The following is a 54,292-nucleotide window of genomic DNA, read 5'->3' as shown; positions in this document are numbered from 1 at the left end:
AGGAACAGAGCAAGAACGAGAACGGACGGGCGGAGCAGGATGCTGACATCGGTAGAACTATGCGCAGGTGCGGGCGGCCAGGCCCTCGGGCTCGAGGCGGCAGGCTTTGATCACACCGCGCTGGTCGAGATCGACAAGCATTGCTGCGCCACCCTGCGCCACAACCGTCCCCGGTGGAACGTGCTGGAGGAGGACGTGCGCAAGTTCAAGGACGTTGCGGGCGACTACAAGGGCATCGACCTGCTGGCGGGCGGCCTGCCCTGCCCGCCGTTTTCGGTGGCCGGCAAGCAGCTGGGCGAGAAGGACGAGCGCAACCTGTTCGATGACGCCATCGAGATCGTCGATGCAACCCGCCCCCGCGCAGTGATGATCGAAAACGTGCGCGGATTTCTGGATGCGGTGTTCCATGACTACCGCGAGAAGCTGAAGAAGCAGCTGTCCAAGCTGGGCTATGAAACCGACTGGCGGCTGCTGAATGCCTCCGATTTCGGGGTGCCGCAGCTGCGGCCGCGGGTGGCGATCGTGGCGCTGCGCCGCGAATTCGCGGGCCAGTTCAACTGGCCCGAGCCGCTGCCGCACAACCCGCCGACAGTGGGTGCGACCCTTGTCGACCTGATGAAGGAGCGCGGCTGGCGCGGGGCGGACGACTGGGCCGCCAAGGCCGATGAGATTGCGCCGACCATCGTCGGCGGCTCCAAGAAACACGGGGGGCCGGATCTGGGCCCGACCCGGGCGCGGCGCGCCTGGGCCGCATTGGGCGTCGAGGGACGCACCATCGCCAATGAGGCGCCGGACCCGTTCCATAATGACATGCCGCGCCTTACTGTGCGGATGGTGGCGCGCATCCAGGGCTTTCCGGATGCCTGGCATTTCACCGGTGCCAAGACCAATGCCTACCGCCAGGTCGGCAACGCCTTTCCGCCGCCGGTGGCGGAAGCGGTGGCGCGGGAGCTGAAGGCGGCGATTGCCAAGCCGAACCTGCATGCCGTGCGGGCGTAAAGCCTCCCTTTCATTTCAGAGCGAAGGGCAGCGCCCGGCCCTGGGCGGGTGCAAAGCGCCCTCCCATGGGAAGCGTCGGGCGCTGCCCGGCCTTTCGGCCAGGCGGGACGCAATATGAAACAGAAACTTCCCGGCAGCCTTGTTCTTCCCGGCCACCCGGATTTCGCCATCCTTTCCGAACTGGCGGAGGAGATCACGACCCGTGCGGGCGGGGCTTTGGCACTGGAATACGATGTGCCGCAGATGCTGCGCCAATGCATCGACGATGTGATCATGACACCCAAGACCGGGCGGCGCGCCTATGAAGAGCTGGAGAAGACTGAGAAGACCTATATCGGCACGCGGGTCGAGATCGAGCTGCGGGCGCTGCTGCGCTTGCGCAAGGGGCGGCTGGACACCGAGATCCTGGGCCGCGATGTTGACATCAAGCACACCATGGGCGGCAATTGGATGATCCCGACCGAGGCGCTGGACTGCGCCTGCCTGCTGGTGGCGGCGGATGAGGTCCGGGCGCGCTGCTATCTGGGGCTGATCATCGCGCGGCCCGAATACCTGACGGCCGGCCAGAACAAGGACGCCAAGCGCACCATCTCGGCCGAGGGGTTCCGCCATATCCTGTGGCTGTTCAAGGACCAGCCCTATCCTGCGAATTTCTGGCGGACGGCGGATGAGGCGGCGGTCCAGCAGATCTTTGCAGGCGGCACCGGCAATGAGCGCATGGCGCGGCTGTTCCGGCTGATCCAGGGGCGCCCGGTTCCCCGCGATGTGGTCGAGGCGGTGGCGCAGCAGAAGGATTTCATGCGCCGGATCCGCGCCGATGGCGGCCATGGCACCCGCGACATGCTGGCACGCGAGCAGATCGTGCTGCTGGAAGGCCAGAAGGATGCCCAGCTGATCAAGGCGCTGGACCTGCCGCCCTGCCCGGCCAGCGCCTTCATTTCCTGCCGGATTGAAAGCGGCTATCATGCCCGCATGGTGGAACAATCCAGGCATCACGTGGAATGGCCGATACCCTGACACCGGAGCGGCGCAGCGCCAACATGGCAAGGATCCGCGCCAAGGACACCAAGCCGGAGATGCTGGTGCGGCGGCTGGTGCACGGGCTGGGCTACCGCTACCGGCTGCACCGCAAGGATCTGCCGGGCAAGCCCGACCTGGTGTTCGGGCCGCGCCGCAAGGTGATCTTTGTGCATGGCTGCTTCTGGCACCAGCACAGCTGCCCGGCCGGGCGCATTCCGGCGTCGCGCCGCAGCTACTGGGAACCCAAGCTGTTGCGCAACAAACAGCGCGACGCAGAGCAGCAGGCCGTGCTGCAGGCGGCGGGCTGGCAGGTGCTGACCATCTGGGAGTGCGAAACCAAGGACCGTGACGCCCTGCAAAACCGCCTTGAGGCTTTTCTCAAAAACGCGGAATAGCGCTTATCCACAGATACTTGCGCGGGTTCACATTTTTCCTCTTGCAGCCCGTTTTGGAAAACCCTAAACACCGCTTCACCGGATGGCAGCGCGGGCGTAGCTCAGGGGTAGAGCATTACCTTGCCAAGGTAAGGGTCGTGAGTTCGAATCTCATCGCCCGCTCCATTCGGAACCGCACAGGCCGTCCCTTGGGGCGGCTTTCTGCGTTTCCGGCCTGCTGCGTTGGCTGCATTTTTTCACCCCCCGGTCATTTTCCGCTTGCAGCCCCCCGCCGGATTACCTATTCACCGCTTCACCGGACGGCAGCGCGGGCGTAGCTCAGGGGTAGAGCATTACCTTGCCAAGGTAAGGGTCGTGAGTTCGAATCTCATCGCCCGCTCCATCCGGAACCGAAAAGGCCGCCCTTCGGGGCGGCCTTTCGCTTTTCTGCAGCCTGCCGGAAAAATTTGATCAAATTCCCTTTGACGTGCCGCGCAAAACGCGCCAATGCTACGGGAAACATGCGCCCGAGGGCGGTTTACCGGAGGAGTTTGGCCATGGCCCCAGTGATCTATCCCACCACCAATTTCACCGCGACCGAGCAGCTGTGCCTGGACCGCGGCGAAGGCATCTATGTCTATGACACGGACGGCAACAAATACATCGAAGGCCTGGCGGGCCTGTGGTGCACCTCGCTGGGTTACAGCAACACCGAGGTGATGGATGCGATCACCGAGCAGCTGCACAAGCTGCCGTTCTCGCACACCTTCGGCGGCAAGACCCATGCGCCGATCATGGCCCTGGCCGAGAAGCTGAAGGCGATGGTGCCGGTGGAGGATGCCTATTTCTTCTTCGGCAATTCCGGCTCCGACGCCAATGACACCCATGTGAAGATGCTGCGCTATTACTTCAACGCCATCGGCAAGCCGGAGAAGCGCAAGATCATCACCCGCGAGCGCGGCTATCACGGGGTCACGGTGGCGGCAGGCTCGCTGACCTCGCTGCCCGCGAACCTGGCGCATTTCGACGCGCCGCTGGAGGCGCTGTCGATCCTGCGCTCGGATTCGCCGCACTATTACACTGGCCGCCAGGGCAACGAGACCGAAGAGCAGTTCGTGGACCGCATCATCGGCAACCTGGAACAGCAGATCCTGGCGGAAGGCCCCGACACCATCGCGGCAATGATCGTGGAGCCGATCACCGGCGCGTCGGGCGTGATCGTGCCGCCGGAAGGCTACTATGAGAAGCTGCAGGCGCTGCTGCGCAAACACGGCATCCCGGTCTGGGCTGATGAGGTCATTACCGGCTTCGGCCGCACCGGCGCCGATTTCGGCTGCACCACCATGGGCATCAAGCCGGATCTGATGACCTTCGCCAAGCAGTTGAGCTCGGCCTATTTCCCGATCTCCGCCTCGGTGATCCCCGGCTGGATGTACGAGGCGATGATCGCGCAGACCAACGAGGTCGGCGTGTTCGGCCACGGCTATACCTATTCCGGCCACCCGGCGGCCTGCGCCGCGGCGCTGAAGACGCTGGAAATCTATGAGCGCGACAATCTGTTCGAGCACGCGGCCGACGTGGGCGCCTACATGCAGGCGCAGCTGCGCGGGATCTTCACCGATCACCCGCTGGTCGGCGAGGTGCGCGGCAAGGGGCTGATCGCGGCGCTGGAGCTGGTGTCGAACAAGACCACCGGCGCCAGCTTTGACAAGGGTGCCGCGGGCGCCACCGCGCAGAAGGCCTGTGAAGCGAACGGGCTGATCATCCGGGCGGTGGCCGGCAATGCAGTGGCGCTCTGCCCGCCGATCATCATCACCCGCGCGGAAGTGGACGACATGCTGGCACGGCTGAAAAAGGCCGTCGACACCACCTATGCGGACCTGAAGGACAAGGGCCTGATCGCCGCCTGACCCGAACCGCGCCCGTGAAACGCCCCCGCCTTGGCCGGGGCGTTTTTTTCGCTATGCAGATGAAATGGCAGGATTTTCCGGTGCCGGATGCGGAAGTGCAGTTTTTCCTGAAATCCGCTTGGAAATCGGCTACACTGGAATGAGTTTGTTTCAGAACGAGATTTCACGATGACGCGCCGCGCCGGCATTGCCCGGCTCTTCCGCAAAATATCCCGCCGCCGGGTTCCGGTTTTTGAACCTGCAACGGCTTTGCCGCGAATCTCAGCCTGCTGAAACGCAGACCGGGAGCCTGTTCCGGTCACGAGTTCCGTTGGGGACCGGGGACCCTCGATGCCCCTCGCAGCAATGACCGCTGCGGGGGGCAATCTGTGCAGGCTTCAGAACACCTTGTAGGTCATCGTGGTCAGGGACCGCTCGATCCCCTCGATCTGCAGCAGCTGGTCGTTGATGTATTTGCCGACATCTTCGCCAGTGGGGATGTAAAGCTTCATCAGCAGGTCGAAATTGCCGCTGGTGGAATAGAGTTCCGAGTGGATTTCCCGCAGGGCGATTTCCTCGGCCACCTTGTAGGTGGTGCCGGGCTTGCAGCGGATCTGGACAAAGACGCAGGTGGACATGGGTGCCCCTTTTGACGGTTCGGTGGTTCGGGCCAAGCTCGCATGCGCCGCCGTCCGGCGCAAGAGAGCGGGGGGGGGCTGCAACAGATTGGCCCCCTTGCACAATGCCGCACTTGAGCCAGCCCCCCTGCCCGCCCTATAAGCGCCCGTGCAGCATGACGAAGGACAGCCCGCAGATGCGTACCGCCAAAGTGACCCGCCAGACCGCGGAAACCGATATCTCGGTCGAGATCAACCTCGACGGCACCGGGGTTTACGACAACCGGACCGGGGTCGGCTTCTTTGACCACATGCTGGACCAGCTGGCGCGCCATTCGCTGATCGACATGACCATCCGCGCCAAGGGCGATTACCACATCGACGACCACCACACGGTGGAGGACACCGGCATCGCGCTGGGTCAGGCGCTGGTGCAGGCGCTGGGGGACAAGACCGGCATCCGCCGCTATGGCGAGTGCCACCTGCCGATGGACGACGCGCAGGTGCGCTGCGCGCTGGACCTGTCGGCGCGCCCCTTCCTGATCTGGAACGTGGCGCTGCCGACCCAGAAGATCGGCGCGTTCGACACCGAGCTGGTGCGGGAGTTCTTCCAGGCGCTCAGCACCCATGGCGGCATCACCCTGCACATCGACCAGCTGCACGGGTTCAACAGCCACCACATTGCCGAGGCCGCCTTCAAGGCGGTGGCCCGTGCCCTGCGGCTGGCGGTGGAGACCGACCCGCGCAAGGCGGATGCGATCCCGTCGACCAAAGGGGCGCTGTGAGGTCCGCACTTTACGCTGAGGGCAGCGCCCGGCCGCGGGCGGAAGCGAAGCGCCCGCCCATGGGGGCGGACGGGCGCTGCCCGGCTTGCAGCCGGGCAATGATCGGCCCCGCGAAGGCACTTATGAGGAGTCTCCCATGCTGACCGCCATCATCGACTATGAATCCGGCAACCTGCACTCTGCCGAGAAAGCCTTTCAGCGCATGGCGCGGGAGCTGGACGCGGGCGAGGTCGTGGTGACCTCGGACGCCGATGTGGTGGCGCGGGCCGACCGGCTGGTGCTGCCCGGCGACGGCGCCTTCCCGGCCTGCGCGGCGGAGCTGCGCGGCCACAAGGGCATCTATGACGCGATGGCCGAGGCGGTGGAGCAGAAGGGCCGCCCGTTTCTGGGCATCTGCGTCGGCATGCAGCTGATGGCCACCACCGGCCATGAATACGCAGAGACCCCCGGCCTTGGCTGGGTCGGCGGCGATGTGGTGAAAATCACGCCCGCGGATGCGGCGCTGAAGGTGCCGCACATGGGCTGGAACGATCTGGTGATCGACCATGCGCATCCGGTGTTTGACGGCATCAGCAGCGGCGATCACGTGTATTTCGTGCATTCCTACCATTTCCGCGCCGCCAATCCGGCGGAGCGGCTGGCGCATGTGGATTATGCCGGCGACGTGACGGCCGTCATCGGCCGGGACACCATGGTCGGCATGCAGTTCCACCCGGAGAAGAGCCAGGACACCGGCCTGCGGATGATCGGCAACTTCCTGACCTGGAAACCGTAAAGGGACGGCGCTGGCGCGCCGTGGCCTTCGGCTTTGAGTATTTGGACAAAGAAGAAGCCTGGCGCGTCTAGGCCGCAGCGGCGCGCAGCGACACCGGCGCGACGCCATAGGCCTTGCGGAAGGCGCGGGTGAAGCCTTCGGGGCCGGCGTAGGCATAGCGGCGCGCCACCGCCTCGACCCGGTCGCCGCGCCGCAGGTCCTGATGCGCCAGGATCAGCCGCCAGCGGCGCAGGTAGCTCATCGGGGTTTCGCCGACCTCCGCTGCAAAGAGTTCGGCGAACCGGGACAGCGACAGCCCCGCCTGCTGCGCCAGATCGGCATTGCTCCAGCGCCGGCCCGGATGGTCGTGCATCGCCACGATGGCGCGGCTGAGGCGCGGATCGGCAAGCCCGGCCAGCAGCCCCGGTTCGGTCGCGCCTTTCTGAATTTGGTTGCGCAGGAGCCGCACCATCAGCACTTCGCCCAGCCGGTTGATCACCGATTGCGCGCCGCAGTGCCCCCCTTCGGCCTCCTGCCGCATCAGTGTCACCAGCCCCTGCGTCTCGGCATTGCCGGCGATGCGGTAATCCACCAGCGATGGCAGGGCAGCGAGGAACGGGTTGCCGTGGCCCGACCAGTCCACCCGCGCGGCCCACATCACCGCGCCGGGGTCCGGCGCCGGCAGAGCGCCCCTGGTGCAATACAGGATCCGTTCCGGGGCGCCCGCGGCATCCGCCAGCGCGATCAGGTTGGCCTCTCCCGGCCCGGCGGCCCGCACGGCCAGCTGGAAACGGTCCATCAATGTGGTCAGGCGGTCCATGTTCCGGTGTTCCTGTCAGGTTTTTCGGATTTATTTGACCTTAAACTGCGCGATACCTATGGGCAACCACCACTCACAAGGATTGTTTTCATGCTGATCCCCCGCCAGAAGACCCCGGGCCTGACTCTGCCGACGCTGGACCACGGCCCGTTCGACCTGTCTTCGGAAACCGCCGAGCGCGGCACAGTCATCTGCTTTTACCGCGGGTTGCACTGCCCGATCTGCGCCACTTATCTGAAAGAGTTCGAGAAGAAGGTTGCGGCCTTTGCCGAGCGCGGGGTCAACTGCATCGCCATCAGCTCCGACGGCGAGGAGCGCACCCGCGCCATGGCGGACAAGATCGAAGCCAAGGAGCTGCGGTTCGGCTATGATCTGCCGCTCTCCGCGGCCAAGGAGTGGGGGCTTTACATCTCCGCCTCGCGCGGCAAGACGTCGATCGGCATCGAGGAGCCTGCGCTGTTCTCCGAGCCTGGCCTGTTCATGGTGACGCCGGAGCAGACGCTGTATTACGGCTCGGTCCAGACCATGCCGTTTGTGCGCCCGCATTTCGCGGAACTGGTGGCGGCGCTGGATTTTGCCATCCCCAACAACTACCCGGCGCGCGGCGAATACACCGGTGATGTGTAAGCACAACAGCTGCCGCAGGGGCCGGTGCAATTCACCGGTTTGAACAATAGACAAGCGGTCCGCTTCGAGGCATACGGGGCGGACCTTTTGTCACTGCGGCAGCCCCCTTGCACATCCGTTTCGAGAAATACGACCACGCCGAAGGCAAGCACCGCTATTGCCAGCTGAGCCTGACGCCGACGCTGTTCGGCGACTGGTGCGTCGAGCGTGTGTCCGGGCCGCTGAACGCGCCCGGCGGGGTGCAGAAGCGCAGCTATTTTGCCGCGCAAGGAGAGGCGCTGGCGATTTTCGAGCGGTTCCGGGACCGGCAGATGAAACGCGGCTATGCGCCGATCCCGGTGCAGCTGGGGCTGCTGTAGAGGCCGCCCTTCAGGGGCTTACCTGACCCGGGTCCAGGTCTGTTTGGAGCAGATCAGCCCGCCCGCCACACAGCCGCGCAGGGCAAGCGAGTCGCCCGCCATATCCATCTTGCCGATGTAGATCTTGTCATTGGACGGCCGCCAGACCTTGCCCTCGTAAGAACCGCCGCCGTTCGGCACCATGTCGATCACCAGCGTTTTGCCGATGTTGGGGGACTGGTATTCGCCCTCGCTGTTGAAAGTCCGGGTGATCTTGCCGCAAACAGCTGCGCCGCATGCGGCCATCTGGATATGCGCGTAAGAGCCATCGTCGGGCTGGGTCTTCCAGACGCCCAGCACCGGATCCGCCGCAGCGGCGCCCGCCAGCCCGAGGGCCACGGCCATGCTTGCAAGAAGATGTTTCATTCCATTTCCTCCCTGTTTTGCGTCAGCCTGTCCCTGATCCGGCGCTTCTGGCAAGGTTGACTTCGGGTCGCGTTGCAATTCAGGCCGGGCTTGTGCAAAACACCGCCAGCTTGATTTCACGAAGGACCGCCCGGATGATCCTCTACCCCGCGATTGACCTCAAAGACGGCCAGGCCGTGCGCCTGCTGCATGGCGAGATGGACAAGACCACCGTGTTCAACGACAACCCCGCCGCGCAGGCGCTGGAGTTTGTTGCGGCGGGCTGCGAGTGGCTGCATCTGGTGGATCTGAACGGCGCCTTTGCCGGTGAACCGGTGAATGCCGCGCCGGTGGAGGAGATCCTGAAGCAGACCAAGGTGCCCGCGCAGCTGGGCGGCGGCATCCGCGACATGGCCACCATCGAGCGCTGGATCGGCAAGGGCCTGGCGCGGGTGATCCTGGGCACCGTGGCCGTTGAAAAGCCGGACCTGGTGCGCGAAGCGGCGCGCGAATTCCCCGGCAAGGTCGCGGTCGGCATCGACGCCCGCAACGGCAAGGTGGCCACCAAGGGCTGGGCCGAGGAGACCGACGTGATGGTCACCGATCTGGCGAAGTCGTTTGAGGACGCAGGCGTTGCCGCCATCATCTACACCGACATCCTGCGCGACGGCGCGATGAAGGGGCCGAATGTGGAGGCCACCGCCGCTCTGGCCAATGCGGTCAGCATCCCGGTGATTGCGTCGGGCGGCGTATCCTCGCTCGACGACCTCAGGGCGCTGAAATCCTGCGGCGCGCCGCTGAACGGGGCCATTTCGGGCCGCGCGCTGTATGACGGGGCAATTGACCTCCAAGAGGCGCTGGCGGTTCTGAAAGCCTGACGCCGCCTGCGCGAAGGGAGGCCGTATGCGTCTGATCCGCCGCATCCTTGCCATTCTGGCGTTAGGGCCCATTGCCCTGTGGCTGCTGTGCATTGCCTTTGTGATGCTGCTGGGGGTCGGGTTTGATTGCACAATCCACGAGGGTTTCTCCAACCCCTGCGTGGTGCTGGGCCGGGATCTGGGCGACACTGCCTACACCATGGGGGTCTTTGCCGCCTGGGGGCCGCTGATCTTCGGCCCGGTCTCCCTTGGGGCCGGGTTTCTATGGGCGATTGCCGTGGCGATTGACCGCCGCCGCTCCCGCCCCCGCCGATAAGGCACGGGGGAAGGCCCGCCGGTGTCCGGAGTTATTGCGCCGCTGCTGCCGTCAGCTTGCCCAGGGCGCCCTGCATCTTGGCGATGAAGCCTGCATCGGCGGGGATATCGAGACCGGAGAGCATTTCTGCCGGGTCTTCGTAACTCAGCCAGACCTGGCCGTCCGCGTCCTCGTAGGCCAGCACCTTGAGCGGCAGAAACAGGCCTGCCCGCATGTCGGCCTGCATCGCCGGGGTGCCCAGCTTGGGGTTCCCGAAGATCAGCAGCTGCGCGTCGTTCAGTTCCATCTCCGCCTTCTGCGCACCCGCAGCATGGTCGACGCGGGCAAAGACGGTGGCCCCTGCGCCCTCAACCGCGGCCTCCAGCGCATCCATGGTTTCGCCAACGGGTTTCTGGCTTGGCACTGTCACCAGCCCGGCGGCGGCGGGCAATGCGGAGGCGAGGGCGATGGCTCCGGCAAGGACAAAGGTCTTGGTCATAACATCAACTCCAAACTGTCAGACTATACGGCGATCTCAAGCTAGCAGAGCACCACGATCAAATCACGTTTCCGGCACACATTTACTCTTTATCCGCCTGCTTCATAATAGGCCCAGGCACACAGTTGAGGTTTCGGTTCGACACTTGTTGGATTTCCTTTTCACAACACTTCCCTTTTCTGCGGCCGCTGCAGTCTTTTTTGCAGCACCAAGAAAAGCCAAAACTATCGCCCTTGCTCCGCTACTGATGGGGCTTCTGGTGCTGGTCAACAAGGCGGTTATCAAGGGGTGCGGCGGCAACCACATAAAGGTTGGCTGGTCGAACTGCAGCCCTGAAGTTTTGGAACCCGTCGGCAATTTTCTGGCCTGGCCTTTCATCCTGAACATGCTTCTACTGCCCTTTGTCACGCTGGGCTTCCTGGGGCTGGCTTTATTCCTGGCCATTCGTAAACACAGGGGATCACAGCACCCGGATTAACGGCGGTTGCGAGCATGTCTTCGTGCAAAGGATAAAGCTACTGTACGCCCGGACCAAAACGCGCATCTTCCGCCATATCTGTTGCGCTTACCGCGGGCATTGCGTACCCACGGGGCCAAGCAGCTTGAAAGGCACGGCATCATGCTGAAGACCCGTATCATTCCCTGTCTCGACGTCGCCGACGGGCGCGTGGTCAAGGGCGTCAACTTTGTCGGCCTGCGCGATGCGGGCGACCCGGTGGAATCGGCCAAGGCCTATGATGCGGCGGGCGCCGATGAGATCTGCTTTCTGGACATTCATGCGACCCATGAAAACCGCGGCACCATGTTCGACGTGGTGCGCCGCACCGCCGAGCAGTGCTTTGTGCCGCTGACCGTGGGCGGCGGGGTCAGGACCAGGGACGACGTGCGCGCATTGCTGCTGGCGGGCGCCGACAAGGTGTCGTTCAACTCGGCCGCCGTGGCCAACCCGGATGTGATCGCCGAGGCCGCCGATCAGTTCGGCAGCCAGTGCATCGTCTGCGCCATCGATGCCAAGACGGTGGAGCCGGGCCGCTGGGAGATCTTCACCCACGGCGGCCGCAAGCCGACAGGCATCGACGCGGTGGAATTTGCCCGTACCGTCGTGGCCAAGGGCGCGGGGGAGATCCTGCTGACCTCGATGGACCGGGACGGCACCAAGGCGGGCTTCAACCTGCCGCTGACACGGGCGATCTCGGATGCGGTGGACGTGCCGGTGATTGCGTCGGGCGGCGTTGGCAATCTGGACCATCTGGTGGAAGGCGTGACCAAGGGCGGCGCCAGCGCGGTGCTGGCGGCCTCGATCTTCCACTTCGGGGAATACACCATCCAGGAAGCCAAGGAACACATGGCCGCGGCCGGCATCCCGATGCGGCTGAACTGAAGGGGCATGCGATGAGTCTGCTGCACGATCTCGAAGCCACCATCCTGTCCCGCAAGGGCGCCGATCCGGACACCAGCTGGACCGCCAAGCTGCTGGCCAAGGGGCCGGAGAAATGCGCCGAGAAATTCGGCGAGGAAGCCATCGAGGCGATCATCGAAGCGGTGAAGGGCGACGGCGGCAAGCTGGCCTCGGAAGGCGCCGATGTGCTCTATCATTTCCTGGTGATGCTGGCCGCCCGGGACGTGGCGCTGGACGATGTTCTGAAGGTGCTGGCAGAGCGCCAGGGCCTCAGCGGCATCGCCGAGAAGGCCGGCCGCCCCAAGGGCTGATCCCAGGTCCGCCCGGTCTGGCCGCGGGTCAAGGGAGGCGCAGCCTCCGCGCGCCAGCGCGGCTTGCCCTTGACGCGCAGAAGAAGAGCACAATCGGCAAAGCCCTTGAGGGCAGCTCTGCCCCTCAAGGGCATCTCAGCAATTTTCCACTTCGCGCCGCGCAGCGGCGCCGGGCCCAACCGTGCAGGCCGTCCGGCAGGACGGCAGGAACGGGCGGGAGCCCCCTGCCCCGCCGCACGCTCAAAGTTTCGAGGAAATGATCCCGGTGGCGAATCCGCCCATGCGCAGCTCGCCGAACAGGCGCTGGTATTCGATCTTGGGACAGCGGTTCTGGATCACCGTGACGCCGCGCGCCTCAGCCCTGGCAGCCGCTTCGGCATGCTCCACACCGATCTGCATCCATATGGTCTGCAGTGCGGGAAACACTTCCAGTGCCTCGTCCACAATCGGCGGCACCGCCTCGGACCGGCGGAAGATGTCGACCATGTCCACTGGCAGATCAATGTCCGACAGGCCGGCCCGCACGGTTTCGCCAAACAGCATCCTGCCGGCATGGCCGGGGTTCACCGGAATGACCCGGTACCCCTTGAGTCCCAGATAGCGGGCCACATAGTAGCTGGGGCGCACCGGGTTCATCGATACGCCCACCACGGCCACCACTTTGGCACGCTTCAGGATCTTCTTCAAATGCGCGTCGCTGCAGTCTGTCATGGCGTGCACCCTAGCCTTGCCATGCGGCGGCGCAAAGATGCATTCGCCGCCGCCGATACAAAAAAGCGCCCGGGCAAGCCGGGCGCCAAGTATGGAACGAGGGACAGTGAAAAAGATCTGCGGTGGTTCCACTCCGCAGTCTGTATTGAATATGGGCCACAGTCAGAAAAATAAAAGCCCCCCTCTCGAAATTGTGAGGTGACGCGCTATTTCCTGAGAATCACCGGCCAGTACTGCCGCGCCCGGGCGATCATCTCGCCGCGGCTGGCCGACCATATGCCACGCGCCTCGGGATTGTTGAGCAGAAACAGCTCGCCGTCCACAATCGCCCAAAGCTGCGGATTGCCGTCCAGCAGCCTGCCTTGCGACATCGCATAGGCGCAGTAGCCGCCAAAGGCCGGAGCATAGGCGCGGGGGTTGGCCTCGAAGCGGGCCTGGTTGCGGGCCGAGGCAAAGCGCCACACGGCCCCCTTCCACATCACCGCGTTGCCGCGCCGCCCGGGCTCTGCCGCGCCGTGCTCAAAGAACGCCACCGGGTCATAACCGCCGATGGCGACGCCGCCGCGCGCCGAGACCATGGCCGCATCCGCCCGCGCCAAACCCGGCAGCGACAGGCACATCACCGCAGCAGTCATCAGGACCAGGCGGGCCAGGCGCAGGACCACATTGTTCTCCAATCACGTTTCTTACAGCAGCTCAGAGACTGTGCCGCACCACCCTGCCGTTGCAAAGACAGCATACGCAGATGTGATCAGCCCGTGACGGGCTGAACCCGCCTAGCGTGCAATCGAAGCATAAAGCGCAATCGCCGCCGCGTTGGAAACATTGAGCGAGCCGAAACCGCCCGCGGCATCGATCCTGACCAGCTGGTCGACGGTTTCCTTGGTCTTCTGGCGCAGCCCCGGGCCTTCCGCGCCCAGCACCAGCGCCACCGGCAGATGCTTCTTGCCCTCCAGCGCCGACTCGACGGTCTGTTCGGCCTCGCCGTCGAGGCCCAGCACGATGAACCCCATGCCCTGCAGCTCGGTGATGGTGTCGGAGAGGTTGCGCATCCGCAGATAGGGCTGGCGCTCCAGCGCGCCGCTGGCGGTCTTGGCCAGCGCCCCGGTCTCGGGCGCCGAATGGTGGCGGGTGCCGATCACCGCGCTGGCGCCCAGAACCTCGGCCGAACGCAGGATGGCGCCGACGTTGTGCGGATCGGTCACCCGGTCCAGCAGCAGCACCCGCGGCGCCTCGCGGCCGATGCAGTTTTCAGCCAGCCCGCCCCAGTTCAAGGGCTTCACTTCCAGCACTGCGCCCTGATGCACCGACTGCGGATCGATCGGCGGGTTGAACTTGCGCGGATCGATCACCTCGGCCTCGACGCCGGAGGCGCCGATGGCGTCTGCCAGCTTGGCTTCGGCGTTCATGGTGACCATCAGGCGCAGCTTTTCGCGCTGGGGATTCATCAGCGCATCGCGCACCGCGTGCAGCCCGAACAGCCACACGGTTTCCGCCGCGGCGGCCTTTTTGGACTGTTCCTTTGCGACGACCCATTTGGGTTTCTTGGTCATTGTGCTCTCCGGCAGAAAGAATTTCCGGGCGCTGCGGAAAACTTGCTATTTTCCTGTTGACGCCCGTTTGGCCTGCTAGTAATCACGCCTCCACGTCAGGTGCAACACTCACCTGACAGTGGGCGACAGGCCGCAAGGTGTGGCAGGGGACTGTAACTCCCTCGCGGAGACGCACGCCTGGTTCGATTCCAGGGTCGCCCACCATCTTCTCTCTTTTTCAGAACAGTTGATGGTGGTCCAGCAGCAGGCCGGACAGGCCGCGCGCTGCCCGGCGCCGCAAAAAGCCCGCGTGAAGAACGCGGGCCTATTTATTGATTTCAGTAGACAATCCGCGGGTCAGGCGGTCTCGGCCACGGCCTGTTCCGCCCAGGCAACCAGCCCGTCAAGGTCCGGTCCGGCGGCCACGGCCATGCCATCGGCAAAGGCCTGGAACGGTTCCACATTCAGCTTGTTGACGCCGGAAATCACCGGAATGCCTTGCGCCAGCGCCTCGCCGATGATGGGGCGCATGCCGCGCCCGTCGGCCTCGTGCTTGCCGAATTTGTTGACGATCAGCAGCTGCGGCTTCTGCGCCGATTGCAGCGCGGCCGAGACCTGCCCGACCGCCCGTTCCAGCGCCTCGGGGTTGAGGCGGCAGCCGCGCGCGCCCGCGCCAAGGGATTGCGAAATGCGGATGGTTTCGCCGTCCGGCAGCACCCGCACATCCATGTCGCAAAGCCCCTTGTCATAGCATTCCACATTGGTTTGCACGATGCCTGCCAGGCGGATGCCCCTGGCCTGCAGTCTGTCTGCCAGCTCGCTCAGCAGGCGGTCGGTGGCACCGCGTTCTTCGGTCATCACATAGGCCAGGTGCATCGGTCGGTCTCTCCAGTCTCGTCTCATTTCATAGAGGGTCATGCAGCGTCCGGGGTCAAGCCCTACCAGGGCAGCGGATGGTAGCCGATGACCGGCGCATGCAGGATCAGAAGCGCCAGGAACACCGCCGCCGCTATCCCTGTTTCGGGTGCCGAAGGCCGCAGCCGCAGCAGGTTCAGCCGCGCGGTATTGCGGCTGAGGCGGGTCCATTCGCCCGGCCCCATCCGGCGCTGCGTGCGGCGGTCGATCAGCGCCATGCCCATCCAGGCAAAGCCCGCAAACAGCCCGAACAGGATCACATGGGCGAGGTCGCCATTGGCCAGCAGATGCGCCCCGCCCCACAGCGCCATGGCCGCCAGCAGCGGATGGCGGCTGACCGCCAGGATACCGGGATCATCCGGATCAAAGGCGCGCAGGCCCAGCCCGCCAAAGCTGAACGGGTTCTGCCGCATCATCCCCGCGACCGCCAGCAGGCAGGCCAAGGGCATCACCAGGAGCGGCGCCCAGCGGAACCCCTCCCAAGAGGGCAGCACGCCGACATAAGGCGCCCGCGCCGCCGCCGCCACCAGCCAGGCCAGGATCATCAGCGACAGCAGGCTGTAGGCGATGACATAGCCCCGCAGCCCCAGGCGGGCGACCAGCCAGGGCCGCACCGGCGGGCGCACCGGGATGGCATGGCTCGCCAGGAACAGCATCAGCGCTGCGGTGAATTCAAGCCAGCCCATCGTGTCACTCCTGTTATAGATCAGTCTGTTTTGCAGCTATAGGCGCCACGGCACTGTAAAACGTTGCCCCAGATCAAAAAGGGCGCCGCTGGGGCGCCCTTTTCATCGGATGCAGCGGAGGTCAAAGGCCCAGCGCCTTGCGCCGCTCCTCGGCAAAGCCCTGCACCATGCGGTCGGCAATCAGGGCCAGGATCGCCATTGCCGCCCCGGCAGAGATGCCCAGCCCCACATCCGCCTGCCCCAGCGCCAGATAGATCGACTGGCCCAGACCGGTGGTGCCGATCAGCGCCGCAATCACCAGCATCGCAAAGGCATAGAGGATGGTCTGGTTGAGCCCCAAGAGGATCGACGGCGCCGCATAAGGCGCACGGATGTCCTTGAGCATCTGCCAGCGGGTCGCGCCCGAGGCCGTCGCCGCCTCGACCATCTCGTCCGGGGTCGAGACCAGCCCGTGCCGGGTGTAGCGGATCATCGGCACGATGGCATAGGCGATGATCGCCAGAAACGCCGAGAACTCGCCGATCTGGAACACCATCAGCACCGGGATCAGAAAGACGAACAGCGGGATCGTCTGCAGCATGTCGCAGATCGGGCGCACCAGGCGCCACACACCCGGCGACACCGCAGAGGCCAGGCCGATGGCACCGCCCATCATGGCGCAGGCAAAGACCGCGGCACCGGAGAGGTACAGCGACAGCAGCGCCCGCTCCCACAGGCCCGACAGCAGGATGGTGCCCAGCAGGACCACTGTCAGGATCGCCAGCCCGCGCCCGCCCGCGACCCAGGCCAGCGCGCCTGCCCCCACCAGCACAAACGGCCAGGGCAGCTGCGAGATGCCGGTTTCCAGCATGCCCGCCGCAATCAGCAGCATCACACCCGGCGCCAGCTGGCCGCGCAGCGCCAGGACCATGCCCGCCGCAGCGCCCGCCGCAAACAGGCCGAGGCTCATCGCCGGGGTCCAGGCAAAGCCCCAGGTGAACGGCAGCACCGCCTGGTCCAGCCCGATGCGGACCGGCAGCAGCACATAGAACATCACATTGTTCTTGAGCGCCGTCAGCGCGCCGGCATTGGCCGTGGTGAAGGCCGACAGCCCCCGGTCGACACTGTCCGCCAGCGGGTTGAACAGCGCATGGGCACCGGGCTGCTGAAGGCTGCTCCAGAACGCAGCACTCACCGCCGCACCAAGGGCGAGAATGGCCCAGGCGACGCGCGCATCGTGCTTTTCGCGCCGGTCCTCGGTCAGGGTGCCGCTCATCCGGTCGATCAGGATGGCAAAGATCACGATCACCAGGCCGGCCAGCAGGCTTTGGCCGAACTGCGCCTTGCGCATGGTCAGAAGGACTTCCCAGCCGATGTCGTCAAAGCCGCCGATCACCGCCGCGATGATCACCATCGACAGCGCCGCCATCAGGCATTGGTTCACCCCCACCATGATCTGCTGCCCGGCCGAGGGGATCTCGCATTGAAACAGCTGCTGCAGACGGGTTCCCCCGGCCATGATGGCGGCTTCCTTGATCTCGGGCTCCACCCGTTCCAGCCCCAGCAGCACGTTGCGGGCCATCGGCGGCGCGGCATAGATGGCGGAGGCAATCAGACCCACCACGGGGCCAAAGCCGAACAGCACCAGCAGCGGCGTCAGATACGCAAAGGTCGGCACTGTCTGCATGATGTCCAGTACCGCCTGCACCGGCTGGCGGATGCGGGGGTATTCGTTGGCGAGGATGCCGATACCGCCGCCGATGACCAGCGCCAGCGGTACCGAGACGGCCACCAATGCCAGCGTGTTCATGCTTTCGGGCCAATACCCCGACGCCAGAACAAAGCCCAGCCCGATGACCGCCATCAGCGCCATCCGCACCCCGCCCAGGGTCCAGGCCAGCGCCGTGGCGGCGCAGATGACCAGCGGCCAGGGCGTGTGGCTCAGCACGAAGTTCGCCGCTTCCATCGGGTAGAACATCAGCGCCGAGAAGCCGCGCGCGGTGGGTTTGATCAGCGCCAGGAACCACTCCATCCCGGCCCCCGCCCAATCGGTTGCGGGCAGCACCCAGGCGGCGGGGAATTTCACCAGCCAGGGCAGGCTGCTTTCCAGCAGCAGGCACAAGGCTCCGACCGCCGCCGCCAGCAGCGCCGCGACGGACCCTTTGGACAGACCAGCCATCACGCCTGCTCCACCTGCAGCGCCGCCGCCAGGTCGGCCGGGTTCACGACGCCAACGAGCTTGCCCTCGGGCGTGCGCACCGGCACCGGCTCATAAAGCTCCATGCAGCGCGCCAGGGCGGCATCCAGTGTCATGTCCTGGCGCAGTCCGGGATCGTCGGCGCCATAGACCAGCCCCTCGCCCGTCTGCATCACCGAGGCGACGCAGGCGTGGCGGCCCTTGGCCACGTCCTTGGAGAACTCGCGCACGTAATCGTCGGCCGGGCGCAGCACGATGTCCGCCGGCGTGCCGATCTGCACAATCCTGCCGTCGCGCATGATGGCGATGCGGTCGGCCAGCTTGAGCGCCTCGTTGATGTCATGGGTGATGAAAACGATGGTGGTCTTCAGCTTGGCCTGGATCTCGAGGAATTCGTCCTGCAACTGGCGCCGGATCAGCGGGTCCAGCGCCGAGAACGGTTCATCCAGGAACCAGACCGAGCAATCCGCCACCAGCGAGCGGGCAATGCCGACGCGCTGGCGCTGGCCGCCGGACAGCTCGCGCGGGTAATGGCCCTCGCGCCCGTCGAGACCGACCAGTTCGATCACCTCCTGCGCCTTGGCCAGCCGCTGTTTCTTCTTCACCCCCTGCACCCGCAAGGGATAGGCGACGTTTTCCGCCACCGTCATATGCGGGAACAGGCCGAAGTGCTGGAACACCATGCCCAGCTTCTTGCGCCTGAGCTCGATCAGCCGCCTGGGGCTGGCCGCGACGATGTTTTCGCCATCGATGCGGATCTCGCCGCCGGTTGCGTGCAGCAGATGCGAAATGCAGCGGATCAGAGTGGACTTGCCGGAGCCGGACAGCCCCATGATCACAAACAGCTCGCCCTCCTTCACATCGAACGAGACGTCCTGCACCGCCGGGACCAGCCCCTTGCCGCGCAGTTCCTGTGCTGCCGCTTCGGAAGTTTCGTGCCGCGGCAGCGCCTCTTTCAAGGCGCTGTCTGCACTGTTGCCAAACACCTGCCAGACATTCCGGCAGGTGATGGCTGGCATCTCAGAGCCACTCACCGGGGTTGGCTCACTTGGTGGCGGCGTCGACAACCGGGCGCCACTTGCCCTCATTAGCGGCCATCCATTCGGCGACCACCTCTTCGACCTTGCCGCCGTCCACGTCGACCGCGCCCATCATCGGCTGCTGGTCCTCAACCGCCAGGGTATAGTTCGACAGGATCTCATAGGCCGCAGGCCAGGTTTCCTCCATGCCGGACCAGGCCGCCTTGAAGATGCGCGACGGCGAGAAGTCGCAGTCGTTCACCGCATCCGGGTTCGGGCCCCAGGCCGGGTCGGAGAAGCAGGCGTCCTCGCCCGGCGGCAGGTCGACGAATTTCACGTCATAGGCCGACATCGCCCAATGCGGCTGCCAGAAGGTGATCAAGAGCGGCGTCTTGCGCTCGGTGGCGGCGCGCAGCTCGACGATCAAGGCTGCTTCGGAGCCCGCAGGCACCGCCTTGAACGGCAGCCCCAGCCCGGTCATCCGGTCCGCACCCGGCGTGCCCCAGTCGGCAGGGTAATCCACCAGGCGGCCTTCGGGCAGGGTTTCCGCGGTGGCAAACTGCATCGCGCAGTCCTTCAGCGCCTCCCAGGCCGGCAGGCCGGGGCAGATTTCGGCCACATGCGCCGGATAGGCGATGCCTTCGCGCGCATTCAGCTCCAGATCGCCCAGTTCGACCACGGTGCCTTCGTCGATTTTCTTGGCGTATTCATCCGAGACGTTCGACGACCAGATTTCCAGCGTTGCGTGGATGTCGCCGTCCGCAATGGCCTGGAACTGGTTCATCATCCCGGCCGAGACGTACTCCACCTCATAGCCCGCGGCCTTCAGCATCCCGCCGGCAATATGGGTGGTGACATGCTGGCCGGTCCATTCGTTCACCGCCAGCTTGATCGGCGTGCCGGTGTCGCCCAGCTCAGCCGCCGAGGCAATGCCCGCGGCAACCGTCATCGATGCGGCGCCCAGCGCCAGCGCATATCCCTTGAAGTTCATCCTTCTACTCCCTGTCATTGTTCTGGCGCCGCCCATTGTCCGGCTTGGCGCGTCTTTTGGAACCCGGCGGTTCATGGCACCTGTCTGGCCTCAAGGCCGGTCTTGTTGTTGTCAGCAGGTGCCGATGGCCCAAGTGTGGCCGGGGATAATGCAAGTATTGGAACATATTGCGACGCTTTGTCGAGAGAATGCGGCGCAAAACGCGAATTATTTGAATTGACGGTTCAAGTTTTTGTCCAAACAGACAAGTTCCGGAATCACCCGGCCCGCCAGCCCCGCCGCCTTACCGCGGCGCCGCACCCGGCTGCAAGCCGGATGCCGCAGAACAAAAACAGCGCCCCCGCCCGGCGGAAGCGCTGCAATCGAATTCTCATGCCTGTGCCGGATCAGGAGCGGCCCTTGCCGGTGGCCTCCTCGACAACCGGCATCCACTTGGCCCGGTTCACCGCCAGCCAGCCGCGGGCAGCCCCCTGCGGGGTTTCGCCGCGGACATCGACCAGCCCGATCAGCGGCTGCTGGTCCCAGATGCTCAGCTGATAGTTTTTCAGGATCTCATAGGCCGCGGGCCAGCGGTCCTTGAAGCCGGTCCAGCTCGCCTTGACCACGCCGCCGCGGTAAAAGTCGCAATCGCCGGTGGCCTTGGGGTTCGGGCCCCAGGACGGGTCGGTGTAGCAGGCCGGCTCCGGCTTGGGCAGGCGCACGAATTGCAGCGCATAGGAGGACATCGCCCAATGCGGCGCCCAGAAGGTGGCAATCACCGGGCGCTTTTCCCGGTAGGCGTTCTGGAATTCCTCGATCATCGCGGCCTCGGACTCGGCGGCGACCACGTCAAACGGCAGGTCCAGCGCCCGGATCCGGTCCGCCCCGGGCGCGCCCCAGGACTCCGGGTAGGCCAGATAGACGCCCCGCTTGCCCTTGCCGTCCGCCGAGAAGATGCCGGCACAGTCGCGCAGCGCCTCCCAATTGGGCAGGCCCGGGCACATCTGCGCCACATAGGGCGGGTAAACCACCCCATTCCGCGCATCCAGCCCCATATCGCCCAGCTCCTCCACACGTCCGCCGTCGCGGGCGGCGTAGTAGTCCTCCGGGCTGCTGGTGGTCCAGACCTCCATCATGGCATGGGTTTCGCCCCTGCCGATCTCCTCATAAATGGCGGCCTGATCCCCTTCCACATATTCGACCTTGTAGCCCGCATGCTCCAGCATGCCGCCGGCGATATAGGTCGACAGATGCTGGCCGGTCCAGTTCTCCAGCGAGAGCCGGATCGGCGTCTCCACATCCCCCATGTCGGCGGCTTCTACGGCCCCCGAAACCGCCAGCGCCGCCAGCGCTGCCGCAAACGCTTTGATTGTCATTGGCGTCACTCCCGTACTGCCAGTCTTCCCAGATGCTGCGCACTGGCACAGCCCTGGCTCCGGCATAGCAGGGGGACCTTGAAAAAGATTAACACAGGGCGGAAACAGCCCGTCCGGCAGCCCGGAAAAAACCTAAAACTTTCCGCAAGAGCGGCATTCCCGGCGGCCGTGCCGCCCTGCCCGTCAGCCGGTCTTGCGCGCCGCCAGCAGCACGGGGTCATAGGTCAGCGGCAGCCGCCCGTCGCGGCCGAACTGCGCCCGGTAGGCCGCTTCGAAGTCCCGCAGCCGCCTGCGGCTCCAGCTGTGCTGGGCATGGCCGTTCACGCCGGTCTGGCGCAGATGCTTCAGCAGCTCCAGCGCGGTGCCGAATTCCAGCACCGCCGGGCGCTGTTCGATGGCAAGGATCTCCATGCTCTCCGGCAGCACCGCCCGCCACTCGGCGGCATCCAGGTAGCTCGGCGCCGCCGCCGCCGAGCCCAGCGCCGCCAGCTCGCGGAACTGGCCGCGGCCAAAGCCCGAAAGTGCCAGCCAGCCGCCGGGTTTCAGCCGCGCTGCCAGCCGCGCGGTCAGCGCCGGCAGGTCCGGGATCCATTGAACGGTCGAGGCCGAGGCGATCAGATCCAGATCCTGCGGCAGCGGCAGGGTTTCGATCGGGCCGGGTTCAAACCGGGCCTGCGCGGGCACCGTGCCGTCCAGGGCCCGCAATGCGCATGCCGCCTCCGGCACCAGGTCATTCAGGATCAGGCTGCCTGTCTCAAACCGCTGCAGCAGCTGCCGGGTCAGATGGCCGGTGCCGCAGCCGAATTCCAGTGCCGCTCCGATCTGCCGGGGGGCCCCCTGCGCCTGCAGCATCCCGGCCAGCCGTGCCGCAATATCCGCCTGCACCGAAGCGCTGCGGTGATAGCTGTCCAGCCCGCGGCGGAAACTCTGGCGGATGCGGCCCTGGTCCGGGTGAGGCCGAATGTGCGGAAACGCCATGTCTTTCATCAGAACAGTGCCTCCCAATCCGCGAACCGGTCAAACGGCGCATGCGGCGCCTCGATATAAGAGACATTCTGCCCCGCCCAGGCACGGGTCAGGTTTGCCGGCGGAAAGATCTTGTCGCCGGAGCTGATCCAGACCCGGTCGAACCGCATCCGCGGCGCGTCCCCGCGCTGCTCCACCGCCAGCAGCTCGGTCCGGCGCGCCTCCACATCCAGCATCTCCGTTTCCTGCGGAGCGCCGAAGACACGGGCCAGAAACTGCTGGAATGCGTCCGGGCTCAGTGTTTCCATTGTCCGGCGGAAGACCGCAGGCGGGATGCCCGCGCCGCGGTTCACCGGCTGCAGGCTGCCATTCACCGCCGCCTTGCGCTGGAACGGATCAGGGCGCCCCTGCTGCCAGTGGGCATAGGCCGCCACGCCAAAGGACCAGGCCAGCAAGCGCACGCGCTCATAGCCGGACAGATCCGGCAGTTCGGCGTTCAAACCGGTGTAATCGCCGGCAAACAGCACGTCCTGCGGCCCGGCCAGGTGCCGGAACACCTCCGGCCCCACGGCCCAGCCCCCGAAGACCACGATGGCCTCGGATGCGCTGTCCTGTTTGAGCCAGCGGAAGTCCATTCTTACAGCTCCCGCGCCAGCCGCAGCATGCCTGCGGTGATTTCGCTCAGCTGATCCGGCGAGGTGATGAACGGCGGCATCGTGTAGATGTTGCAGCCGAAGGGGCGCAGGAACACGCCCATCTCATGCGCGCGGGCATGCGCCTCATCGGCCGAGACCCGGTGCTTCATCTCGATCACCCCGATGGCGCCCAGAACCCGCACATCCCGGACATTGGGCAGATCGCGTGCCGGGGCCAGCTCCGCCGCCATCTGCTCCCCGATCGCCGCCACCGTGCCGCGCCAGTCCTGCCCGGTCAGCAGATCCAGCGAGGCCTTGGCCGCGGCGCAGGCCAGCGGGTTGCCCATGTAGGTCGGGCCGTGCATGAACAGGCCGGGATTGCCGCCGCCGATGCCCTCCGCCACGCGGTCATTGGTCATGGTGCAGGCGAATGAGATATGGCCGCCGGTCAGCCCCTTGCCGAGACAGATGATATCCGGCTCGACGCTGCAGAACCCGGTGGCGAACAGCTCCCCCGTGCGGCCGAAGCCGGTGGCGATCTCGTCAAAGATCAGCAGGATGCCCAGCTCGTCGCACAGGGCGCGGGCCTGATTGAGGTATTCAGGGTGGTAGAAATACATGCCGCCGGTGCCCTGCACGACGGGCTCCAGGATGAAGGCGGCGATCTTCTGCGCGTTGGCTTCCAGCACCCGGCGCAACTCGCCCAGCCCGTTCCGGGCCGGATCGTCCACCCAGCCCTCGTGGATGCGGACCGGCGGGCGGGACACGAAATGCTGCACGCTCAGCGCGCCCTGGAACAGGTGGTGCATGCCGGTGTCGGGGTCGCAGACGCTCATCGCCTTCCAGGTGTCGCCGTGATAGCCGGAGCGGATGGTGGCGAACTGCTGCCGCTGCGGCTGGCCGATGGCATGCTGGTACTGCACCGCCATTTTCATCGCCACCTCGACCGAGACCGATCCCGAGTCGCAGTAGAAGATGCGGCGCAGGCTGTCCGGCGTGATCTCCAGCAGCTTGCGGCCCAGGTCGATGGCCGGATCATGGGTCAGCCCGCCGAACATCACATGCGGAAGGGTGTCTAGCTGGTCATGAATCGCCTTGGTGATCGCCGGGTTCCTGTGGCCGTGCATCATGCACCACCACGACGACATGGCGTCGATCAGCCTTGTGCCGTCGTCCAGCGTGATATGCACGCCCTCGCTCTCCTTCACCACAAAGGTCGGGCCGGGCTTGGCCACATTGGTGTAAGGGTGCCAGAGGTGCTGCTGGTCGAACTCCAGCTGGGTGAGGCCGGATGCGCTCATGCCAGCGCCTCCCGGATCAGGTCGAGATGGATGTTTTCGGCAAAGGCCTCGGCCAGGGCTTCCGATTCCCTGCGCGGCTGCGGAGTGCCGCTGTCGCTGCCGGAGCCGGACGCGATCCGCAGCGCTTCGATATACGGCAGCCGCCCCAGATGCGCCACATGGGCGAACTGGCAGATGGTCTCCTCCACCTCCGGCTCCGGGTTGCCGATGAAGACCACGCCGACCACCGCGCAGCCCGCATCGCGCAGCGCCTTCAGCGACAGGAGTGTGTGATTGATCGTTCCCAGCTGGGTGCGCGCGCACAGGATCACCGGCTTGTCCCAGCGGGCAAAGAGATCCAGATACAGTTCCCTGCGGTTCAGGGGCACCATCAGGCCGCCGGCGCCCTCGGCCACCAGCACGCCCTCCACTTGCGGCAGCTCCAGCGTCTCCGGGTCGATCTCCACCCCTTCGGCCTCGGCCGACAGATGCGGCGAGGCGGGCAGTTTCAGCAAGTACCCTTCGGGCAGCGCCGGGCGGCCGGACAGGCGCGAGACGATCTGGCTGTCGGTCTCCTCCTCCAGCCCCGATTGCACCGGCTTCCAGTAGGTCGCGTCCAGCGCCTGCACCAGTCCTGCGGAGAAGATGGTCTTGCCGATGCCTGTATCGGTCCCGGTCACGATCAGCGCGCTCATGTCCTTGCCTCCATTTCCCGGGCGAGGTCGGTGAACATCGCGGTGATGACCTCCAGCCCTGTATTCAAAGTAACAGACAGCCGCAGCCGCGAGGTGCCGCGCGGCACCGTCGGCGGGCGGATGCCGCGGATGTCATAGCCGTGGCCCTGCATCCGGGAGGCCAGCGCCATCGTGCGCTTGTCATCGCCGATCACCACCGGCAGGATCTGGCTGTGAAAGCCGTCCAGCCCGCACAGGCGCCCGGCCTCGGCTTGTGCGTGGCTGATCCCCTCCCACGCCTGTTCGCGCCGGGCCGGATTGTCCTGCAGCTCGCGCAGCGCCGCCCTCACCAGCGCCGCATTCAGCGGCGACGGAGCGGTCGCAAAGATAAACCCGCGCGCCTTGTTGATCAGCGTTTCGATCAGCACCCGCTGGCCGCAGATCAGCGCGCCGGAAACGCCCAGCGCCTTGCCGCAGGTGTGCAGGGACAATACGTTGGGGCGGTGCGCGATCCCGTGCGCCAGCCCCCGGCCCAGATCGCCGAACACGCCTGAGGAATGCGCCTCGTCCACCACCAGCACGGCGCCCTCCGCATCGGCCAGCGCCATCAGCGGCGCCAATGGCGCCAGATCGCCGTCCATCGAATAGACCGCCTCTACCGCGATCCAGACCTGCCCCGTGCCGCCGGACGTGCGCCAGCCCTGCAGCACCCGCGCCGCATCCTTCGCGTCACCATGGGCAAAGCTGCGGGTGTCAGCCCGGCCCAGCCGCATCCCGTCATGGGTGCTGGCGTGGATCAGCGCGTCATAAAGCACCAGATCCCCCTGCTGCGGCAGGGCGGAGAAGATCGCCTGATTGGCGTTGAAGCCGCCGCCCATGAACAGAGCCGCTTCGGTGCCGAAGAACGCCGCCGCCTCGGCCTCCAGCCGCTGGTGTTCCGCGTCATTGCCGCGCAAGAGGCGCGAGCCGCCCGCGCCCACCGGCACGCCGCGCGCAAGCGCGTCCGCGGCAGCGGCGCGCAGCACATCGCTGCCCGCCAGCCCCAGATAGTCGTTGGAGGCAAAGTCATGCCCGTCCCGCGGCATCAGCTGCCGGTAGCGCCCGCGGCTGCGCAGCGCTTCCAGCGATATTTCATGCCTGGGGAAGGCGCCCGCCATCAGCGGCTGCCGTCGCAGCCCACGGCCATCGCGGTGATGCCCAGACGGTCGAACAGCTGCTGGTCCTTGTCCTCTTCCGGGTTGTCCGCGGTCAGCAGGGTGTCGCCGACAAAGATCGAGTTGGCACCGGCAAAGAAGCACATCGCCTGCATCTCGTCCGACATGTCAGTGCGGCCAGCGGACAGGCGCACATGGGACTTCGGCATCAGGATGCGGGCCAGAGCCACGGAACGGACGAATTCGATCGGATCCAGTTTTTCGACATTGGCGAGCGGCGTGTCGGCGATCGGGATCAGCATGTTGACCGGCACCGAATCCGGATGCGCCTCCAGCGTGGCAAGCGCCAGCATCATATCGATGCGGTCCAGCTGTTTCTCACCCATGCCGACGATGCCGCCGGAGCAGACCTTGATGCCTGCCTCGCGCACCCGGTTCAGGGTGTCGATCCGATCCGCGAAGGTGCGGGTAGTGATGATCTCGGAGTAGTAGCGCTCGGACGTGTCGATGTTGTGGTTGTAGTAGTCGAGGCCGGCATCGCGCAGGCGGAACACCTGTTCCTCGTCCAGCATGCCGAGCGTCATGCAGGTTTCCATGCCCAGATCCTTGACCCCCTGCACCATCGCCTCCAGCGCCGCCATGTCGCGGTCCTTGGGCGAGCGCCAGGCGGCGCCCATGCAGTAGCGGGTGGCGCCGCCTTCCTTGGCTTTCTTTGCCTCGGCGATCACCCGCTGCACCTCGATCAGCTTGGAGGCCGACAGCTGCGCGCCGTTGCGCGCCGACTGAGAGCAATAGGCGCAGTCTTCGGCGCAGCCGCCGGTCTTGATGCTGAGGAGCTTGGATTTCTGCACCTGGTTGGGATCGAAATACTGCCGGTGCACAGAGTGCGCCTGAAACAGCAAGTCCATGAAAGGCTTGTTGTAAATCTCTTCCGCTTCCTCGCGGGTCCAGTCGGTGCGGATGGGTGCAGCGTCCAGCATGCTGTCTCCTGTTCTCGTATACCTGTCGGCCATGCGCGGATGGCGTTGCCGATTTTATAGATAATTCACCCGCCCCCGATCAAGCACCAAAGCTGCAATGCAGCGATTTGCGCGGAAATGCCGCCGATAAGGCCAGTATCAAACTGATCTTAACGCCAAAAAATAATCTACAAAGATTCCGGTTGACGCACCCCCTGCGCCTCCCCTAGCCCTATGGCTACGCAGGGGAGTCCCGCCCAAGGGACTGAGAGGCGTTCAGGTGCGGGGCAACCCGTACCGGCGGCGCGACCCTTTGAACCTGACCCAGTTGACACTGGCGTAGGAAGCTAGGAGCGTCCATTGCTCCCCTTGGGGGCAACCGTTTGAAGCGGGCGCTTTCCGGTCAAGCAGGCCCCTTGCGCCTGCCGGTTTCCCAGCCAAAACTCATCTGGTGTCTTTTCTGAGTTTACGGCTTTGAGGAGCACCAAAATGAACGTCCCCAACCCCAAGATCACACCCAAAGTCACGGTGGGCGCCCTGCCCGCGTCGCGCAAGATCTATGTCGCAGGCGAGGTCCACAAGGACATCCGCGTGCCGATGCGGGAAATCTCCACCCACCCCACCGCAGGCGAAGCGCCGCTGCCGGTCTATGACAGCTCCGGCCCCTACACCGACCCGGAGGTGCTGACCGACATCCGCCAGGGCCTGCCGGGCTTGCGCCGCGACTGGATCCTTGCCCGCGGCGATGTTGAGGAATACCAGGGCCGCGATGTGAAGCCGGAGGACAACGGCTTTGTCGAGGGCGACCGGCTGGTGCCGGAATTCCCGGTGAAGCCCGCCCCCTTGCGCGGCAAGAACGGCGCCGCGCCGACCCAGCTGGCCTATGCCCGCGCCGGCATCATTACGCCCGAGATGGAATACGTCGCGATCCGCGAGAACCAGCTGCGCGAGCTGTCGCCCTGCCACGGCAAACGCGACGGCAACGACTTCGGCGCCAACATCCCCGACTACGTGACGCCGGAATTCGTGCGGTCCGAGATTGCCGCAGGCCGCGCCATCATCCCGGCCAACATCAACCACCCGGAAATCGAGCCGATGATCATCGGCCGCAACTTCCTGGTGAAGATCAACGCCAACATGGGCACCTCCGCCGTCACCTCCTCGATGGAAGAGGAAGTCGACAAGCTGGTCTGGGCGATCCGCTGGGGTGCTGACACGGTGATGGACCTGTCGACAGGCCGCAACATCCACAACACCCGCGAATGGATCGTGCGCAACTCTCCCGTGCCGATCGGCACCGTGCCGATCTACCAGGCGCTGGAAAAGGTCAATGGCATCGCCGAGGACCTGACCTGGGAAGTGTTCCGCGACACGCTGATCGAGCAAGCGGAACAGGGCGTGGATTACTTCACCATCCATGCTGGCGTGCGGCTGCACATGGTGCCGATGACGGTGAACCGGGTGACCGGCATCGTGTCGCGCGGCGGCTCGATCATGGCCAAGTGGTGCCTGCATCACCACAAGGAATCGTTCCTCTACGAGCATTTCGAGGAAATCTGCGACATCTGCCGCCAGTATGATGTCAGCTTCTCGCTGGGCGACGGCCTGCGTCCCGGCTCCATCGCCGACGCCAACGACGAGGCGCAGTTTGCCGAGCTGGAAACCCTGGGCGAGCTGACCAGGATCGCCTGGGCCAAGGATTGCCAGGTGATGATCGAAGGGCCGGGCCATGTCGCCATGCACAAGATCAAGGAAAACATGGACAAGCAGCTGGAGTGCTGCCACGAAGCGCCGTTCTACACGCTTGGGCCGCTGACCACCGACATCGCGCCGGGCTATGACCACATCACCAGCGGTATCGGGGCGGCGATGATCGGCTGGTTCGGCTGCGCGATGCTGTGTTACGTCACCCCCAAGGAGCACCTGGGCCTGCCCGACCGCGATGACGTGAAAACCGGGGTGATCACCTACAAGATCGCGGCCCATGCAGCCGACCTAGCCAAGGGTCTGCCGGGGGCGCAGCGCCGCGACGATGCGCTGTCCCGCGCCCGGTTCGAGTTCCGCTGGGAAGATCAGTTCAACCTGTCGCTGGACCCGGAGACCGCGCGCGAGTTCCACGACCAGACCCTGCCCAAGCAGGCCCATAAGGTGGCACATTTCTGCTCCATGTGCGGGCCGAAGTTCTGTTCGATGCGGATCAGCCACGACATCCGCGCCGAGGCGCAGAAAGAGGGCATGGAGGCGATGGCCGCCAAGTTCCGCGAGGGCGGCGAGCTGTATGTGCCTGCGGCCGAGGCTGCGGAGCCGGCGGAATGATCACCATTGCCGGGGCCGGCGTGGCCGGCCTCGCCAGCGCCTATGAGCTGGCCCGCAGGGGTCTGGCGGTGACCATCTATGAGACCGGGGAGGCTCCGGACGACAACCCCTGTTCCTGGTTCGCGGGCGGCATGCTCGCGCCCTGGTGCGAGGGAGAAACCGCCGATCCGCAGGTGGTGCGGCTGGGCGCCGGGGCCATCGCCTGGTGGGAGCAGGTGACCAACGTGGTCAAGCGCGGCACGCTGGTGGTGGCGCCGCCGCGCGACGCCGCCGAGCTCACCCGTTTTGCCCGCCGTACCGCCAGCCACCGCACGGTAGGTGCAGATGAGATCGCGGCGCTGGAACCATCCCTTGCCGGGCGGTTCCAGAAGGGGCTGTTCTTTGCGGAGGAAGCCCATCTCGATCCGCGCCGCGCGCTGCGCGACCTTGCCCGCGCAGTGCAGAACCTAGGCGTGCAGATCCGCTATGGCACCCCGGCCCCGGATCAGGTGGATGTCGATTGCCGCGGCATGGCAGCCGGCCTCCCGGGGCTGCGCCCGGTGCGCGGCGAAATGGCGGTGATCGAGGCGCCGGATGTGGAGATCACCCGGACCCTCCGCCTGCTGCACCCGCGCATTCCCGTCTATCTGGTGCCGCGCGGCGGCGGCATCTACATGATCGGCGCCACCATGGTCGAAAGCAGCTCCTGGCGGCCGATCACCGTGCGCTCGCTGCTGGAACTGCTGAGCGCCGCCTTTGCCCTGCATCCCGGGCTGGGCGAGGCCAGCGTGATCGAGACCGGTGCCGGTCTTCGCCCCGCCTATGCCGACAATGTGCCGCGGCTTACCCACCGCGGCGACACCACCCATGTGAACGGGCTTTACCGCCACGGCTTCCTCCTGGCCCCTGCCCTCGCCAAGGAACTCGCCGCGCAACTTTGTCAGGACCATAACCATGCAGATCACCGTGAATGCACAACCGCATGAGATCACCAGCAATACGTTGGATGCCGCCTTGATCGAACTGGGGTTCGCCAGCCCCGCCGTCGCCACCGCCGTGAATGGCGCATTCGTGGCGCGCGGCAAACGGGCCGAAACCCCGCTGGCCGAGGGCGACCGGCTGGAAGTGCTGGCGCCGATGCAGGGAGGCTGAGATGCAATTCTACGGAACAGAGATCGCCTCGCGGCTGCTGCTGGGCACCGCGCAGTATCCGTCGCCTGCCATTTTGGCGGAAGCTGTGAAATCCAGCGGCACCGGGATTCTCACCGTGTCCCTGCGCCGCGAGACCGCCGATGGCTCCGGTGCCGGCTTCTGGGACGGGCTGCGGCAGAGCGGCTGCCGGATCCTGCCCAATACGGCCGGCTGCCATTCGGTGCAGGAGGCGGTGACCACCGCCCATATGGCGCGCGAGCTGTTTGATACGCCCTGGATCAAACTGGAGGTGATCGGCCATGCCGACACTCTGCAGCCGGATGTGTTCGGGCTGGTGGAAGCGGCGCGGATCCTGAGCGATGAAGGCTTCCAGGTCTTCCCCTACACCACCGATGATCTGGTTGTGGGCGGCAAGCTGCTGGAGGCGGGCTGCGAGCTGCTGATGCCCTGGGGGGCGCCGATCGGCTCGGGCCAGGGCTTGCGCAACCCGGATGCGCTGCGGGCAATGCGTGCGCATTTCCCCGGGGTGCCGCTGATCGTCGATGCCGGCATCGGGCGGCCCTCGGATGCGGCGCAGGCGATGGAGTTGGGGATGGACGCGGTGCTGCTGAATACCGCCGTGGCCAAGGCAGGCGACCCCGTGGGGATGGCCCGCGCGATGGCGGCCGCCGTCGAGGCCGGACGCCAGGGCTTTGAGGCCGATCCGATGGAGCCGCGCGACATGGCGGTGCCCTCGACCCCGGTGCTGGGATTGGCGGAGCTTGCATGATGGAACGTTTCTACCTGATCACCGGTCATGTCGGCCGGCTGGAGCTGCTGGTGCCGCATGGGGTCAAGCTGGTGCAGCTGCGCATCAAGGATGAGTCTGTAACCGAGATGCGGCGGCAGATTGCCCGTGCCCGCGATTTCTGCGCTGTGCATGATGCGCAGCTGGTGGTGAACGACCACTGGCAGGCGGCGCTGGATCTGAACTGCAATTTTGTCCACCTCGGGCAAGAGGACATGGACACCGCGGATTTTGCCGCCCTGCGCCGCAAGGGGGTGCGGTTCGGCCTGTCGACCCATGACGAAAGCGAGCTGGAGCGCGCGCTGTCCTTCGGGCCGGAATACGTGGCTCTGGGGCCGGTCTACCCGACGCTTCTGAAGAAGATGAAATGGGGGCCGCAGGGGCTGGAGCGGGTCAGCCGCTGGAAGCAGATGGCCGGCGACACGCCGCTGGTGGCCATCGGCGGGCTGACACCGGAGCGGCTGCCCGGTGTCTTTGCCGCGGGCGCCGACAGTGCGGCGGTGGTGACAGACATCCAGCTGGCGGACGACCCCGAGGCCCGCACCCGCGAATGGGTGGAGGCCTGCCGGACATGAGCCGCTACGCCCGCCAGACGATCCTGCCGGAAGTCGGCGCCGAAGGGCAGGCAAGGCTGGCCCGGTCGCATGTGCTGGTGGTCGGCGCCGGGGGATTGGGCTGCCCGGTGCTGCAGTATCTGGGCGGCGCCGGCGTGGGCCGGATCACCGTGATGGATGCTGACAGGGTGGAGGAGAGCAACCTGCACCGGCAGGTGCTTTACGCCATGGAAGATATTGGCCTGCCCAAGGCGGAGAGCGCCCGGCGGCACCTGCTGGCGGCAAATCCGGACCTGCAGGTTACTGCAATGGTGCGCCGTCTGGATGCCGCCAATGCGGTCGAGATGGTGGCCAGGGCCGATCTGGTGGTGGATGCGGCGGACAGTTTTGCGGTGTCCTATACCCTGTCGGACGAATGCCTGCGGCAGGGCAAAACCCTGATCTCGGCTTCGGCGCTGGGGCAATCGGGCTATGCCGGGGGGTTCTGCGGCGGCGGGCCTTCGCTGCGCGCGGTGTTCCCGGACCTGCCCGCGCAAGCCGCGACCTGCGCCACTGCCGGCGTGATGGGGCCGGCCGTGGGCCTGATCGGTGCCTTGCAGGCGCAGCTGGCCTTGAAGGCGCTGCTGAATCATCAGCCGTCGCCGCGGGGGCAGCTGTTTGTTTTCCGGCTGGACCAACTGCAGGCCAGCAGCTTCCGTTTTGATGATGCGGAAGAGCCCGAAGACGCCCTGCCCTTTGTTGCAGCTGCTCATCTTTCAGACCGGGACACGGTGATCGAGCTGCGCGATGCCGCCGAAGCCCCCCGTTTGCCCACCCCCAATGCGCGGCGGATTGCGCGGGCGGATCTGGCGGCGGCGGGGCTGCCGCACAGTGGCCGGATTGTGCTGTGCTGCCGTACCGGGCTGCGCGCCTGGGCGGCGGCCCGCGATCTGCAGCAGGCGGGCTATGGCAACCTTGCGCTGCTGGCCGCCGGGGGCGGCGCATGACTGCGGTCCTGGCGATTGGCGGCACCGATAGCAGCGGCGGCGCGGGGATTACGCGCGATACCGCGATGGCGGCAAAGCTGGGTGTGACGGCCCGCCCGGTTGTCACTGCAGTGACGGTGCAGACCGATGCCGCTGTGCTGGCCGTTTATCCTTGCCAGCCTCGGGCCGTTGCACAGCAGGCGCGCGCCGCCTTGGCGGCACCGCCCGCCCCCGGCGCCGCGAAGATCGGGATGCTCGGCTCTGCTGCAGTGGCCGAAGCGGTAGCCGCCGCGCTGCCTGAAGATCTGCCGATCGTGCTGGACCCGGTGCTGAAGGCGAGTTCCGGCGGCACGCTGATGGAGGCAGAGGGTTTTGACGCCTTGCTGCGGCGGGCGCTGCTGGCCACCCCGAACCTGGCGGAGCTGGAGACGCTGTCCGGAGTGCGGGGCGGCACCGAAGCGCAGGCCGCCGCACTGCTGGCGCAGGGCGTGCAGGCGGTGCTGGTCAAGGGCGGCCACGGCACAGGTGCCGAGAGCATTGATCTGCTGTTCACGGCGGATGGTGCAGTTCTCCCTTTTGCGGCACCGCGACTGGCGGTTTCGAAACGCGGCACCGGCTGCAGCCTGGCCACCGCCATCGCCTGTTTTCTGGCGCAGGGGGCCGGGCTGGAGGAAGCCTGCCGCAGGGGCAAGGCGTCCGTGCACCGCTGGCTGCGCCGCTGAGTCGCGCGAGGTCGCTGACGGACAGTTTTGAGGCCGGTTTCAGAACGGAGCCCGCCACCGCGCCTCCCTAGTTTCACGGCAGCCGCTCACGCCAATGTCCGGGAGACCTGCCGCATGACTGACATCACCGCGCTCACCGCCGAGGATATGGCCGCCCTGCTGCGCGCCCGCAGCCTGAGCGCCCGCGAAGTGCTGGCGGCGCACAAGGCGCAGACCGAGGCGCGGGAAGGCACCGTCAACGCGTTTGTCACCCTGGATTGGCAGGCGGCAGAGGCGCGGGCGGCGGAACTGGATGCAATGGCGGCAGAAGGCCGCTTTGCCGGCCCGCTGCACGGGCTGCCGCTGGCCATCAAGGACTGCTTCGAGACCAAGGGCCTGCGCACCACCTGGGGATCCCGAAGCTTTGAAAAACACGTGCCGGATTTTGACGCGCTGCATGTGGCGCGGCTACGGACGGCCGGCGCGGTGATCACCGGCAAGAGCAGCACGCCGGAATTCACACTTTCCGGCCAGACCAGCAACCTGGTTTCCGGCACCACCCGCAACCCGCTGAACCCGGAGAAAAGCGTGGCCGGCAGTTCCGGCGGTGCGGCCGCAGCGCTGGCGGCGGGCATGGTGGCGCTGGCCGACGGCTCCGATCTTGGCGGCAGCACCCGCACGCCCGCCGCCTGGTGCGGTGTCGTCGGCTGCCGGCCGACCTCCGGCCTGATCCCCTATGCGCCGAATCCGGCGCCGTTTGACGGGCTGTCGGTGCCGGGGCCAATGGCGCGGACAGTGCGCGATCTGGTGCTGATGCTGGAGGTGATGCAGGGCAATGCCGCCAGCCAGCCGCTGGGCTTCTGGCAGGAGCTGCCAAACCTTGCCGGCCTTGAGCAGGCCCCTGCGCCGGGGTCCGGCCGGGTGTCCCTGTCGCTGTCCCCCTTCGGCGCCGGCGTGGACCCGTCGGTGCAGGCGGCGATTGCACCGGTTGAGCTGCTGTGCCGGGAGCTGGGCTGGCAGGTGGCGGAGGACGCCCCGGCCCTGACGCCGCTGCTGGCGCATGGCGCCATCATCCGCGGCCAATGCGCGCTGCAGATCCGGGCGGCGCTGGAGCCGGACATGGCGCTGGCAGGCGAAAGCTTCCGCACCGCCTGCGCCCAGGCGGAAGGGCGCAGCCTGGCGGAGCTGATCGCCTATCAGAAGACCCGCGCCCGGGTCTGGACGGATGTTGCCGCCTTTTTCGAGCGTTATGACTTTGCACTATGGCCCACAGCCACCGGGCTGCCCTTCTCGGCCGATCTGCGCGACGCAGAGATCACCGAAGACTGGCGCACGGTGACGCTGACGCCGCCAATGGAACTGCCCTCGGTCTCGATCCCGTTCGGCCATTCCTCGGACGGGATGCCGGCAGGGCTGCATATCACCGGCCCCAAGGGCTCGGATGCGCGGCTCCTGCAATTCGCACGCAGCATCGAGCGTGCGGTCCGGGCCTGAGAGCGGACGGCGTCAGCGCATCCAGAAGCCTTCGGATTTGATCCTGTTGCGGATCGCCTGCTCGCGCCGGGGCAGGTTTCCGCGGTCGAACAGCGCCCGCACCTTCTCGCCGCGGCCCTGATAGACCATGCGCTTTGCCGGCTCATAGGCCTTCAGCACCTTTTTGATCCGGTTCGGCGCGGCCACTTCGTGCAGCCGATCCACCACCCGGTCGCTTTCGCGCGCATAGAGCAGCGGGAACAGCCGGTAGTGGCAGCTGGTCTCCCCGTCCAGATACCCAGGCGGCAGCGCATCCCGGCCGCCGCCGAAGGAATGGATCACCAGCGGCAGCACGATCTGGTCCAGCCAGGGATCCAGCGACTGGCAGACCAGCTCCGGCGGCGGATCGTTCCTGACCGATTGCGCATAGACCAGGAACCGCTTGCCAAAAGCCCGCGGGCAGGCGCCGTAAAAGAAGCCGGCATTGAAATACAGGTACCGCTTCCAATGCTCATCCGGCTGGCTGAGGTCCAAGCTGGACAGGAAATCGAGGCCGAAGCGGCTGTACAGCGACTGCCAGATCCCGCTGTAGCCCGGCCCGTATAGCGTCGGCTTGGGCCAGCTGCCCTCCACCCGCAGGGAGGCCGAGGGGCGGGAGAAATCAAACGGCACATCCTCCAGCTCGCCGGTGATCAGCGTATCGGTGTCGAAGAACACAAACGGCTCGCCCTTGGGCAGGGCCTGCAGCGCTTCGATCTTGTTGCCATAGGGATAGGCAGCGCCAAAGACCTTGCTCTCAAACGGCAGAGTTTCCGCGCCCAGATCCGCCAGTGCCTGCAGCACCTCCTGGTTGCGGATGCCGGGGTCCTTCTGCCACAGCGGCCCGGGCTGCGGCACCGCCACAAACAGCCGTCCGGCAAACCCGGGCGAGCAATGGCGCAGCGAGGCGGCAAACAGCACGGCTTCATACTGCAGCCGGCCCGCCTGGCCGACGATCATCACGTTGAAGGGGGCATTTGCCATGGTTTTCCCCGTTTTCCGTCTCTTCCGGGCGGATAGATCTGCCTGATAGAGTAGCTACAGGCCTGCAGGAGGCCGCGCAACCGGCCTGCAGGCGAATTCATGCGGATCCGTGATACACGGGGCGCGAACCGGGGAGATATGAAGATGATTGACGTGATTCTGGCCGTTCTTGCCGCCGCAGCGCAGCCCGGCCCGGCGGCCAATGCGCCGGACACCGCGGCAGCTGCCGCACCCGCCCCGGCCGGATCCGCACTGGCCGGATCCGCATTGGCCGAACCCCCGCTGGCCGGAACGCTGACGGCAGAGCCGCAGCAGCCGGCAGGCCTTTTTACCACCGCGGTGGAAGTCAAGCCGATCCTGGCGGCGACCCGGGCCAACTGGATCCATGTGCGCGAGTTCAATGGCCAGGATCTGCTGTACGTGACCCATCTGTGGTCCTGGCGCTGCGGGCTGGCACAGGTCAAGCTGGGGGTGAACGGCAATGCGCCGGAAATCTGGCCGCTGCCGGACTGCCACCTGGAGGAGGGCTTTCCCAACATGATCAAGGAGGAAGACGGCCTGCCCTACCGCAGCTATCCGCTGGGCTCGATCCGGCAGGTCGCGGTGGAGCTCACCTATGACGACCTCAGCACCGAAAGCCTGGCATTCGGCCGCAACGGCCAGCCCTTGCAATAGGCCCGCGCCCGGGCCTGCCCGCCCGTCAGGGGCTGCCGGTGGCAGGAAAGGAGGGCTGCCTGCCCTAAGGCGCGATCAGCGCAACGCCGGGCATCCGCTGGACAGTATAGAGATCTTCCTCGTAGATCTCGCTCATCTCCTCCACCAGCGCCCCGGTCCAGCCGGGCAGATCCAGCTCCTCCTCCAGCGCGTCCAGGCGCGCGAATTTTTCGAGGAACGCGGCATAGACCCGGCGCCTGTGGATCTCCGGCATCTCCGGATGCGCCGCAAGATACGAGCGCAGGCGCGCCATCCCGGCAGGCTGCATCAGGGCCTCCAGCAGGTCCAGCCCGCCCTTGACCGGCGCGGTCATCTCCATCCCGCCCAGATCCCGCAACACCTGCCCCCAGATCATGGGCAGGTCCTCGTAGCACCAGACCGTGACAGGCATTTCGGGCACAGCCTGCCGGATCCGTTCAACCAGCCCGGACCAGCGCACCTGCACCGGATCGCAATCGCGCAGGATTTTGCGCACGGTGGCGCGGCTGGAATTGGCAAACAGCGCCGGCAGGAAGGTGGCGGGGTTGCGCAGCGCCATGAAAATCTCGAGCTGATCATTGGCAAACAGCTGCTGCAGCGCCTGCAGCCGCTGCTCGGCTTCCGGGTACAGGCTGCAGCCGGCCAACGACAGCCGCGGCGAACCGAAGAAATGCGGATTGGAGAGAATCACCCGCCCCGCCTGGCCGTCATCCAGGATCGCATCCCACAGCACGTCCGGCGCGTCCTCGGCGGCAGCGCCATTCTTCATCGCCTCCATGCATTCCCGCAGCAGCGTGCGGTATTTTCCCGGCCCCGGGACAGCGGTCCCCTGTCCGGACAAGGCACCGGCATTTTTCAGCAGCGCCTTCAGCAGCAGGTCTTCCTCAGTGGCATGCGCCCCGCAGTGGATGATGACCTGCATGACCTGACCTGTGTTTGCGGGCGTGTTCCGCTCCACAAGTACTGCGGCCCGGCTATGAGGTCAAATATTGCGCATGCGGCGGGAAGGATCTGCCGCTGCGCAACCGGGCCTGCCGTTCTGCCCCGGCTGGCTGCAGGCGCGGTTGCCGGCAGTGCGGAAAACGCCAGTCCGGTTCGGCACAGGCACCGCCCCTGCTGCATTTGGTGCCGGATGATGGGTCCATGCCGGCTTGACGGTCATTGCGGACTTTAGTACGTGTCCCGGCACAGGCCCGGCTGGATGCATTTTCCTCTCCGGACCCTGCCGGGACTTGTCTCAGCCGCTGCGTCCGGCCCCGGAAATCGGTGCTTAATGAGTGCCCCTATAGCTCAGCTGGTAGAGCAACTGATTTGTAATCAGTAGGTCCGCGGTTCGAGTCCGTGTGGGGGCACCATTTTTCCAATATAAATCAAACACTTGCAGGGCTTACTCATTCGCGCGATGTGCACAGCTTTCAAGTCCGGAAGCATATAGGAAGCAGCGGCAAGCAGATTTCTGGCGTGTCATCTCTGCATCGCTACAGAAAACTTTTTCACAAACGAATGCTGTGGGTCAGGCGCTGTGAGGCTCTTGGTCTGTGTGAAAGGCAAGGTTTGAAAGCGGAGCCCAAACGGGACCTTCCGGACATTCGCTGCAGTAGCAAATGCCCAGCAGTTTGCGGCCTCCATGGCTCTCACCGGACGGAAACCAGAAGTTCGCTGCACCGCCATGCCGGAAGAAAATCCAATTAACGTCGCCGACGAGATGAATGCGCTGGAAGTTGAGAACTGCCAGCTGTGCCAGGCGAACAAGAACCTACGCAAGGCGTTAGCATTGACCCTATCGCTCGGACCGGCGGGGCTTCTGCGGTCAACTTTGCGATGCTGGAGCTCGGCTATCGACCAAAGTAGTCGTGTACTTCATCGCAATGCTTCGCAGCCAGCTTGGGGCCGAGTGAAAGAACTAGCCTGTGCACGGCATTCTTCGTTCACCGTAGCGTGGCGAGCCGCCAGTCCACACGATCAAGTTGACATCCGAACAGTGAGAAATTAGCTGTTTCGTCAGCAAATTTACGGAATTTCCACAAAAATCGCGTTCTAATGCGGTGTGGAACAAAGGTGAAGGCCGGACGATGCTTCTTAGCTTCAGTGTAACCAACTTCATGTCGATTGGTGATCAACAGACTCTTTCAATGGTGGCGACAAAGCTCGCCGGGAGCCATGAACCGTTCGATGTCAGTATCCCATCGGTGACCGAAGGTGTGCTGCCCTGCGCCATAATCTATGGCCCCAATGCATCTGGGAAATCAAATTTGATCTCTGCATTCGAGCGTATGCGTAGTTTGATACTCACATCACATAGCCCAAGGAAATTGAACGCAAAGATTCCGCATCAACCATTTTTGCTGGGAGGGGGGTGGAGTGATTGTCCTACAACCTTTGACGTCTCATTCACCCTCAATGGGACACGATATGACTATGGATTTTCACATGATGCGGAAAGAATTCATTCAGAATACCTTGACGCCTTTCCAGAAGGTCGCCGCAGGAAACTCTTCTCCAGAAGTGGAGATGAAATAGATTTTGGCGCTACATTTAAAGGGGCAAAAAAGACAATTTCTGAACTTACAAGGCCTGATGCGCTGTTTCTTACAGTGGCTGCACAGCACAATCATGATGAATTAGCAGGTGCCGCCCAATTTTTTTCGTCATCCTACCTTTCAACACAGCTCTCGTTCGCCGATAAATTTGTCACTTCCTCTCTTGAACAGGGGGAGGTGGACGAGCGCGCAATTAAGTTTCTCAACTTAATTGGCACAGGTATTATTGGATACAAAACAAGGCGAGCGGACCTTACACCTAAGAAGCGCACTATTTTGAATGATATTGTGCGAGTAATGCAAAAGCATTCAGATGATGAAGAAGAATTGCCCGAAGAGGACATATTTCCTACGGACATGAAGGAAGTGAGTCTTCAGCTAGAACATAGAAGCGACAACGGTGAAGCGATCTACTTTAATATTGATCAGGAGAGCTTGGGTACTAGAAGGTTGCTCGAGTTATTGAACCACATCTTCAAGACTCTTGACGAAGGGCGTGTAGCGTTTATCGACGAGTTGGACGCTAGCTTGCATACCTTTGCGGTGAGATCGATTATTGAGCTATTTACGAATAGAAAAATCAACAAAAAAAACGCACAATTGATTTCAACAACTCACGACACTAATATTCTCAGCACCGATCACTTGCGGCGAGACGAAATTTGGTTCGTAGAAAAATCTCATGGAGGTGCCTCAGAATATTTTCCATTGTCGGAATTCTCTGTACGTCGAGACGAAATTCTTGAGAAACAGTACCTGGATGGTCGTTATGGTGCTGTTCCAGCGAAATTCAGTTACAGGCACTTCTTAAAAGATGACCCTGCTAGTGAGATCTAGGAAGCAGGTATAGTCAAATGAATAGATCGAATAGAATGGCTCGACGCTCTCCTGGGTCGCGCGAGCGGAGAAAGAAGTTTTACATTTTCTGCGAAGGAGTGAACACCGAACCTGAGTATATAGAGGCATACAATGTTTCCTATTGCCGAGCGTCAATTGAAGTAATTTTCGGAGAAGGTGGCGCAGATCCGAGTGCTCTGGTAAGGCGGTCGATTGCCAAAGAGCAAGAAATCTCGACGGAAGAGTATAGGGATGAATTTGGTGACCAAGATCAAGTATGGGCGGTATTTGATCGTGATGATCATGAACATTATCATTCCGCCATCGAACTGGCTTCAAAGAATAATGTGCGAATAGCGGCCAGTGATCCGTGCTTTGAGCTGTGGTTGGTCCTACACTTCGTGGACTATAGTAGCTCGCAACATCGTTCCAAGCTCAAGAAGCAATGTGAGGAGGTTTGCCCGGGGTACACCGCCGATAGAAAAAAAGTTCCCGATCATTCACAGGTTCTACCTCTGGTTTTCGATGCGGAGCGCAGGTCCGAAATTTTGAGAGAGCAGTGCAGAAAAGCAGGCACAGAAACTCCGACTACAAATGTAGATGAGCTCACACGCTGCATGAGATCGGCTCGGCTTGAGACAGTTTTCTTATACAATGTCTGTCAGATTGACGATAAGTTTATGGCAGAAAAGACACCACATGCGACTTCGGTCTTAGTGGATGTGGAGGAGATGAATTCTAGTCAATTGATTATGCAGTTGGAAAAGTTTGGCAATGAGAGAGCAAAATCTCTAGGCTTTGAAGGGAGTTTTTCTCGCGTAAGGGATTTGACACGGGCCAAAGTAGCGTTGATTTTTCCTTCGAAAGAAGGCGATGGCAGTATGGGGGACGTGTTGGATATTTTGGATTGTCCTAGAGTCATTCTGCTTGGTTGAACCGGCCTCTGCTCCGCATTCTCAACTTTGTCTATAGGCTCGGAGGAGCTTCTTGCGAATCTCCATATGTTGATCGGGCGATCCGCGAACTCCCAGTGCAACGGATTTCCCAGGACAACACGCTGACCGCAGGGTTTAGGCAGTTCGGGACGTACTGCACATGCAAGCTTAAACAAGGTGACTAATGTCTGCAAAGGGCTCTTGATGGCCAGGGCAACGTGCGGGCCTTCTGGGGGAACAAAGAAAGCGCCGCCGTATGGCAGCGCTTCAAGCTTGGTTTACTTGGTCTATAAGTGCGTTGCTGGACGAAGCGGGACCATCCAGAAGCATGCAGATCCTGTCACATTCCAGCATTTTCTATCATTTTCTATCATTTTCTAGCACTTCCGAGCACCTGCATTTCCTGACATTTCCGTACATTTCAGGCTGTAAAGTGCGACAAAAACCGTGAACTTCCGTGCATTTCAGATAAAAACATAGCGGTTCCTGGCATCTTCCAGTTGTTTCGCGACCTTTTCCGGGTACAGACGTGACTTGTGGGTCAGTTCGTCTGCCGTTGTCTGGAAGAATCCGGGCAGCTCCGAGTACTGGACGCCGCGCAGTGCGGCCAATGTGACCGTGCATCCGAGAACATTCCGCAAGATCATGGATATCTGCTGTTCCTTATGCACCTCTTTGAGCGGGTTTGGGTCACAACCGCTGCGCATCTCCATCAGGTCGCCATTCATTTCTGAACAGGCAAGTTCCCAAATGAGATGGTTTGGCCATCTCGCGCGGTTGCAATCCGTTGCATTAGGCTCCGTGTAGCGGACAACTTCACCTGTTTCCCGGCAAAGGTCGCCGAAGCGGTCAAAGAACTGCGCCCAGGTGCGGATGTTCCAGCGGTCTTTCAATAGGTCCTTGCCTGCGCGGAATTCGACACGCCAAACCCTGCTGCTGTCAGCGCATTTCGGATCAACCTCGCTCAATCCATTGCGGCGCAGTTCCATGTTCCAGATCTCCCACCAATGCGCTTTGCCTGAGTGGATGATTTCGGCCCGCTTGTCATAGACAATGACCTGCCGGTTGCGGGAACTGCCGACCGTTACGGAGGTTGTGCGGCCTGAACGGCCGTGCACGGCTTTGTCCGTTTCTTTCACAAAGTCCCTGCGGCCAGCGCTTGAGTGCATGACGAATTGCTCCGGGTTCAGTTCGAAATGCGGAGCCAGAACATCCACGCAGAAATCAGCCCTGGAAATGCTGATGTCGTCCGCGCCATAGCGGATGCCCAAGGCTGCTGTCACCATCTCCAGGTGGGCTTTGGCGGCGCCCAATCCATTCAATGCAAGGAAGGTGGAGCCGAAGTTGACGCGGATGCCCCAGGCGTCTTTTGGGTTCGGTTTCTTGAAGAACCACGTGGCCCCGTGCGGGCCGCCGCTGGCAATAAAGCGGTAGCCATGCCCGCCGTGTGACTTAAGGTGCAAGTGGATGCCGTTGTACTCGACAAGCACGTCCTGGCGTTCCTGTTCCGCACGTTCCCTTTCAGCGTCCAGATGGTCAAACAAAACTGGGGGAATGTTGGCCTGAACCGCCAGCGTCAGCGTGTCAAAGCCACAGTGGAGAATGGTCATGTCGGCAGGTTTTGATTGATCTGTATTTCTGGAGGGGGGTGCTACAATCACCCCCCTTTGCCCGTACTGGGTGCCAGTTGCGCCTCCGGCGGGGTAGCTAAGGTTTTGGGGCCGGGCAGAATGCCCGGCATCGATGTCATTTCGCAGCATTGACCTGCCTCCCGATCCAGATTTCTGCGCGCTCAGCGCATTTGGCAACGTTGAGCAAGTCCGCGTGGGAGAAGCTGGTAGAGCTCTGCCAGTTGCCGTCACTGGTCCTGTAGGCCCGCGTAACATCGACGGAATAGAACCCGTCATTGTCCCAGATGGCGGCTGTGATCAGCCCGAGTCTGATTTTGTGGATAGGCTGGTTTGCCATGTTGTTTTCCTTTTGATGATGGTTCCTGGCAGCAGACAAAGAGAGGGCGCGAGGTGCGTTTACCCCGCGCCCTGCAAGAGCCGTCCGGCCCCAAAATCCCTTGAAGTGCTACCAACCCTTCAAGGGCAAAACTGATTGTCAGATGGGTTGCGACGTGTGGGAGACTGTTCGCTCAGCAATCCAGTCCAAAAGGTCAGCGCGCCGGTAACGGACAGAGCGCGAGGATACTTTGACGAAGCGCGGGCCGCCGCCACGATGCCGCCAGTTCTGAAGAGCGCGCACGGAATAGCACAGGAACGATGCGGCTTCGCGCTCGTCTACTAGGGTGTCGGGATCGTGCCCGTTCAAGCGATTGTTGATCATTTGGTGGCCTCAGATTGCAGATGCAGTGTTTGTGAGGACAAGGTAGATGGGCGCAGAAGGCCGAAATAGACGCCGGGCCTTTTTTCTTGGGCGGGAAATGCCGGGCAGTATTTTTTTACTTATATATTTCAGTTATTTAGCTGGCTTGCAAAAAGTTCCTGTGTGCTAGCGCAAGGAAATGCTAGGCGGATTTTTTTGTGCGCCCAACCTTACGGATTTCGTCCACCGCCAGCAGCTTCCAAACCGCTTCAAACTTGCGTCCGAGATCCTTGCGCCCAAAGTGTTCTTCACACTCGGCCCTGACGTCTTCCTGCCGCACTTTGCGGCCTTCAGCTAAGCAAACCGCTCGGTACTTCAGGAACCATTCGATCATTCGCTCTTCAATCGGGGCAGCTTCGTAGGGAGTGAGCTCAGCCTCTTTGGGCTCTGCCCATGCATTAAAATCGCGGAGCTTAAAATAGGCAGGGAAACGGCGGCGGCCACCGTAGCTCTTGGGTGCAATGACATAGCTGAACCCGAAACTCATCTCGAAATAGCGGTTGTCAGCCTGCCAGTCGCCCAGCCTTATGCCGGTACCCGTTCCAAAATGGAGTAGAAGCTCCCGTTTCTCCATCGCCCGGCAGAGCAGACCCTCAACTTCGGTACGTCTAGCGTACGCCTCGGCATCTATAAAACGAGAGTCATATGCTCTTCCAAATTGGCTGAGCTTGTTTCGCGCCTGTTCTCGCTGAGCAGAAGCATCTTCTGCAGCTTGTTGAACCTGTTCCTGCTGATCAGCGTCCATACCGAAAGTATCCATCAGATGCAGATCAGTTGCCCTCTTGTTCAACCTCTGGAACTCATTCTCTAACTCTTCACGCTCATTCCTGAATAATTCAGGCGCGGCTTCAGGCCACGCAAACGCTTCTTGACCTGTCCATTCGAGCGGAAAGGTGAAACGCCCGGCCCGGTCGAACCCTTCGTTTAGGGTAATGAACTGGTCCCTATGAAAACGGAGCTTTGGAAGGTTATGACGCATATTTTGCAGTTCTGTGTGAATTCAGTTTGGGCTTTGATGCGGCTTTATCCCACGGCACGCAACCCATGCGGACGACCTTCGCTCCTCTGCATGGCGCTAGCCAGACGCGATGCAATCGACCCGGCAGCTCGTTGAACTGCGTCGTCTGCGAGATGCGCGTACCGCAGTGTTGTGGACAGGTTTTTGTGTCCCATGATTTCTTTGAGCATGAATGGGTCAATCCCATTTGTGACAGCAACCGAAGCATAGGTATGCCGCAGATCGTGCAATCGCACGTCGTGCAGACCGGCCTTGGCTCTGATCTTGCGCCACGGCTTTTGCAAATCGTTGTAGTGGCCTTCGGGACTGTCCCCCAGAATGACGTAAGGGTTTCCCTCACGGCGGGGCAAGGCGTCCAGGACTGTCTGTGCCTCTCTGGGTAGAGGAATGCGCCGTCTGCCTGTTTTGCTGTCTGGAAGCTCTAAATGCGTCGAGGTGACAAAATCCCACTGCAGCGCTTGAATTTCTTTGAGACGGCATCCTGTGAGCATCAGCAGGTAAATGGCGGCGACAACGTATTCTGAAAGCTCACCTGAATCGAGGCCCTCAAACAAGGTTTCCCCAAGCTGTGCCTGTTCGGCGTCGTTCAGGTAGCGCTTCTTTTCAACTTCGCGATACTTCTTGATCCGAGTGGCTGGGTTCGAGCCCTGCGGACGCAGGCCCCAGTCCTCGGCCACATTGAACATCTTGGACAGCAGGGCGACAGCACGATTTGCCTGATATGGAGTATCCCGTTTCTGGTGGTGGAAGTTGGCAATGTCGGCGCGGGTGATTTCGGTGATTTTAATCGGCCCCAGGGCAGGGTTGATCGTGCCTCGAACGGTATTGGAATAATCGTAATGCGTGGAAGGCTTGCAATGCAGTGCAACGTGCTCCGCTAGGAACCGTTCCGCCAGTGCGGCCACTGTCAGGCTGCGCAGCTTTGCCTTACGCTCCGCAGAGGGGTCGCCGCCCCGCGCGACGTCGGCTTGTACAAGCTTGGCCTCTTTGCGTGCTTCGTCTGCCGTCAAGACTCCGTGCTGTCCAAGGTTCTTGCGCCGCGTCCTGCCACTGCTGCGGTATTGCACGAGGTAGACCTTGCGGCCAGTAGGATAGATGCGGATGCCAAATCCGGGCAATTCCTGGTCCCAAATGATCCGTTCCTTCGCCTCTGGGGCAAGCCCGTCCACGATCCGTTTTGTAAGTTTTGTCATCTCAGTTTCTTCACTCTCGCAACGTTCGATTTTAAAATCCGGAAGCATATAGGAAGCAGTGTGCTTCGGAATATGGCGTTGAAAATGAGAGGAGAGCGTAGCGACCGTCAATAATAATCAAGCAATAACAGTCTTTTATGGGTGGTCAGCGAAGTTTGGCGAAATCCGGAGAAATGCCCTGAGGAATTTTTGTAATCAGTAGGTCCGCGGTTCGAGTCCGTGTGGGGGCACCATCTTTCTAAAAAATCATGATGTAACTGGATGCTAGCCGGGACTGCCATTTGCCAGCCCCACTACAGGCCCCACTTGCGGGTATCAGTACCCGCCTGACTTGCCGCAGAACGGCCGGTGCGGGGCACGGCATCCCGCTATTCTCACCAGGTGGCAGGCTTGCCGTCCGGCGGGACCAGGTTCTTGCGCTGGAAAATGGTCATGACCTGGACAGGACCGACACCGTGCTGTCAGCCGGGACCGATCCGGCTTTGCCCATCGCTCAAGACATTGCCTGTTGCCGGGTGAGCTCGACCGCCATCTGCAGGATATTTTTCACCATGGGAGACGGCGCCGCGCCGATCTGCGGCACACCCGGGCGGTGCCGCGCCTGCTTGGTCCGGCAAGGCGCTCTATCACAGCCCGCAGCCTGGCGGCGGGCGGGAGATTTCCGCCGCGGCATTCCCGCAATTGCCTTCTGTGCGCAGCCATGCTGTGGTGCGCGCGAAACGAAAAGGCCTTTCAGGGAGACATTCTCATGACCGACGCACCGTCCTACGGTTTTGACACCTTGCAGATCCATGCCGGCGCCAAGCCGGACCCGGCCACCGGCGCACGGCAGACGCCGATATACCAGAGCACGGCCTATGTGTTCCGCGATGCAGAGCATGCCGCGGCGCTGTTCAACCTGCAGGAAGTCGGATTCATCTATTCCCGCCTGACCAATCCCACCGTCGCAGTGCTGCAGGAGCGGCTGGCAACGCTGGAGGGCGGCGTCGGCGCGGTCTGCTGCTCGTCGGGCCACGCGGCGCAGATCATGGCTCTGTTCCCGCTGATGGGGCCGGGCTGCAACGTGGTGGCCTCGACCCGGCTTTACGGCGGCACCGTCACCCAGTTCAGCCAGACCATCAAGCGCTTCGGCTGGTCGGCCAAATTCGTCGACACCGACGATCTGGAGGCGGTGAAGGCGGCGATCGATGACAACACCCGCGCGGTGTTCTGTGAATCCATCGCCAACCCCGGCGGCTATGTGACCGACATCCGGTCGCTGGCGGATATCACCGATGCGGCCGGCGTCCCGCTGATTGTCGACAACACCTCGGCCACGCCCTATCTGTGCCGTCCGATCGAGCATGGCGCCACGCTGGTGGTGCATTCGACCACCAAATACCTGACCGGCAACGGCACCGTGACCGGCGGCTGCATCGTTGATTCGGGCAAGTTCGACTGGTCCGCCAACGACAAGTTCCCGTCGCTGTCCGAACCCGAAACCGCCTATCACGGGCTGAAGTTCCACGAGACCTTCGGGCCGCTGGCCTTCACCTTCCACGGCATCGCCATCGGGCTGCGCGATCTCGGCATGACGATGAACCCGCAGGCAGCGCATTACACGCTGATGGGCGTCGAAACCCTGAGCTTGCGGATGCAGAAGCACTGCGAGAACGCCGAGAAGATCGCCGCCTGGCTCGAACAGGACGCGCGCGTCGACTACGTGACCTATGCGGGCCTGCCGTCGTCTCCCTATCACGAGCGCGCCAAGACCTGTTACCCCAAGGGCACCGGCGGCCTGTTCACCTTTGCCGTCAAGGGCGGGTATGAGGCCTGCATCAAGCTGGTGGATTCACTGGAGATCTTCAGCCATGTCGCCAATTTGGGCGACACCCGCTCGCTGATCATCCATTCGGCCTCGACCACGCACCGCCAGCTGTCGCCGGAACAGCAGAAAGCGGCCGGTGCCAGCCCCAACGTGGTGCGGGTGTCCATCGGCATCGAAGATCCGGACGACCTGATCCGCGATCTGGATCAGGCGCTGGCCAAGGCCTGCAGCTGACGCGCCGCCGCAACTGCGCAGAAAAGAAGGCCGGGCACCCTGCCCGGCCTTCGCTGTTTCCGGCTTATTCGGACCCCGGCACCGCCATGTCGAAGACGACTGAGACGGAATGGGTGAAGGTCAGCTCTCCTGCCTCGACCGGCATCGCGTCGCTGCGGGCCATCTCCATCGCCATCATCGGGCGCGGGCCGCCGCCGCCGTGCTCGCTGATCGAGCGCACCGGTCCCAGTTCCATGCCCGCTGCTTCGGCCAGTTGCTCAGCCTTGCGGATGGCATCCTTGACCGCCTCGCCGCGGATCTGGTCCTGCATCGCCGCCGGGTCGGAGACGCCGAAGCTCAGCCCCTGGAACTGGTTGGCGCCGGCCGTCAGCACCCCGTCCAGCACCGGCCCCAGCTGCGCCAGGTCGCGGACCCGCACCATCAGCGTGTTCGAGCCCTGGAAGCCGGTGATCTCACGCCGCCCGCCATTGCTGCCGGACCGGTCCTGCGACCACACCGGATGCATTGAGATCTGGCTGGTCTGCATGTCCTCTGCGGCAATACCGGCCTCTTTCAGCCGCGCAATCACCGCGTTCATCGCCTCCGAAACAGCGCTCATCGCCGCGGCAGCTTGCTCGGCCTCCTCGGTCACGCCCAACGTGATGGTCGCCAGTTCGGGCGCCACCTGCAGGGTGCTTTCCCCGTTGACGGTGATCTGACGCAAGGCCGCGGCCTCTCCCGCTGACAGGGCGCCGGCGCTCATCGACAACATCAAGGCTGCCGCCAGAAGTTTCCTTGCCTTCATTTTCAAAAGCTCCTTTTGCAATGCCCCTTAGATGGGGATGGCAAACTGCCGCCCGCAAGCCCCCGCAGACGTCTTTTCCTTTAACTCGGCAGACTCCTGCTTTAAGGTCCGCGGCAAAACACCGGGCGCGCCAGGCTGCCCCGGGCAGTATGGATTTGGATGGTTTGACCCAAAGCATGAAACCGGCTTTTGCTCTTTCGCTTTCCGCAGATGGCGTTGAACTTCTCCACCGTGCCGATGACGGCTGGAGAAGCGTGGCCCGCACGCCGTTTGACGCCGAGGATCTGCCCGCCGCGCTGGCCGCGATGCGCGAGGATGCGCAGCGGCTTGAACCGGACAATGTGTTCAGCAAGCTGGTCCTGCCCAACGACCAGATCCGCTATCTGACAGCTGAGACCGGCGATCTGCCCGCGGAGGAGCGGATTGTTGCCGCCCGGCGGGCGCTGGAAGGCGCCACGCCCTATCCGGTGGCGGAGCTGGCGTTTGACATTTCCACCGAAGGCGGCCTGACCCATATAGCCGCCGTTGCGCTGGAAACGCTGGATGAGGCGGAAACTTTTGCCGTAGAGCATGGTTTCGGCCCGGTAAGCTTTGTTGCGGCACCTGAGACCAGCGGATTTCGGGGCGAGCCTTTCTTTGGCACCACGCGGGCGATCCGCGGCACAGAGGTAGAGCCCGACAAAACCGCGGTTTCGGTTATTGGACCGGCGGCGCTGCCGGACCCTGCCGCGGATAACAGCGCCGAGGATCAGGTCGCCAGGCCCGCCGAAGGCACCGCCGCGCAGGCACAGCCGCCGCAGCCCTCCGCGCTGCCTGCAGACACGGCAAAGCCGGAAACTGAAGGCACAGCCCCGGCCCTGGATGCCGAGCTGCCCGACCAGCCCGGCGTTTCCGGCCGAAGGACGCCCGAGAAAGCGGCACAGGCTCCGACGCCGGCAGAATTTCCGCCTGCGCCGCCGCCGGCCAAGACGGACGGCAAGCCGGTTCAGCAGGCCGCTGGTTTCGCCAGCCGCAGAAGCGACGCGGGTCCGGCAGCGAACAAGGCCGTTCCGCCTGTGTCCGCACCTAATGCCGCGCTGGCCGCGAAACCGGTTCCCGCACCGCCTGCGGCGGCGAAACCGCTGGGCGCAGCAACAGCCGCGCTTGCGCAGGGGACGGCCAAGCCGCCGGCGCCCGGCCCGGCGATCCCTCCGGCTCCGGCTGCACTGCGCGAGGCCCCCCGCGCTGCAGCCGCCCGGCCGGAAACACCCGCGGCTGGCAAAGCTGCATCAAGGGGCAAACCCCGCTACCTCGGGGTGATCCTGACGGTGCTTCTGCTGCTGATGATGGCCTCGGTTGCGGTCTGGGCTTTGTTTGGCGAAGACAGCTTCTTTACCGCGCCGCCGGCAAATGAGCAGCACCCGGCCGCCGCTCCCGCTGCGGGCCCGGGCGAAGAGCAGACGGACGGGAGCGCCGGCCCGCAGGAAACACCCCGGGCCGTGCAGGACCCTGCTGCGGGCGGCGGGCAATCCGCCATTGCCCCGCAGGTGAGCGTGCTGGCGGACCAGCCGGATCCCGGCCTGCAGGACACTTGGGCCGACGCGTCCGGCCAGGACCCCTCGGCCGAAGATGAAGCAACGGCCGATGGCGTGGAACTGCCGGAAGACGGCACGGACACCGCCTTTCCCGATGGCGGCGCTCTGCAGTCCGGCGGTGAAGACGAGGCCTCATCGGCATCCAGCCCTGCAGATGCTGCCGGCACCGGGCCGGTGGATGAATTGGCCCAGGCCGCGCGTTATGCCGCGACCGGGATCTGGCCGGTGGCACCGGACCTCGGGGCGCTCCCCTCCGCGCCGGACCTGGACGGGCTTTACACCGCTTCGGTCGACCGCACGGAGATTGCTGCCGATGCCGTGGCACTGCCGCAGCCGGAGAGCTTCCTGCCGGATCAGGAGCCGGGCGCCATTGCCTCCCCGGCCGCAGCCGGTTCGGCGTTTGCTCTGGACAGCCGCGGACTGGTGAAGGCCAGCCCCGAGGGCACGGTCAACCCTGATGGCATCGTGGTCTATCTCGGGCGCCCTGACGCAGCGCCGCCGCGCGCGCCGGAGCGCAGCGACCCCGCCGCCGAAGCCCTGGCCGAGACGGTCGCGCGCAACCAGGTACTGTCACGCAAACGGCCCATGGCACGGCCTTCGGATCTGGAAGAACAGGTCGAACGGGCGCAGCTGGGCGGCCTCAGCCGTGCGGAACTGGCTTCGCTGCGCCCGCGCCAGCGGCCGGCCAGCCTGAAGCCGGCAGAAGAAGAGCAGCTGCCGGCCACCGCCCAGGCCATCGCAGCGTCGGTCGTACCCCGCGGCCGACCGGCCAATTTCGCCAATCTGGTCGACCGGGCCCGGCGCAATACACAGAACCAGGTCCAGACCGCCGCTGCCGTGCCTGCCGCCGCTGCCGCGGCGGCGCCGAGCATTCCGACCAGCGCGTCGGTTGCCCGCCGCGCCACCGTCGGCAACGCCATCAATCTGCGCAAGCTGAATCTGATCGGCGTCTACGGCACCGCGTCCGACCGCCGCGCCCTGGTCCGCCTGCCCTCGGGCCGCTACAAGAAGGTGCAGGTCGGCGACCGTGTTGACGGGGGCCGGGTGATCGCCATCGGCGAAAGCCAGCTGCAATACCAGAAAGGCGGCCGCAACCGCACCCTGACGATGCCGAACGGCTAAGCGCCCGCACGCCTGGCCAGTCTGTCATGCGCCTTTTGGTCCGGACATGGCGACCCGCCTTCTCCGCCTTCTCCGCCTTCCCGCCCGCAGTCCGGCGGATCACTGACGCGTTGATTTCACCGTGATTTTCCGCCGGAGGGCCTCTTGCCGGGGCACCCTGCCGCGCGCGCCAGAGCGAGCATAGTCAAGCCCGCGGCTCACCGCTGGCAGCTTTGGCTGGCAGGGCAAATGGCGGCGGCCCTTCGCCGCCCGCGAAAAAGCCGGGCCTGCATCGCAGACCCGGCTCAATCCAGTTCCCTTTGCCGCTTATTCCGCGGCCTGGATCTCTCCGCTTTCGATCTGCTCGCGCTCGATCGATTCAAACAGCGCCTTGAAGTTGCCCTCGCCAAAGCCGTCGTCGCCCTTGCGCTGGATGAACTCGAAGAAGATCGGCCCGATCACGGTTTTCGAGAAGATCTGCAGCAGGATCTTGGTCTCGCCGCCATCCACCACGCCTTCGCCGTCAATCAGAATGCCGTGTTTGCGCATCCGCTGCAGCGGCTCATCATGGCCTGCAACACGCTCATGGCTGAGATCGTAATAAGCCGCAGGCGGCGCTGGCATGAACTGGATGCCGCGCGCGGAGATCTCGTCGGTGGCGTCATAGATGTTGCCGGTGCCGACGGCGATGTGCTGGATTCCCTCCCCCTTGTATTTCTTCAGGTAGGACACGATCTGCCCGGTCTCGCCGCGGTCCTCGTTGATCGGGATCCGGATCCGGCCGCAGGGCGAGGTGAGCGCGCGGCTGAGAAGGCCGGTGTATTTGCCCTCGATGTCGAAGAAACGGATCTCCTTGAAGTTGAACAGGTCGCCGTAGAACCTGAACCACTTGTCCATATTCCCCTTGAACACGTTATGGGTCAGGTGGTCGAGGTAATAGAACCCCACCCCGCGCGGCTTGGACTGCTTCAGCCACTCGAACTCTGCGTTGTACGGTGACGTGTCGTGATACTGGTCGATGAAGTAGATCAGCGAGCCGCCGATGCCCTTGATCGCAGGCACGTCCATGGTCTTGTCCGCTCCCTCATAAGGCTCGGCGCCTTTGGCAACGGCATGATCGAACGCCTTTTGCGCATCCGCCACGCGCCAGCCCATCGATGGCGCGCAGGGCCCGTGCTGTTCGACGAACTTCTCGGCAAAGCTGCCGCCCTGGGCGTTCAGGATGTAGGTGATGTCGCCCTGCTGCCACAATTCGATGCCGGGCTTGTTCTTGTGGCGGCCCACCAGCTCATAGCCCATCCTGGCGAACAGCTTCCGCAGCTCCTCCGGCTCGGGGCTGGCAAATTCAACAAACTCAAAACCATCGGTGCCAGCCGGGTTTTCAGGCGAAATTTCGGATTTCGGGGCATCATGCGGGAACGGGCCCATTGCGCGTCTCCTTTGGATCATGCGGGACAGGATGAATTCTTGCATCAAGAATACCGCATATCCGATACAGGTTTCCCGCATAGTTTCGCACCGCAAGCTTGAAATGCGCGTAGTTTGCGCGCATTTTCAGCGCATATTGGAGAATTCACGCATGCTCGACCCCGCCGATACAAAACTCCTCGCAGCGCTTCAGAAAAATGCCCACCTCACGGCGCAGGACCTTGGCGAGCTTCTGAACCTGTCGCCCAGCCAGGCCGGGCGGCGGCGGCAGCGGCTGGAGGCCGAGGGCTACATCCAGGGCTATGCGGCCCGGCTGGACCCGGCCAAGCTGGGGCTGGCAGTGCAGGGGTTCGTGCAGGTGCATCTGGGCAGCCACGGCCCGGAGCAATCCAAAGGATTTGCCCGTCTTGTGGCCAGCCAGCCGGAAATCACCTCGGCCTGGACAATGACCGGCGAGGCCGACTACCTGCTGCGCGTCTACTGCGCCAATCTGGAAGCGCTGAATACGCTGATCCACGGCATCCTGCTGCCGCATCCCGCTGTTTCCAGGGTTCAAAGCCAGATCGTAATGGCACAATTAAAACGCGATGCGCCCCTGCCGACTTAACCAAGCGGGAAGGAATTCCGCGTAAACAGACCGCACCGAATTCCGTAACCGAAAGTGGAATGTGCCGTGTCTTTTGTTGACCGCCGTGTCGAAACGCGCCCAACCAGCGGCGAAGCTCCGTTTGGTCTGAATGAGGTGTTCTTTTCCAGGACAGACAGCCGCGGTGTGATCCAGGCCGGCAACTACGTGTTCCGCCGGGTGGGGGCCTACCCCTGGGAGGAGCTGATCGGGGCCCCGCACAAGGTGGTCCGCCATCCGGACATGCCCAAGGGGGTGTTTTCGCTGTTCTGGGACACCATCCAGCAGGGCGAGGCCATGGGGGCCTATGTCAAGAACAAGTCCAAGGACGGGCTGTACTACTGGGTGTTCGCCGTGATTGTGCCCTGCCGCGACGGCTTTCTGTCCGCCCGGATCAAGCCCAGCAGCCCCCTGTTTGGCGAGGTGCGCGGCCTGTATGCAAAAATGCTCAAGCGGGAAAAGGACGAAGGCGTCACCCCCGAGGACAGCGCGCAATACCTGCTCGACTGGCTCAGCAGCCAGGGCTACGAGGACTACCATCAGTTTGCGGCCCACGCTCTGAGCCAGGAACTGATTGCCCGCGACCAGGGTCTTGGCAACCCGCCCCATACCCGCATCCAGGAGCTGACGGGCATGCTGCGCAACGCCGAAACCCTGGTGGAGGAGACCGAAGGCCTGATCACCGATTTCGACGCGATGCACACGATCCCGCACAATCTTCGGGTGCTGGCCTCGCGGATTGAACCGTCGGGCGGGCCGGTCACCGTGCTGTCGCAGAACTACGGATCGATGTCGCGCGAGATGTCGGACTGGTTCGCCGCGCATGTGATGGGGAAGAACAGCAACTTCGCCAAGATCAAATCCTCGGTGAATGACAGCCTTTTTGTCGAGGGCATGGCGCGGATCCTGATCGAATGCGACAACCAGCTGCAGAAGGAACGCCGCGACCTCGGCAATGTCGACATGGAGGCAGAGCGCACGATCCTCGGCGACCTTGTGAAAGAGCAGGTCGAGCGCTCGCAGGAGGGCATGAAGGAAGTGGATGAGGAAGCGGCGCGCATCACCAGCGCCTGCCAGATCATGCACCGGCATTTTCTGGGCCTCAGCTCCACCCGGGTGCTGCTCAAGATCGAAAGCGCC

At 63.8% G+C, this 54,292-nt stretch carries 56 protein-coding genes, 4 tRNA genes and 1 riboswitch (1 of these 61 cut by a window edge); of the genes, 32 read left to right on the top strand and 28 right to left on the bottom strand.

Annotated features, from left to right (window positions below; translation table 11 throughout):
* Positions 1–39: 39 nt before the first annotated feature.
* The 6 genes from OKQ63_RS05710 (at position 40) to OKQ63_RS05685 (ending at position 4,303) form a co-directional block, all read left to right on the top strand.
* Entirely contained in the window at positions 40–999 is a 960-nt protein-coding gene (locus OKQ63_RS05710) for a DNA cytosine methyltransferase (RefSeq protein ID WP_264212992.1), read from the top strand.
* Between the two features lie 114 nt (positions 1,000–1,113).
* The gene (locus OKQ63_RS05705; protein ID WP_264212991.1) at positions 1,114–2,016 is read left to right on the top strand and encodes a NaeI family type II restriction endonuclease; all 903 of its coding nucleotides are present in this window, start codon (positions 1,114–1,116) and stop codon (positions 2,014–2,016) included.
* Positions 2,001–2,414, top strand: a complete 414-nt coding sequence (locus OKQ63_RS05700) for a very short patch repair endonuclease (RefSeq protein WP_264212990.1) — start codon at positions 2,001–2,003, stop codon at positions 2,412–2,414. Before OKQ63_RS05705 ends, OKQ63_RS05700 begins: the two co-directional genes overlap by 16 nt.
* A gap of 90 nt (positions 2,415–2,504) precedes the next feature.
* A tRNA-Gly gene (locus OKQ63_RS05695) sits at positions 2,505–2,579 on the top strand.
* Positions 2,580–2,721: 142 nt separating this feature from the next.
* Positions 2,722–2,796 (top strand) — tRNA-Gly (locus OKQ63_RS05690).
* 154 nt (positions 2,797–2,950) lie between these two features.
* Complete coding sequence (locus OKQ63_RS05685) at positions 2,951–4,303, top strand: aminotransferase (protein ID WP_264212989.1); 1,353 nt, start codon at positions 2,951–2,953, stop codon at positions 4,301–4,303.
* Between the two features lie 377 nt (positions 4,304–4,680).
* Here OKQ63_RS05685 and OKQ63_RS05680 read toward each other — a convergent pair whose 3' ends face one another.
* A complete protein-coding gene (locus tag OKQ63_RS05680; RefSeq protein ID WP_039179418.1) occupies positions 4,681–4,920 on the bottom strand; it encodes an Lrp/AsnC family transcriptional regulator in 240 nt (79 codons plus the stop codon).
* 176 nt (positions 4,921–5,096) lie between these two features.
* Here OKQ63_RS05680 and hisB point away from each other — a divergent pair, with 176 nt between their 5' ends.
* The gene (gene hisB, locus OKQ63_RS05675) at positions 5,097–5,684 is read left to right on the top strand and encodes an imidazoleglycerol-phosphate dehydratase HisB (protein WP_264212988.1); all 588 of its coding nucleotides are present in this window, start codon (positions 5,097–5,099) and stop codon (positions 5,682–5,684) included.
* A 136-nt stretch (positions 5,685–5,820) separates the two neighbouring features.
* Positions 5,821–6,459, top strand: coding sequence for an imidazole glycerol phosphate synthase subunit HisH (gene hisH / locus OKQ63_RS05670; protein WP_264212987.1), 639 nt, complete (start codon positions 5,821–5,823; stop codon positions 6,457–6,459).
* 67 nt (positions 6,460–6,526) lie between these two features.
* On the opposite strand, the gene OKQ63_RS05665 is transcribed toward hisH, so the two are convergent.
* Entirely contained in the window at positions 6,527–7,258 is a 732-nt protein-coding gene (locus tag OKQ63_RS05665) for an AraC family transcriptional regulator (protein WP_264212986.1), read from the bottom strand.
* Between the two features lie 90 nt (positions 7,259–7,348).
* Between OKQ63_RS05665 and OKQ63_RS05660 the strand changes: the two genes are divergently transcribed.
* Entirely contained in the window at positions 7,349–7,885 is a 537-nt protein-coding gene (locus OKQ63_RS05660; protein WP_264212985.1) for a peroxiredoxin-like family protein, read from the top strand.
* Between the two features lie 107 nt (positions 7,886–7,992).
* Positions 7,993–8,244, top strand: coding sequence for a WGR domain-containing protein (locus tag OKQ63_RS05655; RefSeq protein WP_264212984.1), 252 nt, complete (start codon positions 7,993–7,995; stop codon positions 8,242–8,244).
* 18 nt (positions 8,245–8,262) lie between these two features.
* Here the strand turns inward: OKQ63_RS05655 and OKQ63_RS05650 are convergent, their stop codons facing one another.
* Positions 8,263–8,649 carry a DUF2147 domain-containing protein gene (locus OKQ63_RS05650; RefSeq protein ID WP_264212983.1) on the bottom strand — a complete coding sequence of 129 codons (387 nt, stop codon included), beginning with the start codon at positions 8,647–8,649 and terminating at the stop codon, positions 8,263–8,265.
* A gap of 134 nt (positions 8,650–8,783) precedes the next feature.
* Between OKQ63_RS05650 and hisA the strand changes: the two genes are divergently transcribed.
* Positions 8,784–9,506 carry a 1-(5-phosphoribosyl)-5-[(5-phosphoribosylamino)methylideneamino]imidazole-4-carboxamide isomerase gene (gene hisA, locus OKQ63_RS05645; RefSeq protein WP_264212982.1) on the top strand — a complete coding sequence of 241 codons (723 nt, stop codon included), beginning with the start codon at positions 8,784–8,786 and terminating at the stop codon, positions 9,504–9,506.
* 25 nt (positions 9,507–9,531) lie between these two features.
* Positions 9,532–9,822 (top strand): hypothetical protein, encoded by a 291-nt coding sequence (locus OKQ63_RS05640; protein ID WP_264212981.1) that lies wholly within the window; start codon positions 9,532–9,534, stop codon positions 9,820–9,822.
* Between the two features lie 31 nt (positions 9,823–9,853).
* Here OKQ63_RS05640 and OKQ63_RS05635 read toward each other — a convergent pair whose 3' ends face one another.
* On the bottom strand, positions 9,854–10,300 hold the full coding sequence (locus OKQ63_RS05635; protein WP_264212980.1) for a DUF302 domain-containing protein: 447 nt from the start codon (positions 10,298–10,300) through the stop codon (positions 9,854–9,856).
* 145 nt (positions 10,301–10,445) lie between these two features.
* On the opposite strand from OKQ63_RS05635, the gene OKQ63_RS05630 reads away from it, so the two are divergent.
* The 3 genes from OKQ63_RS05630 to OKQ63_RS05620 all read left to right on the top strand — a co-directional run bounded on the left by OKQ63_RS05630 (position 10,446) and on the right by OKQ63_RS05620 (position 12,010).
* Positions 10,446–10,778: a hypothetical protein gene (locus OKQ63_RS05630; protein ID WP_264212979.1), complete on the top strand. Its 333-nt coding sequence runs from the start codon at positions 10,446–10,448 to the stop codon at positions 10,776–10,778.
* Positions 10,779–10,919: 141 nt separating this feature from the next.
* A complete protein-coding gene (gene hisF, locus OKQ63_RS05625) occupies positions 10,920–11,681 on the top strand; it encodes an imidazole glycerol phosphate synthase subunit HisF (RefSeq protein ID WP_264212978.1) in 762 nt (253 codons plus the stop codon).
* A gap of 11 nt (positions 11,682–11,692) precedes the next feature.
* Positions 11,693–12,010 (top strand): phosphoribosyl-ATP diphosphatase, encoded by a 318-nt coding sequence (locus OKQ63_RS05620; RefSeq protein WP_264212977.1) that lies wholly within the window; start codon positions 11,693–11,695, stop codon positions 12,008–12,010.
* A gap of 240 nt (positions 12,011–12,250) precedes the next feature.
* Here the strand turns inward: OKQ63_RS05620 and OKQ63_RS05615 are convergent, their stop codons facing one another.
* The 3 genes from OKQ63_RS05615 to rlmB all read right to left on the bottom strand — a co-directional run bounded on the left by OKQ63_RS05615 (position 12,251) and on the right by rlmB (position 14,274).
* Positions 12,251–12,721: a CoA-binding protein gene (locus OKQ63_RS05615; protein WP_264212976.1), complete on the bottom strand. Its 471-nt coding sequence runs from the start codon at positions 12,719–12,721 to the stop codon at positions 12,251–12,253.
* Between the two features lie 206 nt (positions 12,722–12,927).
* Positions 12,928–13,398 (bottom strand): YHS domain-containing (seleno)protein, encoded by a 471-nt coding sequence (locus tag OKQ63_RS05610; protein ID WP_264212975.1) that lies wholly within the window; start codon positions 13,396–13,398, stop codon positions 12,928–12,930.
* Positions 13,399–13,497: 99 nt separating this feature from the next.
* Positions 13,498–14,274 carry a 23S rRNA (guanosine(2251)-2'-O)-methyltransferase RlmB gene (gene rlmB / locus OKQ63_RS05605; protein ID WP_264212974.1) on the bottom strand — a complete coding sequence of 259 codons (777 nt, stop codon included), beginning with the start codon at positions 14,272–14,274 and terminating at the stop codon, positions 13,498–13,500.
* A gap of 120 nt (positions 14,275–14,394) precedes the next feature.
* On the opposite strand from rlmB, the gene OKQ63_RS05600 reads away from it, so the two are divergent.
* Positions 14,395–14,478, top strand: a tRNA-Tyr gene (locus OKQ63_RS05600).
* A gap of 132 nt (positions 14,479–14,610) precedes the next feature.
* Here OKQ63_RS05600 and OKQ63_RS05595 read toward each other — a convergent pair.
* The 12 genes from OKQ63_RS05595 to bioB all read right to left on the bottom strand — a co-directional run bounded on the left by OKQ63_RS05595 (position 14,611) and on the right by bioB (position 27,084).
* A complete protein-coding gene (locus OKQ63_RS05595; protein ID WP_264213882.1) occupies positions 14,611–15,129 on the bottom strand; it encodes a DUF2478 domain-containing protein in 519 nt (172 codons plus the stop codon).
* A gap of 62 nt (positions 15,130–15,191) precedes the next feature.
* Positions 15,192–15,854, bottom strand: a complete 663-nt coding sequence (locus OKQ63_RS05590) for an NnrU family protein (protein ID WP_264212973.1) — start codon at positions 15,852–15,854, stop codon at positions 15,192–15,194.
* A 121-nt stretch (positions 15,855–15,975) separates the two neighbouring features.
* A complete protein-coding gene (locus OKQ63_RS05585; RefSeq protein ID WP_264212972.1) occupies positions 15,976–18,012 on the bottom strand; it encodes an ABC transporter permease in 2,037 nt (678 codons plus the stop codon).
* A complete protein-coding gene (locus OKQ63_RS05580; RefSeq protein WP_434086038.1) occupies positions 18,012–19,049 on the bottom strand; it encodes a quaternary amine ABC transporter ATP-binding protein in 1,038 nt (345 codons plus the stop codon). The genes OKQ63_RS05585 and OKQ63_RS05580 overlap by 1 nt, the downstream gene beginning before the upstream one ends.
* 25 nt (positions 19,050–19,074) lie before the next feature.
* Positions 19,075–20,040 (bottom strand): ABC transporter substrate-binding protein, encoded by a 966-nt coding sequence (locus OKQ63_RS05575; protein WP_264212970.1) that lies wholly within the window; start codon positions 20,038–20,040, stop codon positions 19,075–19,077.
* 386 nt (positions 20,041–20,426) lie between these two features.
* Positions 20,427–21,395 (bottom strand): ABC transporter substrate-binding protein, encoded by a 969-nt coding sequence (locus OKQ63_RS05570; protein WP_264212969.1) that lies wholly within the window; start codon positions 21,393–21,395, stop codon positions 20,427–20,429.
* Between the two features lie 183 nt (positions 21,396–21,578).
* A complete protein-coding gene (bioC, locus tag OKQ63_RS05565) occupies positions 21,579–22,382 on the bottom strand; it encodes a malonyl-ACP O-methyltransferase BioC (protein WP_264212968.1) in 804 nt (267 codons plus the stop codon).
* A complete protein-coding gene (locus OKQ63_RS05560) occupies positions 22,382–22,996 on the bottom strand; it encodes a pimeloyl-ACP methyl esterase BioG family protein (RefSeq protein ID WP_264212967.1) in 615 nt (204 codons plus the stop codon). The genes bioC and OKQ63_RS05560 overlap by 1 nt, the downstream gene beginning before the upstream one ends.
* 2 nt (positions 22,997–22,998) lie before the next feature.
* Positions 22,999–24,297: an adenosylmethionine--8-amino-7-oxononanoate transaminase gene (gene bioA, locus OKQ63_RS05555; RefSeq protein ID WP_264212966.1), complete on the bottom strand. Its 1,299-nt coding sequence runs from the start codon at positions 24,295–24,297 to the stop codon at positions 22,999–23,001.
* On the bottom strand, positions 24,294–24,971 hold the full coding sequence (gene bioD, locus OKQ63_RS05550) for a dethiobiotin synthase (protein WP_264212965.1): 678 nt from the start codon (positions 24,969–24,971) through the stop codon (positions 24,294–24,296). Before bioD ends, bioA begins: the two co-directional genes overlap by 4 nt.
* Entirely contained in the window at positions 24,968–26,107 is a 1,140-nt protein-coding gene (locus OKQ63_RS05545; protein WP_264212964.1) for an 8-amino-7-oxononanoate synthase, read from the bottom strand. The genes bioD and OKQ63_RS05545 overlap by 4 nt, the downstream gene beginning before the upstream one ends.
* Entirely contained in the window at positions 26,107–27,084 is a 978-nt protein-coding gene (bioB, locus tag OKQ63_RS05540; protein WP_264212963.1) for a biotin synthase BioB, read from the bottom strand. Before bioB ends, OKQ63_RS05545 begins: the two co-directional genes overlap by 1 nt.
* Positions 27,085–27,297: 213 nt before the next feature.
* A riboswitch (TPP riboswitch) is annotated at positions 27,298–27,426 on the top strand.
* Between the two features lie 126 nt (positions 27,427–27,552).
* Between bioB and thiC the strand changes: the two genes are divergently transcribed.
* The 8 genes from thiC (at position 27,553) to OKQ63_RS05500 (ending at position 35,011) form a co-directional block, all read left to right on the top strand.
* A complete protein-coding gene (gene thiC, locus OKQ63_RS05535) occupies positions 27,553–29,379 on the top strand; it encodes a phosphomethylpyrimidine synthase ThiC (protein WP_264212962.1) in 1,827 nt (608 codons plus the stop codon).
* The gene (locus OKQ63_RS05530; RefSeq protein ID WP_264212961.1) at positions 29,376–30,344 is read left to right on the top strand and encodes an FAD-dependent oxidoreductase; all 969 of its coding nucleotides are present in this window, start codon (positions 29,376–29,378) and stop codon (positions 30,342–30,344) included. The genes thiC and OKQ63_RS05530 overlap by 4 nt, the downstream gene beginning before the upstream one ends.
* A complete protein-coding gene (thiS, locus tag OKQ63_RS05525; protein ID WP_264212960.1) occupies positions 30,313–30,510 on the top strand; it encodes a sulfur carrier protein ThiS in 198 nt (65 codons plus the stop codon). Before OKQ63_RS05530 ends, thiS begins: the two co-directional genes overlap by 32 nt.
* A gap of 1 nt (position 30,511) precedes the next feature.
* Positions 30,512–31,279, top strand: coding sequence for a thiazole synthase (locus tag OKQ63_RS05520; RefSeq protein ID WP_264212959.1), 768 nt, complete (start codon positions 30,512–30,514; stop codon positions 31,277–31,279).
* A complete protein-coding gene (locus tag OKQ63_RS05515) occupies positions 31,279–31,872 on the top strand; it encodes a thiamine phosphate synthase (RefSeq protein ID WP_264213881.1) in 594 nt (197 codons plus the stop codon). The genes OKQ63_RS05520 and OKQ63_RS05515 overlap by 1 nt, the downstream gene beginning before the upstream one ends.
* A complete protein-coding gene (locus tag OKQ63_RS05510) occupies positions 31,869–32,837 on the top strand; it encodes a HesA/MoeB/ThiF family protein (RefSeq protein ID WP_264212958.1) in 969 nt (322 codons plus the stop codon). Before OKQ63_RS05515 ends, OKQ63_RS05510 begins: the two co-directional genes overlap by 4 nt.
* Positions 32,834–33,538 carry a hydroxymethylpyrimidine/phosphomethylpyrimidine kinase gene (locus OKQ63_RS05505; RefSeq protein ID WP_264212957.1) on the top strand — a complete coding sequence of 235 codons (705 nt, stop codon included), beginning with the start codon at positions 32,834–32,836 and terminating at the stop codon, positions 33,536–33,538. Before OKQ63_RS05510 ends, OKQ63_RS05505 begins: the two co-directional genes overlap by 4 nt.
* 114 nt (positions 33,539–33,652) lie before the next feature.
* The gene (locus tag OKQ63_RS05500) at positions 33,653–35,011 is read left to right on the top strand and encodes an amidase (protein WP_264212956.1); all 1,359 of its coding nucleotides are present in this window, start codon (positions 33,653–33,655) and stop codon (positions 35,009–35,011) included.
* Between the two features lie 12 nt (positions 35,012–35,023).
* Here the strand turns inward: OKQ63_RS05500 and OKQ63_RS05495 are convergent, their stop codons facing one another.
* On the bottom strand, positions 35,024–36,013 hold the full coding sequence (locus OKQ63_RS05495) for a GT-B fold glycosyltransferase domain-containing protein (RefSeq protein WP_264212955.1): 990 nt from the start codon (positions 36,011–36,013) through the stop codon (positions 35,024–35,026).
* A 144-nt stretch (positions 36,014–36,157) separates the two neighbouring features.
* Here OKQ63_RS05495 and OKQ63_RS05490 point away from each other — a divergent pair, with 144 nt between their 5' ends.
* Positions 36,158–36,688, top strand: a complete 531-nt coding sequence (locus tag OKQ63_RS05490) for a hypothetical protein (RefSeq protein WP_264212954.1) — start codon at positions 36,158–36,160, stop codon at positions 36,686–36,688.
* 64 nt (positions 36,689–36,752) lie between these two features.
* On the opposite strand, the gene OKQ63_RS05485 is transcribed toward OKQ63_RS05490, so the two are convergent.
* Positions 36,753–37,628, bottom strand: a complete 876-nt coding sequence (locus tag OKQ63_RS05485) for a hypothetical protein (RefSeq protein ID WP_264212953.1) — start codon at positions 37,626–37,628, stop codon at positions 36,753–36,755.
* A 357-nt stretch (positions 37,629–37,985) separates the two neighbouring features.
* Here OKQ63_RS05485 and OKQ63_RS05480 point away from each other — a divergent pair.
* From OKQ63_RS05480 to OKQ63_RS05470, 3 genes are all read left to right on the top strand, one after another.
* Positions 37,986–38,061 (top strand) — tRNA-Thr (locus tag OKQ63_RS05480).
* Positions 38,062–38,808: 747 nt separating this feature from the next.
* A complete protein-coding gene (locus tag OKQ63_RS05475) occupies positions 38,809–40,083 on the top strand; it encodes an AAA family ATPase (RefSeq protein WP_264212952.1) in 1,275 nt (424 codons plus the stop codon).
* Positions 40,084–40,118: 35 nt separating this feature from the next.
* A complete protein-coding gene (locus OKQ63_RS05470; protein ID WP_264212951.1) occupies positions 40,119–41,018 on the top strand; it encodes an RloB family protein in 900 nt (299 codons plus the stop codon).
* A gap of 464 nt (positions 41,019–41,482) precedes the next feature.
* Here OKQ63_RS05470 and OKQ63_RS05465 read toward each other — a convergent pair whose 3' ends face one another.
* The 5 genes from OKQ63_RS05465 to OKQ63_RS05445 all read right to left on the bottom strand — a co-directional run bounded on the left by OKQ63_RS05465 (position 41,483) and on the right by OKQ63_RS05445 (position 45,599).
* A complete protein-coding gene (locus tag OKQ63_RS05465; protein WP_264212950.1) occupies positions 41,483–42,778 on the bottom strand; it encodes a hypothetical protein in 1,296 nt (431 codons plus the stop codon).
* Positions 42,765–42,986, bottom strand: coding sequence for a hypothetical protein (locus tag OKQ63_RS05460; protein WP_264212949.1), 222 nt, complete (start codon positions 42,984–42,986; stop codon positions 42,765–42,767). Before OKQ63_RS05460 ends, OKQ63_RS05465 begins: the two co-directional genes overlap by 14 nt.
* A gap of 138 nt (positions 42,987–43,124) precedes the next feature.
* Entirely contained in the window at positions 43,125–43,349 is a 225-nt protein-coding gene (locus OKQ63_RS05455) for a helix-turn-helix transcriptional regulator (RefSeq protein WP_264212948.1), read from the bottom strand.
* Between the two features lie 181 nt (positions 43,350–43,530).
* A complete protein-coding gene (locus tag OKQ63_RS05450; RefSeq protein WP_264212947.1) occupies positions 43,531–44,367 on the bottom strand; it encodes a hypothetical protein in 837 nt (278 codons plus the stop codon).
* A gap of 44 nt (positions 44,368–44,411) precedes the next feature.
* Positions 44,412–45,599, bottom strand: coding sequence for a site-specific integrase (locus tag OKQ63_RS05445; protein WP_264212946.1), 1,188 nt, complete (start codon positions 45,597–45,599; stop codon positions 44,412–44,414).
* Between the two features lie 748 nt (positions 45,600–46,347).
* Here OKQ63_RS05445 and OKQ63_RS05440 point away from each other — a divergent pair.
* A complete protein-coding gene (locus OKQ63_RS05440) occupies positions 46,348–47,640 on the top strand; it encodes an O-acetylhomoserine aminocarboxypropyltransferase/cysteine synthase family protein (protein ID WP_264212945.1) in 1,293 nt (430 codons plus the stop codon).
* Between the two features lie 64 nt (positions 47,641–47,704).
* On the opposite strand, the gene OKQ63_RS05435 is transcribed toward OKQ63_RS05440, so the two are convergent.
* Positions 47,705–48,424 (bottom strand): SIMPL domain-containing protein, encoded by a 720-nt coding sequence (locus tag OKQ63_RS05435; RefSeq protein WP_264212944.1) that lies wholly within the window; start codon positions 48,422–48,424, stop codon positions 47,705–47,707.
* Positions 48,425–48,600: 176 nt separating this feature from the next.
* Between OKQ63_RS05435 and OKQ63_RS05430 the strand changes: the two genes are divergently transcribed.
* A complete protein-coding gene (locus OKQ63_RS05430) occupies positions 48,601–51,120 on the top strand; it encodes a hypothetical protein (protein WP_264212943.1) in 2,520 nt (839 codons plus the stop codon).
* A gap of 306 nt (positions 51,121–51,426) precedes the next feature.
* On the opposite strand, the gene hppD is transcribed toward OKQ63_RS05430, so the two are convergent.
* A complete protein-coding gene (hppD, locus tag OKQ63_RS05425; RefSeq protein ID WP_264212942.1) occupies positions 51,427–52,527 on the bottom strand; it encodes a 4-hydroxyphenylpyruvate dioxygenase in 1,101 nt (366 codons plus the stop codon).
* Positions 52,528–52,678: 151 nt separating this feature from the next.
* Here hppD and OKQ63_RS05420 point away from each other — a divergent pair, with 151 nt between their 5' ends.
* Both OKQ63_RS05420 and OKQ63_RS05415 read left to right on the top strand, forming a co-directional pair.
* Positions 52,679–53,134 (top strand): Lrp/AsnC family transcriptional regulator, encoded by a 456-nt coding sequence (locus OKQ63_RS05420; protein WP_264212941.1) that lies wholly within the window; start codon positions 52,679–52,681, stop codon positions 53,132–53,134.
* Positions 53,135–53,200: 66 nt separating this feature from the next.
* Positions 53,201–54,292 carry the 5' portion of a PAS domain-containing protein gene (locus OKQ63_RS05415; RefSeq protein ID WP_264212940.1) on the top strand. The gene runs 129 nt beyond the window's last position, so only the first 1,092 of its 1,221 coding nucleotides appear in the window; the start codon lies at positions 53,201–53,203; its stop codon lies beyond the right edge, outside the window.

Origin of the sequence: Leisingera thetidis, from assembly GCF_025857195.1 — a bacterium.
Classification (GTDB): domain Bacteria; phylum Pseudomonadota; class Alphaproteobacteria; order Rhodobacterales; family Rhodobacteraceae; genus Leisingera; species Leisingera thetidis.
The sequence above is the reverse complement of the archived record's forward strand: the minus strand, read 5'-3'. Positions and strand labels throughout refer to the sequence as shown.

Bases quoted from the DNA above. Each gene is read 5' to 3' on its own strand.
- OKQ63_RS05460 (WP_264212949.1), bottom strand. From the start codon at position 42,986: ATGGCAAACCAGCCTATCCACAAAATCAGACTCGGGCTGATCACAGCC.
- OKQ63_RS05470 (WP_264212951.1), top strand. From the start codon at position 40,119: ATGGCTCGACGCTCTCCTGGGTCGCGCGAGCGGAGAAAGAAGTTTTAC.
- OKQ63_RS05705 (WP_264212991.1), top strand. From the start codon at position 1,114: ATGAAACAGAAACTTCCCGGCAGCCTTGTTCTTCCCGGCCACCCGGAT.
- OKQ63_RS05620 (WP_264212977.1), top strand. From the start codon at position 11,693: ATGAGTCTGCTGCACGATCTCGAAGCCACCATCCTGTCCCGCAAGGGC.
- OKQ63_RS05580 (WP_434086038.1), bottom strand. From the start codon at position 19,049: ATGCCAGCCATCACCTGCCGGAATGTCTGGCAGGTGTTTGGCAACAGT.
- OKQ63_RS05615 (WP_264212976.1), bottom strand. From the start codon at position 12,721: ATGACAGACTGCAGCGACGCGCATTTGAAGAAGATCCTGAAGCGTGCC.
- OKQ63_RS05450 (WP_264212947.1), bottom strand. From the start codon at position 44,367: ATGCGTCATAACCTTCCAAAGCTCCGTTTTCATAGGGACCAGTTCATT.
- OKQ63_RS05500 (WP_264212956.1), top strand. From the start codon at position 33,653: ATGACTGACATCACCGCGCTCACCGCCGAGGATATGGCCGCCCTGCTG.
- OKQ63_RS05680 (WP_039179418.1), bottom strand. From the start codon at position 4,920: ATGTCCACCTGCGTCTTTGTCCAGATCCGCTGCAAGCCCGGCACCACC.
- OKQ63_RS05700 (WP_264212990.1), top strand. From the start codon at position 2,001: ATGGCCGATACCCTGACACCGGAGCGGCGCAGCGCCAACATGGCAAGG.
- OKQ63_RS05665 (WP_264212986.1), bottom strand. From the start codon at position 7,258: ATGGACCGCCTGACCACATTGATGGACCGTTTCCAGCTGGCCGTGCGG.
- OKQ63_RS05445 (WP_264212946.1), bottom strand. From the start codon at position 45,599: ATGACAAAACTTACAAAACGGATCGTGGACGGGCTTGCCCCAGAGGCG.
- thiC (WP_264212962.1), top strand. From the start codon at position 27,553: ATGAACGTCCCCAACCCCAAGATCACACCCAAAGTCACGGTGGGCGCC.
- bioD (WP_264212965.1), bottom strand. From the start codon at position 24,971: ATGAGCGCGCTGATCGTGACCGGGACCGATACAGGCATCGGCAAGACC.
- OKQ63_RS05465 (WP_264212950.1), bottom strand. From the start codon at position 42,778: ATGCTGCGAAATGACATCGATGCCGGGCATTCTGCCCGGCCCCAAAAC.
- bioA (WP_264212966.1), bottom strand. From the start codon at position 24,297: ATGAGCGCATCCGGCCTCACCCAGCTGGAGTTCGACCAGCAGCACCTC.
- OKQ63_RS05530 (WP_264212961.1), top strand. From the start codon at position 29,376: ATGATCACCATTGCCGGGGCCGGCGTGGCCGGCCTCGCCAGCGCCTAT.
- OKQ63_RS05485 (WP_264212953.1), bottom strand. From the start codon at position 37,628: ATGCAGGTCATCATCCACTGCGGGGCGCATGCCACTGAGGAAGACCTG.
- OKQ63_RS05505 (WP_264212957.1), top strand. From the start codon at position 32,834: ATGACTGCGGTCCTGGCGATTGGCGGCACCGATAGCAGCGGCGGCGCG.
- OKQ63_RS05640 (WP_264212981.1), top strand. From the start codon at position 9,532: ATGCGTCTGATCCGCCGCATCCTTGCCATTCTGGCGTTAGGGCCCATT.
- OKQ63_RS05510 (WP_264212958.1), top strand. From the start codon at position 31,869: ATGAGCCGCTACGCCCGCCAGACGATCCTGCCGGAAGTCGGCGCCGAA.
- OKQ63_RS05490 (WP_264212954.1), top strand. From the start codon at position 36,158: ATGATTGACGTGATTCTGGCCGTTCTTGCCGCCGCAGCGCAGCCCGGC.
- hisA (WP_264212982.1), top strand. From the start codon at position 8,784: ATGATCCTCTACCCCGCGATTGACCTCAAAGACGGCCAGGCCGTGCGC.
- OKQ63_RS05515 (WP_264213881.1), top strand. From the start codon at position 31,279: ATGGAACGTTTCTACCTGATCACCGGTCATGTCGGCCGGCTGGAGCTG.
- OKQ63_RS05545 (WP_264212964.1), bottom strand. From the start codon at position 26,107: ATGGCGGGCGCCTTCCCCAGGCATGAAATATCGCTGGAAGCGCTGCGC.
- OKQ63_RS05710 (WP_264212992.1), top strand. From the start codon at position 40: ATGCTGACATCGGTAGAACTATGCGCAGGTGCGGGCGGCCAGGCCCTC.
- OKQ63_RS05560 (WP_264212967.1), bottom strand. From the start codon at position 22,996: ATGGACTTCCGCTGGCTCAAACAGGACAGCGCATCCGAGGCCATCGTG.
- OKQ63_RS05685 (WP_264212989.1), top strand. From the start codon at position 2,951: ATGGCCCCAGTGATCTATCCCACCACCAATTTCACCGCGACCGAGCAG.
- OKQ63_RS05430 (WP_264212943.1), top strand. From the start codon at position 48,601: ATGAAACCGGCTTTTGCTCTTTCGCTTTCCGCAGATGGCGTTGAACTT.
- OKQ63_RS05590 (WP_264212973.1), bottom strand. From the start codon at position 15,854: ATGGGCTGGCTTGAATTCACCGCAGCGCTGATGCTGTTCCTGGCGAGC.
- bioC (WP_264212968.1), bottom strand. From the start codon at position 22,382: ATGAAAGACATGGCGTTTCCGCACATTCGGCCTCACCCGGACCAGGGC.
- OKQ63_RS05650 (WP_264212983.1), bottom strand. From the start codon at position 8,649: ATGAAACATCTTCTTGCAAGCATGGCCGTGGCCCTCGGGCTGGCGGGC.
- hisH (WP_264212987.1), top strand. From the start codon at position 5,821: ATGCTGACCGCCATCATCGACTATGAATCCGGCAACCTGCACTCTGCC.
- rlmB (WP_264212974.1), bottom strand. From the start codon at position 14,274: ATGACCAAGAAACCCAAATGGGTCGTCGCAAAGGAACAGTCCAAAAAG.
- OKQ63_RS05495 (WP_264212955.1), bottom strand. From the start codon at position 36,013: ATGGCAAATGCCCCCTTCAACGTGATGATCGTCGGCCAGGCGGGCCGG.
- OKQ63_RS05455 (WP_264212948.1), bottom strand. From the start codon at position 43,349: ATGATCAACAATCGCTTGAACGGGCACGATCCCGACACCCTAGTAGAC.
- thiS (WP_264212960.1), top strand. From the start codon at position 30,313: ATGCAGATCACCGTGAATGCACAACCGCATGAGATCACCAGCAATACG.
- OKQ63_RS05635 (WP_264212980.1), bottom strand. From the start codon at position 10,300: ATGACCAAGACCTTTGTCCTTGCCGGAGCCATCGCCCTCGCCTCCGCA.
- OKQ63_RS05435 (WP_264212944.1), bottom strand. From the start codon at position 48,424: ATGAAGGCAAGGAAACTTCTGGCGGCAGCCTTGATGTTGTCGATGAGC.
- bioB (WP_264212963.1), bottom strand. From the start codon at position 27,084: ATGCTGGACGCTGCACCCATCCGCACCGACTGGACCCGCGAGGAAGCG.
- OKQ63_RS05520 (WP_264212959.1), top strand. From the start codon at position 30,512: ATGCAATTCTACGGAACAGAGATCGCCTCGCGGCTGCTGCTGGGCACC.
- OKQ63_RS05440 (WP_264212945.1), top strand. From the start codon at position 46,348: ATGACCGACGCACCGTCCTACGGTTTTGACACCTTGCAGATCCATGCC.
- OKQ63_RS05585 (WP_264212972.1), bottom strand. From the start codon at position 18,012: ATGGCTGGTCTGTCCAAAGGGTCCGTCGCGGCGCTGCTGGCGGCGGCG.
- OKQ63_RS05420 (WP_264212941.1), top strand. From the start codon at position 52,679: ATGCTCGACCCCGCCGATACAAAACTCCTCGCAGCGCTTCAGAAAAAT.
- OKQ63_RS05575 (WP_264212970.1), bottom strand. From the start codon at position 20,040: ATGAACTTCAAGGGATATGCGCTGGCGCTGGGCGCCGCATCGATGACG.
- OKQ63_RS05475 (WP_264212952.1), top strand. From the start codon at position 38,809: ATGTCGATTGGTGATCAACAGACTCTTTCAATGGTGGCGACAAAGCTC.
- OKQ63_RS05570 (WP_264212969.1), bottom strand. From the start codon at position 21,395: ATGACAATCAAAGCGTTTGCGGCAGCGCTGGCGGCGCTGGCGGTTTCG.
- hisB (WP_264212988.1), top strand. From the start codon at position 5,097: ATGCGTACCGCCAAAGTGACCCGCCAGACCGCGGAAACCGATATCTCG.
- OKQ63_RS05595 (WP_264213882.1), bottom strand. From the start codon at position 15,129: ATGCACCTGGCCTATGTGATGACCGAAGAACGCGGTGCCACCGACCGC.
- hisF (WP_264212978.1), top strand. From the start codon at position 10,920: ATGCTGAAGACCCGTATCATTCCCTGTCTCGACGTCGCCGACGGGCGC.
- OKQ63_RS05660 (WP_264212985.1), top strand. From the start codon at position 7,349: ATGCTGATCCCCCGCCAGAAGACCCCGGGCCTGACTCTGCCGACGCTG.
- hppD (WP_264212942.1), bottom strand. From the start codon at position 52,527: ATGGGCCCGTTCCCGCATGATGCCCCGAAATCCGAAATTTCGCCTGAA.